This window comes from Halalkalibacter sp. APA_J-10(15), from assembly GCF_023017105.1.
Taxonomy (GTDB): Bacteria; Bacillota; Bacilli; order Bacillales; family Bacillaceae_D; genus Halalkalibacter.
Map to the genome: position 1 here is coordinate 1 of NZ_JALKEV010000024.1, position 40,929 is coordinate 40,929.

Below are 40,929 nucleotides of genomic sequence, written 5' to 3' on the forward strand. Positions count from 1 at the left end.
AAGCTCAATCACTGTTTGTTTAAATTCTTGGTTATAACGTTTTTGACTCATAATTCGGACACGACCTTTCGTTCATTCAATTTTAATGACTTAACCAAGTTGTGTCCATGTATCTATACTACATTCAACCGTTCAGATAATCAAATGGTATTATAGAAAGTTGTTTAAAAATATTTACTTACTCAGCAACTAATGAAAGATAATTAATAATAAAGTTGTTTAACTTATAGAGAAAAATGCACAAAGTTACACCTGTTTATAGCAAAATAAAAGTGCAGAGTCTTACATACTCTGCACTCTTAATTTAAAAGTTTATTTTTCGGACAAAAAATTTTCAATAATATCTATTTCTTCTTTTCTAAGCCCATATATCCTATATACTAAATCATCCACCTTCGTCTCTTTTTTCTCAATATCACCTTTCATTAATTTAGCTTCTAAGATATTATCAACGAGTGACACCATTTCGCAGTATAAAGTATCTTTTTTATCTAAGAAAATGATTGGATATCTTTTCATAATAGGAGACTGAAATCGGAATCTTTTTGAATTTAAATGGACAGGGTTTAATTGCTTGTGAATAAACAAAGTTAATTTACTATTTAATATCCCCAACAAAAATTTATAATCATCTAACGAGAAGTTAGCTTTAAGCCGAATCGCGTAAATTGTCCCGTTATAAAAGAATCCACTTGTATCTAATGAAAATCTGCATTCAGAAGATAGATCAGGGGTCAAAATTTTTATATTCTTAAATGTATTATGTGAACGTTCTACCCAAAGCTCGTACCATTCTTTACCGTTTCTTTTCTTTATATATTTCCTTTGTTCTAGCTCAGGTTTATGTGCTGACAAATATTTATTTACATTAGGGAAATCTTCTAAATTAATCCTATGAGTCATTCCTGATTTTTCAATATAAGGATATAAAACAAAAGTATCTGAACCTTCTTTATCACCTGTCCATTGATACGTCCATCTTCTTAAATTCTTACCTCTTAACATTGGGAATACTAAATTTTTCTCTAATTTATTTTTATTGATAAATTCATTGGTTATTTGTTTACAAAACACAGAATCTGCCGTACTTTGAAAACCAACTAGTATACTTTCAATATACTCACTTAAATATTTTACCTTAGGGTGTTCATTTATTTTTTTTATTACTCCTTCCATTAATGGAAAATTGTATCGCCAATAACTCCCCAAATTAACTGTACCCAGCTTATTTACAGACAAGGACTCATCTTGTTGCACCACTTTTTCCCAGATGGCAAATTCATTCACTTCTCTTTTAGGTGTTTCAAAAAAATATACAGCAGAAAGAACAGCTGCTTTAAAAGGAAAAATAGCACTTAAATCCAATACTTTAGATAAATAAACGTTATCTTCCACATACTCCCTTATCGCCTGCCCATAAGATGCACTCATAAATTTGTCAGAAGTTACAATTGCTATTTTCCCTCCCTTTTTATTTACAAGTTGAATTGATTTTTCTATAAATAGTGTATATAAATCATATTTGCCTTTTGCAGAATAATATTTCTTTTTATATAACTTTCTTTGGTTTACATTTAAAGAATGATACCTTAGGTAAGGTGGATTAGTTACAACTAAATCATACTGGTTCTCCCTTAGGATTTCACTTTTTTCATTACTCAAACTATCCAATTGATAAATGGGTATAGTTTTTTTCGGGTTATTCTGGCATGAATATTTAAAGATTAGCATCAATAATCGAAGCTTGGCGATCAGACAAGTATTTTTTTGTATATCTACTCCAATTATTTCTCCGCCATATAATTTTTCTATAATATTCCTTTTTAACACAGCATTATCATTAAATTTTAAAAGCAACCTATTTAAATATGCGACTAGAAAGTTTCCAGAACCACATGCCGGGTCTATTATCTTTCTTTCTATGTTTTCTTCCACTTTATATTCATTATAAATTAGGTTAACAAGATCCATTCGGGTATAATGCTCCCCTAATTTTTTTCTCTTTTCTCCTTCTGACAATATCAAATATATAGACCCTAAAATATCTTCGTCAGTTTCAGGAGGAGGATTTTTTATAAGCCAATCTAACATCTTTAACGCAGATAATGAATTCACATTAAGTGTATTAAAAATCTCTTCATTAAATTTACTCATAGCTTCTAATTTAATTTGTTCAATATTGTATGGCTTGTTTAATAATGAAGCTAATTCAACATATTTATTACAATACAAAAGTCCATACAGTAATGAGAAAGTATCTAATTCTTTTGATACAAATTTCTTTAGAAATTGTGAGGCATCTAATATATATGAATTAGTCATTTTACTATTCATATTCATTGGTCATCTCACTCAGCATGGTTATTGTATCCTTTAAATCACTTACCAAACTTTGAAAATTTGTATTAGCACACAAAAATAACGGCCTCTTTAGGGGCGTCTCATCGTGTCCCCACTTTACATCATCTTGCCTAGTTACAGAATCATTTTTATTAAAATAGGCTATCATTATAAATGCTTTGAAAATACGTGCATATCTTTGAGTAATCTTTTTTTCAATGTCTTTTTTTACATTACCAAACTCATCCGCATTCCTTTTTGCTTCGATCGCAACAATATACTCAGAATTTTTCCTATTATCTTTAATTCTAATTAATATATCTATGTCTCTAGAGCTACTAATGGGATCGCCGTCCCTTTTCAAATCAAATTGAGCATCAGTTTTAATATTTATTATTTTATAATTGCTATGTTCTATATTAAATTCTTCCTTCACTTTTTTCACAACTTCTTCTACAAACTCTTGATGCCAAAACATTCTTATATAGTGTAATAAATGATATGTAGGAGCATATATCTTCTCAAAAGAATTATTCTCTATAATTCTTTTAGGGTCTTCTCTATTTTTCTCATCAAAAATAAGACCTAATGATGGATCAATCCAGATACCTTTCTCTGGGAAATTGTTACTAATAAGCCTATGATAAGTAGACAAAAATTTGTTTATCTCTCTATCCGAAGAAATATTTTCAATATATTCTTTCTCGTTCAAGTAACCTTTATTTAATAATCTTTCTAAAACAAACGACATTTTACCTTCTAATGCATTTGCTTTTGTGATCTTCAAGAAAGATTTCATTAGTTCATTTGATGTAATATGTTCTTCAGCTATACGATAGCCTGAGGGTACACTTCTACTCATTAACCAATTCCAATTTATATTATTTTCCCACTTTACATTTTGGATCCACTCATATTTATGCAAATTATCTATAATATACTTTAACATATCATATTTAAATGCTTTTATAGTGACCCTAAACTCACTATTTATTTTCATATAACCAATAATAGCAAAACCCAGCGACAAAGTTCTCAACTTGAATATTGCAATATTACTACAACGAATATTATGGAATAGAGGTATCGGCGAATAATGTTTCACTTCATAATCTACGTTTGCTAGAAACTCAGATTCTTTATCATAGTTTATTACTTCGCCATCTTGAATGCGTACTAAATAATTTATAAAATCCTCATCGCTTATATCTTCCCCTACAATATTAAAACTAAATAAAATCTCTTGCGATTCATAGATTAAAAAATTCAAGGAGTCCTCATCATAGTCTGATTCATCATCAGACTTTTTATATTTTGCTAGGACAATTTGAGCTATCATTAACTTTAGTTTATCTACTTTATCAATACTTGGTTTATTGTTTGAATCAAAGACAATAACCTGGCTTATTAGAAATTTATACTTAAGTTTTAAAGAGTCCAATATCTCTACTACGTCTGATTCTTCTAGTTCAACACCTTCTGGAACAGAAAATTCAATAAATAACCAACTTTTCACTTCATCAGCAAGCACTTTAAACAACCTCTCCGTTTAATTAAAGTTAGATACAAATCTTTCAAACTTTGTTGATAACTTTTTCTTTAGAGCATTTGTGTTAGCATTACTGTAAGCAAGTAAATTTAACAATTCATTTTGATCTAAAGGCACATTTATTATATCTGGATGATTTCTAAAGTAATTTAAAACCGTTTCAGTTTCAGCTTCTTTTTGGTAAACGAAAACAGTAGCAAATTCACTCTCTTTTCCAACTTCACTTAGTTCATCTTTAAAATTTAAACACCGTTGAAATTTATTCCCTAGACTCTTAGGATTAGATGCAGTAGCAATATAAATCAATTTTTCATTAATATTTTCTCGAATATACAACACTGACGCTAATTCTTCTAGACCAAACTCTGTTTTAAACCTTACAATTTGGTAATTTAAATCTGAAAATATCTTCTCAAGTGAAGATTTTATTAGACCTGGCCTTTGATTATGATGTGCCTTCTGCCATTGTGCACTAACTTCATCTAAAATTCTTTCCTCGTCTGTTTTAACATTAGGTGGAGTTTTGATATCTACAATATTGTCTATAAGATTTGAACTGACTTGTTTCTCTTTTTGAAAATCGGATAAGTTTTTCCCTTTTAATCTTAAGTCGTCCATTATCTTTAACATATTTGAAATCGCATCTCGATAACTTATTGCCTGAGTTGTATCACCTAAGTAAGCATAAAATTGCTTTTTCATTTCTTTAGCATATTCAAGTCCTACGTCATATCCATAACCTTTTTGATATCTAACTGCCAACTCGTGAAATAATTCTTCGAATTCATGTACATCTGAAGGATTAAATTCACTTAATTCAAGCACATGATGTTCTAAACGAGTCCATAAGGCAAATTCACCTTTAGAAACCGCTTCTTTTAAATTCCCCTCATATTGTTCAGTAACAGATGTGATTAATGCAACTGATGGTGGTTCAAAACTTATAACCTTATCAATAAACTCTTTATAACTAATATAAAAATTTCTCCTTGCTGCAGTTGTTAATGCTGAAAAAGCATGTTCAAATTCATCTAATAGAATAAGAAGAAAACCTTCTTTCTTTTTTCCTTTTACAAAAAAATGTATTATATTTATATAATCAGTATTATTTAATTCCCTGATTCCTAATTTACTTATTTCTGTTCTGCCATGTGATGCCCCTAAAACTCTCATAGCTGCACTACTCTTATTTTCACCTTTGTATATTGTAAAAAAAAGAGTTGCTAAATTACTACTAACTCCAAGTTTTTCGCTGATTATACTTATATCTGTATCTCTATCTTGACTTTCAGTTATCGTCATATTATTAACTAGTTGTTTAAAGCAACTTGTAAAGTCACTAAAATGAAGTTGAAATAATTTGGAGACAACCATTCTTACAAAGCTATACTTTACGACATTGGTCTCTTGAACTTGAAATTTCATTGTATAATAGTTACCCTGGTCTTTTAACCTAGATTCTATCCAGTTTAAAAAATGAGTTTTCCCTCCTCCAACTCTACCAGTTAAAACTATATGTGCGAAATCCCAACCACTATCACAATCCAAAAGCTTTTGTGTAATTCTATCTTTTACTACTTGTTGGTTAATAATAAATGTTGGGGATTGAGGTGGCTGTGAATTTTTCATGCCAGTTAACTCTTTTCTAACGGTAGGAACTGATAAATCCTCTTCATTCCTAAATAATTTTTCAATATTCATTTATTTAGCCCCCATTTTTTAAAAAGACTTTTTAATTTTGATATAATAAAAGGTATCATCCTTAATTAAAAAATAATCTTTCTTAGCAAAATCAATATTAACAGTCGAAAAAGATGTGTAAGTTGCAAATATAGGATCACTATATAGCAAATCTAAATTCCTTTTGAAGTCTTCTCTTTCATAACCATATTTCTGTAACGCTTCAAAAAGACTAGTAATAGATGCATTTTTCCCATACCCACCTACAAGAATTAGATATTCCTTTTTCAATAATGAAAGGAAGTCTATATATTGTTCATACTCTAAAAAAGGGTTAAATACGCCTTCTCTTTGACTTGCTTTAATAAGGCGCTTTATTGCATATAATTTTTCAGTGACAGTCCGTATATTTTCCTCACTATAACCATGTTTTAAAACTTCTTTATATAATGATGGATTAGTCATTGTAATTTTGGGATCGATCTTACATATCAACTTACAACTTTCAAACAAGTCATTAATCTTATATACATTATGCACTAATAATTTATCTAGTTTTCTATTCAAATCAACATACAATTGTGCCTCCCATGTAAGAGTGACTACACTTCTCCCCTCAATTAAACCTAATTTCGCAAGATCTTTTATAAGAATATTAGTTCTTGACATACGTTTACCATATAATTGGCTAGCGATATCCCTTAATTTTTCTAAAGATAATGATGGACTTAAATCAATAAATCTTATTAATTCTTCCAGCTCTTCTAAAGAAGGAGGAAATTCATATATAGGATATAATTTCATTTCTACCCTCCTCTCATTTATTAATCGATAAGTAAAATTAATCGATAAATAAAGTTTATCGATTAAAGAATACGTTTGTCAATTTTATTTCTTAAAAAACTCATAAATAATACAGTAACTATGAAATCAAAGTAAAAGAGCGTTAATTCTCATTATCCCCACATAACAATATTTTTACAACTGATCAAGTTGATAAATTTTCTCTATTCACGTACGAAAACACATTATTAAAAGATAATTCGTGCAATTCTACTTCCCCACTTACTAGGACTTTCTGTTAAGTGTCTTACTTTTATGTGTTGAATCGACCCCATAAAAGACTTACTCCAATTTCCACTAGAAAAAACTAACTTTGAAAGTAGTTCCATAATCCTGCTCTCATCATTCTGATAACTTCCTTCTGTAGGAATTATTAGTGTTGAAACAGTTCTATTATCCGGAACTGATACTTCAAGTATGTATGAAGTTTTAACAGAACTAGAAACTTTTGCAATCGCACACACTCTTCTTCTACCATCGGGGATATTTGAGAACTTTCTACCTAATGGGAGATAAACAATATTTAAGGAAACAGATAATTCTGGGTTGCTCTCTATTATGTAATTTATCATCTTAATAAAACCCTCAAGCCCATAACCTGAAAGTTCCCTCGCAATCTCCAATGTCTGAAACTCCAATGGCTTAATTGCACCTCCATAAATAGCTTCATCGACACCAACTACCTTCTCCTTCTTAGTTCCCCCACCGCTCCCCTTATTAGATACATATATATCCCCCTTATTTATTTCTTGTTCACACTTTCTAACTGCTTTTATTGCAGCTGGCTCTTTAAATCCTAATTGAATTGGCTCAGCTTCAATCACTGATTGATTTGTATCTTCCCTGGAGCGCTTTTCTTCATTTTCATTAAGGGTATGCTGCCCTTCTTTACTGTTTGACTCACCTAAACGATGCTTTCTAGGCGCATTTGTATATTTACGTTTCTTAATAGACGGGTGACTGTATTCAATTTGAGAAACTGGAATGGTTATATTATCAATACCTATTAACTCTAAAATCATTACTTCATGATTTTTTATTAAACCCCGAAATGCAATTTTATTGTTTTTTAGTGCAGGTACTGCAACTTCTAGAGCTAGATGTCCACTTCTTTCTGCAGCGTTAGCATAAATGTTGCTTTGAACTGAAGCAAAAGATTGCTTAATAGCCTTATTCAAATATAACCAAGCAAAGTAATGAACAAATTTACTGTTTATGACTGCAGCAGGAAGGTGATTGTTAAAATCGATGACGGCACTATTTTCTCCAAAGTAGGCTGCTTCAGAAATCAAAAAGTCTAATCCGTTCGGTCTTAACAATAAATTCGATAATGTTTTGTTCTTTGCAAATAGGGAGCGAATCAATTCAACTTGTGGAATATGATAAGTAATTTTATTTGATTGAAATGACCAGACTTTCTGATTCATTAATGTGGGTTCTCTATATAAAAAATAGTTAAACTTTCTACATACATCAATGGCATTTTGTACCTTACCATTTTGAAACTCTTTTACTCTTGCTTCGCCGTACGTCCCTTCCTTTTGCGTTGTAAATTGCAATCCGTTCTGATAATATTGGCCTACTCTAAGAATAGGAAGCAAACCAATAGGTAGAGTAATTATTTGAAGTTTATCCTTTACTTTAAATGCAACTTCAATATGCCACTGCTGGTTTGGCTTCATTTTGACATTTCCAATCCAATGCAGAGAGACAACTTCATCTTTAAAAGGCCAAGGTTTAATCTTAAGCATACTATCACTTCCTCTTATACAAGGATTCTTGCTGCAATAATGCTTGTTTTTGTATTGTTAGTTTAAACTCCTCATTCATCTGCTTTAAACCCGCTAGACGGGCTATTTTCCACTCAACAATGCACTCATTTCTTATTAACAGCTCCTGACAAGCCCATTTCACCCTTCTTAATTGAAACGATTCTCTTGATTCCAAATGGATATCCAGATAAGCTTTCGTTTTAGGAAACTTATTTAAATGCTTCTCGATAATTCCAAGCTGACCAATGCTCTTTCCCACTTGACTTCTATTTATAAAAACAGGCTTTTCTCTATTCTTTAACAGAGCAATCGCTACCTTTACCTCGCTTAAAATATCTTCATCTCTATCATTCCAGTTTACTTTTACAGCTGGGGAAGTTCTTTTTAGTTTAGGAGAATGTTCCTGTAACCACTTCTTGTCATTACGATAGAGCCATGAATATGCATTATTGTTTGAATTTCTAAGTTGAGTTACGGATTTGTTTGGATGTGTTTCTATAAGCGTTAACCAAACCTTCCGATAGTCAGTTGCTTGTTGTGTCTCTTTATTACAGTCAGTACACTGAACAATTTGCTTTTGATTTCTATACTTTTTTACGGTTCCAATATCACAATTTAACTTTCTTGATATGTCGTAATTACTTAGACCTTGCGACACTAATTCTTGCAATTTATCAAACCATAGTTGTCCAAACTGTTTCACTCGCCCAATCTTAAACGTATCTTCACTATCAACATCAGGACCACGTCGAGAATAGATAAAGCCACATGAACACTCAAAAGTTCCTACTGGTCTTCTAGTATCTGTACATATTGTTATCGCGACCGATGAGATGACACGTTTTTGATAATGTTCAGCTGCTGAGTTTAAACAGTAATAAGGACTTTCTCCAAACGGAAGAAATTTCTCATTAGAAAATTGATAAAAGCTATTTATTGTTTCTCCAACGAAATTGATAAATAATAGATGTCTTATTGGATGAAATGCTTTTCGATGTTTTCTAGTAATACTTTTAAGCCAACATGACTCATCTGATGGTTCGACTTTCGATTGGACCAATTCTAAAAACTCATGGCCATAATATAAAATAAATTGTTTCGCTAATTTTTCTTGGTCAACAGTTCCTTTAAAATTCGCAAACGATTGTTTCTGAAGTAAATACCGATACCCAGCCTGAATGCCTTTCAACGTAAATTGAAAATCTTTATTTATTAGTTCTAAGCTCTGTATAGCCAATAGGTTGAGGAAGTACTCTGTTTTTGGATTTATTGTTTTGTTTACTAATGGAAAATAATTAGTGAGATTGACACCTGAAAATTGATGTTTATTATCCCCTCGAAAAGGAACGTCTGAACTAACTAACATCTCACTGTGTTTACAACAAACAAATACACCCGGTAATTGATGGGCTAGCCTCCAATAGGTTTCTCCCTTATTTTCTAAATCTTCTCGAATGCAACTTTGACATAAGCGAAAATATGCTATATCTTTTATAGAACTTGCCATTACACCAGTAGACATATGAATCGATTTAGAACTCATTCCCTGTGCCATTGCAGAATACACCTGATTTTTCTTACTTTTTGGAAGAAAAGACGTGTAGTATCGATAAAATGTATGATTTTCAATCCAACTTTGTACGTTAGGCACACCAAAATGCTGTATTTTGTCGTGTATTTTGGCTAACCCAGTTGGTAAATCTGGAACAGCCACCATATTTGAAACGCCATAGAGGTCTCTCATTGTTTGTTTAGGGCTTATATTAGAAGAGTGAAGATGATAACGGGCAAACCAACTGTATAACAATTCATCTTCATATAGTGTCGGAAAGTAGGTAATCATTTTGTCCTCCTACAAAGCAAAATCATTAAAGGGATATTTGATATACCCTGTATCACTTAATGATTCATAAGCCGATTGTTTTTTCTTTTCACCTTTTCCTATGATGTCTTTTAAAACACTTATTTGAACCGGTTTATCCTGCTTTTTTGGTGTATTCAGTTCCTCAATAATGGTCAACGCCCGCTGCATCAATTCAGTGTGTGCCACATCACCGGCTTCTTTGATTGCTTTAGTTGCTGCCTTTTCAGCAACATTTGCATTTACGTCAAGACTTATTAAAGTTGTTAATAACTTTTGTAACTTTGAAACCTCTACATTTTGACGCTTCTGTTCTTGCTCTGCTTTTTTCTTCTGAATAGTAGCTCTAAGGTCAATTTTGGACTGATGGTGCTGTAAATGCGTCTCAATATCCATTGGCATTATATCTTCGTATCGTTCCAAATCTGATAACTGTCCATTTTTTAATGCCTTTAACATAGGTTGAACGAGCTTCAAATCATCTATTGCAACTTTTTTGATAAGAGCTGGCGTTATTTTCTCTACACCTGTTTCAATTGCCCTGCCCTGAGATAATGCAAATAGCTTAACTGCGATATCAACAATGCCTTGACTTTCTTCATATAAAACTTGGTTTAACTCGTCTGTTAATGGGGTTTCATTCTGAATCCATTGATATCTCCACATGCTCTCAATTAATAAGTCCCAATCATCATCTTTTTTCATTTGCTGCCATACCATATCACCTTGTCCGCTTCCTCTTCGGGCCTGACGAAAATCTTTTTGTAGGATACTTTTTGCTCTCATCGTTCCAATCATCATCACTGGGACACCAATTTCATTCACAAGCGTGACCAAGAAATTCATCATTTTTTCTGAGTTATTATCACGCGTCGTAAGTAAATGTTGAATTTCATCAATAATTAATGCACCAACACAATGAATACGTGCTATCTGGCCCATTCTTGTCACCATAGAGCTAATTGAATTTCTTCTAGAACCAAAACGTTCGTAATAATTGGTACCTAATAGTTCATCCAGCTTCAAAAAGAAATCCATGCATAATGATTTTAAAGAGCCGTCATGAGGGCAATTTAACTTTAGCCACACGACTTGAGTAATATTTAGTGGATGCTTATGGATGATAAGTTTAGGGTATTGTTCTAACACCCTACCAATGGCTGTCGTTTTACCAATACCAGAGAAACCCATTAACGTAAAACTTGATGCAGTGGACCACATATGATTAGTATTAGGTCGCCCTTGTAATGTATGATGGGCTGATGATAATTGATTTTTGAATTCAGGTGAGTTTGGATTTCTACTAACATATCCTTGTCTTAACAGCCTAGAGAACCTTTGTTCTAAATCAATATGTTGCATGACCGGCTGAAAGAAACGAGCTATTCTTGAAATAGAATGATAGCGATAATGTGATGGTAAAAGCCGTTCTCCTTCTTGATAGTCAAACTCCGTACTCATAGCTTCGTAAGCTTCTTCTGGAGAAAGGATAGGGGGAAGTGCTTCTATTAAAGGATTTCCTTGATAATCAATCACTACTTGATGCTTATATTCAGCTACCTCAGCACTAGACAACTTGTCTTCAATACTACTCATCTTTGTTCTCTTTTCTCCTTCCTAAGAAATCCCTTATGTTTGGCCTAGCATATGTTTCTCCATTTTCTGGTGATTGTTCTAAATACACTACTTCACCTGCTTTGGTTGAAGGCCTCTCTTTTTCTGATTTTAAAGCTTCCGCTTTTCGAGTTTCGTCTTTTTCATGCTTTCTATACTCTTTGATTGCTCCTACTTTCTCAGCCTTACTTAAACTAGTATCCTCTTCAACTTTTCTCTTTTTTACAGCCTCTTTTACAATGGCTTCTACTTCCGAAATGTAATCTATATCTTTTTGCAATTGTTGGTGATTAACATTAACTTTCGAATGCTTCTCTTGCTCTTGTAGATAAATTATCTCGTCCAAACCTGAACTTTTAAATCGCTGTGAAATAGGGAGTAACGTACAAACCTCATATAAAGTTGGATCAGAATCTACAATATAAACGTTATCCATACATCTAGGGTCAAAAGCTACTTTTATCTTCCACGTCCCTTTTTGACGTGCTGTTTCAAACCATGACTCCTGAATTGCTCTATCACAACTGTAGAAGATACCTTTATAGTTAATTCCTTTATGAGTAACAGTAGCCATCTCCCTTTTCATAAGAGCTATTTTTACTGTGTCTTCAGGGGAATATTTTAATTTACCTGTCCTATTTTTCATGCCCCAATTCCAAATCTCTAAAGGAACAGGAGTTACATCATCTCGAACCATTTCTTCTTCTCTAACATAACCACTTAAATAATGCTTTTGGTTATAATGTAGGATTTGCTTAATTATGATTTTTGTAAAATCATCAAGTGTTAAAACTGCATCTAACCTGTAATCCCTGGCTCCTCTTTGCTGAAAATCCTTATCGACATAGCCTGGTAAGAAAGGTTTAACCTTTTTTTGTATTAGATCAAAGTGTTTCTCCACAATCCCTTTCCAATCAGCTCGATATGGGGCTGTATTCTCTACATGAAGACCGAATGCATCAATTAATCGTTCCACATTATACCCTTCAAATTCTCCGCGGTCTGCTAAAAGCGTCTCGGGTAAATGTTCACTTGGCCATTCTTCTCTATTGATGGTAATACCGTACTCAGCACAAAACTTTTCCTTATTTGAAACTGTATTAGCTATTGCCATCATCCCCCCTAACCACGAGGGACCTTCCAAACCAATGTACATTCCAACAACCATACGACTAAAAACGTCCATTACTAAATATATAATTGGTCTACCGATAACCCAATTCGGATTAAATTTTGATATTAGGTATACATCTCCAATCGTGGCATCAATTTGATAACGTGAACCAGGTCCATTTACCTCTGAATTTGATGTATTTAATATCGCTCTATAATCTTTGTTAAACTTTTTTTGTCCTTTTCTAGCAATCGTTGATTCAACAATGTTATATTCCTTGTTATACCAATAACGGAATTGAACTAATGTAGGGATCTTTTCCTTATCTTCTATAATGACTTTCTGAATGCCATCATCAAAATAAATGTCTTTTGCATAAAATTCTTTAATCATCATTTTATAAGCATCTGTGAGTTGATTTTGCTTTGAAGTTAAGTAATACTTCTCAAGGGCAACTCTAAAGATTTTTTTTGTTGAATCGTCCACATTTATACCAGTAGAGAAATGCTTTCTTGGTCGGCCTCGCTTCTTGTCCCCAGCTTCCCTTGTCACTCCTTTTGCACCAGAATTCTTATAGTCTGGTAAAAGTGCATTAATCGTTTTGCCTCTTTGCCAGTACTTCCTTAAATACTTTCGAACAGCTGGATAAGTAACGCCGTGGACTTTAATAGCTTTATTAATATGATTCGACCGTGGTTTTTTCTCAAAAATAGCGGGTTCATCTTTAATCATTTCTTCAATAACTTCCCATGATTGATTTCGCAATAATAAATACTTTTCGGAAACTTCATCTATATCAGGAAAAGCAAACGGCTCTTTTCGAATTTTTATAAGCAATTCTTGAATAACCTCATCTTTGATTTCTGAAATCGTCCTTTTAAAAGGTAATGCTTTGGTATCCTCTATATCTATTAAATAGGCAATGATATTTCCCTCATCGACCCATAGAATGCGAAATTGCTTATCAGTTTGAGAATCTCTTAATAGCTCATTAACAAAAAAATTCACGTTCCCCACCTCTCTGATGTTGAACTCTTTAACATTGAAGTAAAGTCGATATTCAATGTTTCTAAATCAATTTTCTTAGTCAAATCAACCTTTAATCTTTTATGGGCAATCAAGTGTTTTAAAATGGACAACGCTGTTCCACCAGTTAATTGATACGTCGCATCAAACTCATTTAATCTGTAAATAATTGTCCCCGATTCTTTTTTCAGACTATTCATCAGTAACTCTATTAAAGTAGGGTTTATAGCTTCCGATAGTTTCTTCGATGAGCGTAGCCACACTATATTCTCTATGGTTTCTTTATGTAGTTCTTTTTCGGTGACGATGCCCCAGTCTATATTCTTGTCTTCCCAATACACTCGTTCAATTTCAAATTTTTCTATAACTCTGGATGAATTAAGATCTTTTGAGGGTTTGATTGTTCTTGCTAAGTTAATGACTTCATTATCAATTCTTGCAGTAATATAAAAGTCTGTTGTCATTACAAGAGGGGTCTTTGATGTAGAATCTTCGGGGTGTTTTATCCCTACTCTTTCTGCAATGGCTGTTGTAATTTCACGATTAAGAGGGAATTGTTCTCGAATGTCAATTACTTGATCAGACCATTCGGACAAATAAAAATAATTTCTTTCTAAATCTGAAAGAAGATGATGTATTCTTTCATTCTTTAAACCTAGTATGCGATGCGTCCTCCCCTCTGATGGAACATCATATGTCGTTAGCCACGGCTTATAATTAGAAAGTTCTCCTTGACCTCTTCCTTCTTTGATAAAGCGAGCAATTTTAGCTTCTGTCCAACCATATTTTCTTTTAGCCATACATAACCTCTTTTCTATACAAAAAAACTGCCAGCAGGGGCTTTGTTTGAGTAAGTCTTCCCATGCTGACAGTTTTTAAACAACTTTATTATTTTTTAAACGACTTTATTATGATTTAAACAACTTTATTATCATTCAACAAATTTGATTACAATCCACACAAACCCTACTCCACAGTCACACTCTTCGCTAAGTTCCTCGGCTTATCAACATCACAACCGCGATGTAGAGCGGCATAGTAAGAAATGAGCTGTAACGGAATGACGGTTGCCAGTGCCGAGAGCATTGGGTGTACGCTTGGTAGGACAAAAGCGTCTCCTTCTTGCTCTAAGCCTTCCATGCTAATAATGCAAGGTTTCGCTCCGCGTGCAGCGACCTCTTTCACGTTACCACGGATGCTTAAATTGACGTGCGCTTGAGTAGCTACCGCGACAACTGGTGTACCATCTTCAATAAGGGCAATCGTTCCGTGCTTTAACTCTCCACCGGCGAAGCCTTCTGCCTGAATATAAGAGATTTCTTTCAGCTTCAATGCTCCTTCTAAGCACACAAAGTAATCAGCTGCGCGTCCGATGAAGAAGCAGTTTGGCGTTGTGTGCAAGTAATCACTTGCGATTTGCTCAAGCTGATCTTTTTGACCGCATAATGTTTCCATTGCATTGGCGACAATTGCTAGCTCCTGCAATGGATCAAATGGGAGCTCAACGCCTCTTGCTCGTGCCGTATCGACTGCAAGTAGTGTCAGAACAGCCATTTGTGCTGTATATGCCTTCGTTGATGCAACGGCAATTTCTGGGCCGGCATACGTATGAAGGGTGAAGTCAGCTTCACGCGAGAGCGTTGAGCCTGGTACATTCGTAATCGTTAGGGCTTGATAGCCTTTTTCTTTGATTTCAACAAGCACACCGCGTAGGTCTGCTGTTTCTCCACTTTGTGAAATGAAAATAAAGAGTGGGTTCTCGGAAAGGAGTGGCATGTTATAAAGAAATTCACTCGCAATATGCACTTCTACTGGACGTTGGGCAATTCGTTCGATTAACTGCTTTCCTACTAATCCAGCATGGTAACTCGTTCCAGCTGCAATAATATAAATACGATCGGCTTCGCTCATCGCTTGACGAATGTCGTCATCAAGTCGAACGGTTCCATCTTCGTTTTGGTATTTTTGGATAATATTGCGAATAACAAATGGCTGCTCGTCAATTTCCTTTAACATGAAGTGAGGGTACGTCCCTTTTTCAATGTCACTCGCATCTAATTCCGCTGTATACGGAGAACGAGCCACTACTGTGCCATCTAATCGCTTAATTGTCACTTCATCACGTCGAACGAGGACTATTTCCTCATCCATAATCTCAACGAATTGATCGGTTACTTGCAGCATTGCCATCGCATCTGATGCAATCACGTTCGCATGATCACTGACACCAATAAGGAGCGGACTCTTATTCTTTCCGACATAAACAACGTCTGCATCCTCTTTGTCTAGCAAAGCAATCGCATAGGATCCTTTTAATAGTGATAATGTCGTACGGAACGCTTCCTCGACTTGTTGATTTTGTGCAACAAAGTGTTCCACGAGATGAACGATCACCTCTGTATCCGTATCACTTTGCAGTTCAACCTCTAAATAGTCTCGCTTAAGCTGTTCATAATTCTCGATCACTCCATTGTGTACAAGGGTAAAACGTGACGTCTCACTCTGATGTGGGTGAGCATTCAACTTGCTCGGTACACCGTGAGTTGCCCAACGTGTATGACCAATTCCTACCGTTCCTTGCGCTGATTGGTCAACCGCATCGCGTAGCATTGCAATGCGACCCTTTTCCTTATAGACTTGCACACCTTCGTCGTTACGCAAAGCAATCCCCGCTGAATCATAACCGCGATACTCCAGTTTCTCTAAGCCACGTAATAAGATTTCCTTAGCTTCTTCATTTCCGATATAACCAACAATTCCACACATGTTGTAGCTACCTCCTATTGTGAAGGCAAGCTGCTCTTGAGGGCACACTTGCCCCCACTCTCTTTTTGTTTTTTTAGAAGGCATGTTGCTTCTGATTTTGTCCATAGAGTTACCTCTATGTTTTTTACAGAAGCTTGGCGGCTGTCATGCTACAACCGGAGGGCATCCGCCGAACAATCGATAAACCCTCTCCTCGTCAACTACACATTCCCTCGTGTAGTCCTGGCGCTTTTCGTTCCGAACCTTACGATCCACCTTTCTATTCTTGACTCACGGAACATCATACCTTATTGCCTTTTACACGTCAATAACCAATCAACCAACTTGTCAGATGATCTACAACGACCTTCTTATGTCTTCCTCCATCGATTATTTATCTTCTAAACCGCTATTCTCTATAAAAATATGCATAAGCTCACCAATTGGTGCAGCTTATGCATCATAACAAACTATTCGTCTAGTCCAAGCTCTTCTTTTACAACCTCAGCAATTTGATTCACATAGCTTGCGCAAAGCTCTTCTGTCTTTGCTTCTACCATGACCCGAACAAGCGGCTCTGTTCCAGATGGACGAACGAGCACACGACCTTCGCCACCCATTTCTTCTTCTACTTGTTCAATTACTTTACGTACTTCTTCATTGTCCATTAAACCATTCTTATCAGATACTCGAATATTAACGAGCTCTTGTGGGAAGGTTTCCATTTCCCCCGCTAATTCTGACAGCTTTCTTCCAGTTGCTTTCATAATATTCACTAACTGCACAGCCGTCAACAGCCCGTCACCTGTCGTAATATGATCTAAGAAGATAATATGTCCTGATTGCTCACCACCGAGGTTATAGCCACCTTTACGCATTTCCTCCATTACGTAACGATCCCCAACAGCCGTTTGCTTCGCTTCAATTCCGATTTCCTCTAATCCTTTATAGAAGCCAAGATTACTCATCACTGTTGAGACAACCGTACCGTGGTTTAACCAGCCTTGAGCCTTCATATATTTTGCGCATATGTACATAATTTTATCGCCATCAACGATCTGACCTTTTTCATCTACAGCAATAAGGCGATCAGCATCTCCATCAAAGGCAAGACCAATGTGAGCTTCCTTCTCTAAGACAAATTGTGCTAATGCTTCTGGATGAGTTGAACCACAGCCTTCATTAATGTTAATGCCATTTGGGCTTGCTCCCATTGTCGAAAGATCCGCTTCTAAGTCAGCGAATAAATGCGAGGCTAGTGATGAAGCCGCGCCATTCGCACAATCAAGCGCAACATGAATTCCGGTGAAATCCTCTTGAACCGTTTGCTTTAAGAACTGTAAATATTTCTGGCTTCCTTCAAAATAATCCGTCGTTTGACCGAGACTTCCACCAACAGGGCGAGGCAAGCCATCCTCTTGATCAAGTAAATGTTCAATTTCTTCCTCTTGTTGATCCAAAAGCTTGAAGCCATCTGGTCCAAAGAACTTAATCCCATTATCAGGAACAGGGTTATGTGAAGCAGAGATCATCACTCCTGCACTCGCACTTAGTGCCTTCGTTAAATATGCAACACCAGGAGTCGAAATGACTCCTAAACGCATCACTTCAGCACCAATGGAAAGGAGGCCCGCGACTAGTGCACTTTCCAACATTTCCCCAGAAATACGTGTGTCGCGCCCAATGATCACACGAGGCTTATCCTCTGCTTTTGTTAACACATATCCACCCATACGCCCTAATTTAAAAGCAAGCTCCGGTGTCAACTCACTATTCGCTACACCTCTTACACCATCTGTACCAAAATATTTACCCATTAATTATTCTCTCCTTCAAAAAATCATCACTCAGATTTGAGTTGTATTTGAACTGGAATTGTTTCGTCCATTATCTGAAAACGAATATGCGGTGGTCCATTAATTTGAATGTCAACATCATGCTCACCTCGAGATAATTGACTGACATCAACAAACGCTTGTATATCGTCAGCCGTCATTCTTTCCAATAGATCAGCTGCTCCTTGCGCGATGACCGTCGTCGAAGGTTCGATATCATCCATAAAAGTCACTTCATCCTCATCACTGCCACCGATTAAATCAATCGAAATATTCTCAAACTCCTCGGTTTCCTCTTCAGCAATACTCACTTCGACCGTGGCAATCTCTGGCGAAACACTCTCTACCCCATTTGGTAATGGGATCGTCATCTCAATCGTTTGACTCTCGTCTAAGTCACTTAAATCTAGCTCACCAACACTAATGACGTTAATGTTATCAATGACTTCTAGCGGTCCGTAGATCGTCACCTCTTCAGGTTCAATTTCTAGCTCATCAATACTCATACCTTCAGGCAAATCACCGACTCGAGTGACCCGTGTCGGCACGGTTCGGTTTGGGCTCGTAACTGGCACTGTAATATCGACAACAGCTGGCTCTACTTCTAGATCGAGCTCGTTGCCATTCTCATCATACAATTGGACAGGAGCTGCATCTTCAATCGTTTGATCAGCCTCACTCACATCAATATACGCTCGTGCATGCTTCACTTGGGAAACTTGATCCCTTGCTGCTGTCACTTCGATATTCACAGGAGAAACAATGGGCGTCCCTAAAGAATATCCTTCTACTACGTCATCCTCATTCATAAATTCCACTTGAACAGGCAAGGATACGGTTTGCTTCTCCTGTAATTCCACCCGAACATATTGAGGATCAACCGTAACCGATAAATCACTTGGGAACCCTCTGTGCTCTATACTTACAGTATGAGCCCCTTCACCACGATCTGATACATCAGCAATGACTTCATACGAGCCTCTTGCTAACTGAAATAACGTTATCGATGTTTGCGGACCCTTTAGCGTCACTTGTACATGCTCATGGTAATCGATCAATTCATATACCTCATCATTGTATAAGACAGATAACTCAACCTCTTCCAATGTATACGTTGCTTGATTCGTTGGAAGTAACCCTGCCTGATTTGTCATATCATCTATGTTCACCATTGTAAACAGCATTAACGCAATAAAAAAAGCAATCATTTTGACAAACCAATGATTATTAAATAGCTTATCCATCTTTCTTCCCTCCCCACTGCCAGCGTGAAGCGGTTGTAGGTTTCCCTTCTTCTAATAGTTCCTGTTCTAATAACTCACGCAGTTGCGGTTCATCAATATCGCGATGCAGCTCACCATTTTTCGTCAATGATATTGAACCTGTCTCCTCGGACACAATAATCGTAATACAATCAGTTACTTCACTGACACCTAGTGCCGCACGATGACGTGTACCAAGCTCCTTTGAAATAAATGGATTCTCCGACAATGGTAAGTAACAAGCTGCCGCTAAGATGGAATCTCCTTTTAACACAACAGCTCCGTCATGTAATGGTGTATTCGGAATGAATGTATTAATTAACAATTCGGAAGATAAATGCGCGTTCATTTTTATACCGGTTTCAACGTAGTCATTCATTCCTGTTTCGCGCTCGATGGATATAAGTGCTCCGATACGACGTTTCGCCATATACACTGTAGCCTTCACAATCGCATCAATCGATTGCTTCGTCGCGTCATGCTCCGGAATAATACGACTTGAGAAGAAACGGCCACGCCCCAGTTGCTCAAGCGCACGCCTTAATTCAGGCTGGAAAATAATAATAATCGCTAACAGTCCATAAATAACCGTTTGATTCATAATAAACTCTAGCGTACGCAGACCAAAGAAACGACTCAGGAACCAAACGAGCAAAATGACCGTGATCCCCTTCAATAATTGAACAGCCTTTGTCCCACGTATAAGCATAATTAATTTATAAATTACAAATGTCACAAGTAATATATCTACAATTTGACCAACATAGTTGAGCAAACGAATATCCCCTAATGCAGAAAACACGGCTCGGCCTCCAAACATACGTGAAATCAACTGCTGTCCATTATATCACAAAACGTTCCGACTTCGCCTACTAATTACATTTGCTGTTCTAAATAACATAGATAAGTCTCCACAAGCTACAAAGGGCACTGAAACAGTTTGCTTTTTAACGATACCCTTTAAGCAATGAGCGAAACCACTGCCTATTTTAAGAAGCCTGATACGAGTTGTTTTCTCGTATCAGGCGAGCAACGAGTGAGTCCATTGTTAGTCTAATTTTAACTTTTTCGGTGGCCTCGTTAATGTAGGATTGCCTTACTTCTCACCATTTGTAATAGCTATAACATCTTTAAAGAACTTCTTCGTATGATACCAAATCCATTCAAGTGCTTGGTCGACCTCATGGATATCACCGGACACATGACCGGCAGAAGCGTAGTACGTTTCACTATTAATGAGTAGAACATTGCCTTGAATTTCGCCATCTATTTGCAGCTTTCCATTTTGAATCGTCAAATCTCCTTCTATGACTTCCCCCTCAGGTACAATAACCACACCATTTTCCTGATTAATGGAGAGCTGTGAAGAGCCTCGAACGACTAATTCATTCTCATCGTTCCACATCGTTGATAAGCTCATCGCCATAAGTAAAAAAAACACAGCAGCCGCAACGATGACAGGATGCCTCCGTGTCCACTGCTTCCACTTTGACGTTTGCTTTCGTTCTGGTAACTGGTTCATAACCGCGCTTGTAAAGTTAGACGGCGCTGCAATATGCGAAGAACTTTGGACAAAGGCGATCGTCTTCTTCAACTCTTGAACCCGTCTTCTACACTCTTCACACTCAGCCAAATGCTCATTAAGCTGCTTTCGTTCTTCACTCGTTATTTCTTCATCAAGGTACGCTTGTATCAACTTGTCATATTGCTTTTCGCATGTCATCCAAAGGCCCCCCTTTCTACATGTGGCGCATTCTCTTACGTAACGCCTCTCTCCCTCTATGAACTCTTGTTTTCACAGTGGCAGGCGGCATATCTAATATTTCGCTTATCTCATTTATAGAGAGGTCTTCAATGTACTTCAATATGATAGCGGTTCGGTATTTGATCGGTAATTGATTAATTTCATTTTGAACCCAATCCTGCAGTTCCCTTGTTACGACTTGATCCTCAGGCAGCTCCTCATCCGCAGCTAGCTGTGATTCAAACGTCACACCATCTGTCCCCTTCACTTCATCCTGCAAGTGAAAGTCTGGCTTCTTTTTCCGCAAGCGATCGATCGATACATTCGTCGCAATTCGAAAAAGCCATGTCGAGAACTTTCTATTTATATCATAGCGATCGATATTTGTATAGGCACGCAAAAATGCTTCTTGAGCGACATCTTGTGCTTCATGAACATTGCCGAGCATGCGATAACAGATTTGATAGACTTTATCTTTATATAGCTCAACAATTTCAGCAAATGCCTCTTGATCGCCTTTTCTCACTTCCCCAATTAATCGTTTAATTGTACTCTCCATCTCTCATATCCCTACCTAAACGGTTCTGACATCATATACGCATCAACCTTCATCAAGGTTTCAATCTTTTTAATAATATCATAAAATAACAGTATTTAGGTTAGGATTTCCTTCTTTTTTCCTGTCATGTTCACTCTATAGCTCTAAAAGGGGTTCTTCTTTCTAATAGAGTAAATTTTTGGAGGGAGGAGAGTATATTTCACCTAAATTCATATTATAAGCAACCTCAATTAACACACCAAATAATTAATTTTTCAGGGAGTATCTCCGAAAATTCGCAGACAAAGTAATAATAATTACCTTCGTTTGATTATAGCTCCATCTAATTAACCCTTTTCAAATGAACTAGGACTACCTTATCGTCTAAATCTCTAAGCATCTGCAGTTAAAATATGGTTCTCTTTTCCCATGATGTTTTCATTAAGTAAAAGACGTTTGATTTAGTAATTGATAGCACAATAGGAAAATGTTAGTATTTATTGTGATAAGTAAGAATTTGTTACTTAATTTTCAATACTTATAATAAGGAGTGATGTTATGGGTTTTTTTAGTTTAAAAGCAGTTTGTGCTATTTGTGATCAAGAGGCTGGTTTAAACAGATACAGAATAGCAGATAAAAATTGGATATGCCCGAGTTGCTTTAAAAAAGCAGGCTTGAAAAAAATCGGACAAATGAACAAACCAATTAATAAAATGACCAAAGATGACGTAAACGCTGCTATTGAAGCAAAAATAAAAAATGAAATTGAACTCAGTAATTTTTCCCCTACCAAAAGCATCGGGAGTTTTATGGAATTTGATGACAATAACAAAAAATGGTTAGCGCTTTCTTCTTTTCTGGGAAAAAGAAATAAGTCTACCGTTTATAATTACAGTGATATCATAGACTTTGAATTATTAGAAGATGGAGAATCAGTGGCTCAAGGTGGACTAGGTAAGGCGCTTATAGGTGGAGCTTTATTCGGCGGGACTGGTGCAATAGTCGGTGGAATAACTGGCAAAAGAAAGAATACAAATGTGTGTAACAGCTTAAAACTAAAAATTACTGTTAATGACTTTCATAGTCCAACTGTTTATGTCAATTTTATTGAGTCCTCGACCAAAAGAAACGGATTTATTTTCAAAAATATATATGACAGTGCCCAGGAATGCTTATCAACCTTACAACTTATCTGCGATGCGCAAAAAAACGACAACCATCAAAATGAACACAAAACCTCTGATGCAGATGAACTTATAAAATTTAAACAGTTATTAGATGCAGGGGCAATTAGCCAAGAAGAGTACGACATTAAAAAAAGTGAAATATTAGGAACATAGCCTATTAATGCATGATGTAAATGTTGTTGTAATATAAATCCACCTGCTTCGCTTTTTAACTTATTAATGAAAGCAGGAATCTCACCTCTCTTTCATTAACAAAAGACTATCTGGTTTATTACTAGTGCTCAACAAAAAGGTGTTTAAAAGGATCCGCACTCCTTTTAAACACCTTTTGTTTATTTAAGTGGAGCCTAGCGGGATCGAACCGCTGACCTCCTGCGTGCAAAGCAGGCGCTCTCCCAGCTGAGCTAAGGCCCCGTTATGTAGAAGCGGAAGACGAGATTCGAACTCGCGACCCCCACCTTGGCAAGGTGGTGTTCTACCACTGAACTACTTCCGCATGTCTGAAAATGAGCCATGAAGGACTCGAACCTTCGACCCTCTGATTAAAAGTCAGATGCTCTACCAACTGAGCTAATGGCTCGAAAGGCAATCGTCTTGCCTAAAAAATAATCATGGCTGGGCTAGCAGGATTCGAACCTACGCATGACGGAATCAAAATCCGTTGCCTTACCGCTTGGCGATAGCCCATTAAATAAACATGGTGGAGGGGGACGGATTCGAACCGCCGAACCCGGAGGGAGCGGATTTACAGTCCGCCGCGTTTAGCCACTTCGCTACCCCTCCACTATAATTGTACAATCTGATGGTGGAGGATGACGGGATCGAACCGCCGACCCCCTGCTTGTAAGGCAGGTGCTCTCCCAGCTGAGCTAATCCTCCAATATGTATGGTGACCCGTACGGGATTCGAACCCGTGTTACCGCCGTGAAAGGGCGGTGTCTTAACCGCTTGACCAACGGGCCAGCTTGTACTTTCATACTGACAAAAAATATTATAGCTAAATCGGTCATTGAAGGCAAGAGATTTTTATAAAAAATATGTAAAACCAATATGAATCTTTAAAATTCTTAACCAGCTAAACAAACATAATTTATATCCCCTTCCATTTGTATATTTATACCTATTATCAAACTCATCCTAATAATACCAATTTACCAATTATTATAAATAAAGAACTTTTTTTCCTTAAAAACTTCCTTTCAGTAGAAAATTAGTATAATCTATCATTTACAAAAGAGAAAGGAGAGATTTTTGATGAAAAAATGTTTGTTTGGCTTACTTTTCATTTTTCTAAGTTGCACAATCATTGCTTGTAGTAATGAAGATGCAAGCACCACTGAAAATGCAATTGAGGAAGATGATCATGATCATTCCTCAGAAGAGCGTACACTGGAGGATACTGAACACGAAGAAAATGCTACAGATGTAGAAGCTGCAGCCGAGAGTAATGACATTCCCGAAGAAAATACAGTTGAAAGTGATGAAGGTATATTTACATTACTTAAAATTAATGAAGACATTGAAACACTAGAAGTGGGACCATTGACATTGTACATTTCACACGTTGGGATCACAACTGGTCAACTTAAGGGAGATTTCTCTCAACATATGGGGACTGACTACATTGAAATTATTGACTTTGACTTTAGCATTGTAAACAATTCTGAAGAAACGGTTATCTTCAACACAGATAACGCTACTTTAACAACAAGTACAGATGAACAACTTGAAGTTGATTTAAGAATAAACGAATATTTAGATTCAGGTTCTACGGATGAAGAGTATGCTGGAGGTGAAAGAAAGCATGGATACATCATGTTTTCCCTTGAGAGCTCTTTAGCAGCGGATGTCGAATGGGTACAAATCCATATTGATGCTCCGATGGATGAAGAGAAGAATGAAATAGGCGAAGATATAGAGCTTAGAGTCGAATTTTAATACATAAAGGATTTCTATTATTCATTACGTTTCGAATTTAATTCATGCTTCCGTTATATAGGTGTTTTCCTTAAGTAGATTCTTACCAGAAACAAAAATCTTCTTTAATAAATAAGAATAGCTCCCAATAAAAAAACTGATTCATAAAAAGTTGTTTTTTTAATGGGAGCATTCCTCTATCTAAAACACCTCAATCAAACAACCGCCCCCACGTTTGTTGGCCTACAATCCCATCCACTTGAATACGTTGTGATTGTTGGTACATCGTTACAGCAGAACGTGTCCTATTACCATAGATTCCATCAATAGAACCAGGATCAAATCCAAGAACTTTAATACGACCTTGCACATATCGAACATCGTCTCCTCTCAATAGAGGAGATCCTACACGTAATAATCTTCGGTAATGAATCGCTTGGTGATACTTAACATATGGTGCATTGGCCGAGCACCAATCAAGGCTGCCTATATGAAATAATTGTCCTTGCTTGGCGTAAACCTTTACAATCATTCCCCGGGTTAATTGTCCAGTTACCGTCGATGTAAACGATGGCTCTTTACGTCTATTTAATGTTGATGATAGAACTTCAACGAATCCATTAATTTTCTTACTTCCTTTAACGTCAGCTTCAGATAAGTTAAAATTGATCACTTGACCGACACGTAATTGAGTAGGGTCCACATTAGGATTCGCACGTCTGAGATCGTCTACTGTCACACCAGCAGCACTTTCTTTATGTGCAATACTCCAATAAGTATCACCCTCTTGAATCATATAGGTTGATGGTACCTCATTTTTGGGGAAAGTGGATATGTTTGTTGTAATATTAATAACGTTTTGATAATCAAATCGACAGCACTGTTTCCATGAATACCCTGGGAATTCGTGGTGAGATTTATCTACCTGTCCAATCCTATCATCCACAAGTGCTTGCTGTAATTCTGCAATAGACATGATCGTATAATCATCTAACTCTTCTGTTCGGTAGTCACCAGCCACACAAATGCCCAATGCAAATTGATTACTATTACCGACGTGATACGTACGGCGATCAATGTCGTGACAATACACAATACGAGCACGCCTCCCGTTAGACGTGTTAACGACATTTTGTGGTTCAATCACAAATGTATAGCCAACGCCTGGCCATCCTAATGACTCTACGTGATATCTCGCAAAACCAGCAGCTGTAGAGCCTGCTAAATCCTTTTTCGTTAACGAATGATGCCATGCGCGATCGGTAATGACACGTGTCCGTTTAGAATATAGGCCCTTTCTCGGTAGTGTCTTTCGTTGATCTGAGAGTTGAGGAAGGTTTTCAAATTGATAGGCCATTATGCAACCTCACCTTTTTTTACTTTTTCAATGGCCATCTTTTGCTCATGTCCTTTTTTTGTAATGTAGTTATTCTTCCATGCAGCATAAACAGCTAATACAGCAATCGCTAAACTCGCTACTGCCTCAGTAACATCCTCTGGAACATGAATCCCAAAGTAGGCTAACAATGCCGCGATTAGGCCGAAAAAACGCGTAACACTTCCTGAATCAAACATCATCACTGATCCCCCCCTTTTAATTGATCAATTCTCCTATGTGCTTGCTTTGTCGACTCCTCTACCCTCGTTATCCGTTCACCCATTTGCGCCATTTGCTTCTCATTTGCCCTAAGATCTATCTTGATATCATCCACTCCTCTACGAATATAGCCTAGCTCTGCTTTAACCTCCGCATTTTCCTGACTGTCCATTTTCACCTCTTTTATATGAGTAAGTTGATAAGCTAGATAACTGATGACTAATCCAGCAATCGCAACCAATACTCCGAGTTCGATTGACACTTTCCCACCTCATTTTTAAAAGAGGCTGGGACAAAAGTGGTTTAACTAAAAGAAAAGCCGAACAATGATAGATGGTGGACGTAAACCGCTCCTGAAATATACTTCGCTTTCCGCGGGAAGCCGGTGAGCCTCCTCGTGCTTCGCACTGCGGGGTCTCACCCTTGGCTTTTCATCCCGCAGGAGTCTACGTATATTTCATCCGCTACGTTCATCTTTTGTTCGGGTTTCCAGATAGACACTTTAGTTATGTCCCAGCCTCCTCTTTTAACCAAAATAAAAAAACGCGCAGCGTCTTTTATTAAAAGCGTCGTGTGCAGTCGTCACAATGGGTTGAAGTTATTCTGAAAGTGAGGTTCGTTCAGAATAACGTGTAACGAACGGAGCCGACGCACATCACTGAGTCTGCTTTCGTCTTCTTAATCCTCCACAGTACGTCTAAGATTTTATACTTACTTCTCTTTTAAAAAAGTCTACATCTTTTGGTTCAACCTCGGTCTCCTCTTCTTCCGATCAACCTTTATTCAGCACTCTCCTTTTTTTCAACATTTTCAAATGATTCGACTAATAAAAAATGAGCCTCCGCATCTTTATCGGAAAGCTCTTCGTTATAATCATTTACAATCTCTTCAACTGTCTTCAAAGCCGTTTCTAAGTTCTTATCACCTACTGTGAAATACTCTTGATACAATTCCTCTTGTTGCTGTTTGAACTCTCTCTTGTCTTTGTCCTCTTTAATCTTGAAACCACCTCCTTGGGCTTGTACTAATTCACCTTGATCGTCAAGTTCAGCGAAGGTCTTTAATAATTCAAGCTCTTCTTCAGCAAGCTTCTTATTCTGTTCTTCTAAAACCTTTACTACTCGCATACGATGTACGGATTCCTTCCCCTTTAGTGACATATTCTTCAAAAAATCTGCTGTCATTTTCAAATCTTTGTATTGTAATTTCATCATGCTATCTTCTCCTCTAATTGTTTAATTTTTGTTTTTAGATATTGATTTTCTAGTTTCAGTTTACCAATTTCACCTTTAAGTTCGTTAATGTTAGGAATTAATAAAGTCCAGGCCCGATCACTATAGTTTTCGATTTCACCCTTATCGTAAACTGCAAACTCACTTAAACCTATTTCACTAAATTCATCTGCAATTAATCCATAATAACGTTTAAGACCTTCGGTAGACCCACCGTTATTTCTTATTTCACCCTTGTCATACCAACTCTTAATATTTAAGTCTAAAATTTTCCTGTATTCCAAATCAGCGGCTACTTCAATTTCTTGTTTATATTTTCTAGCTGAAGTAGATCGAGCCAACCTTCCTGTACCAGAAAATATATGCAAATTGACTGAATTTGAAGTGGTGTTTTCATAAGCGCTTGGTATGCGTAAGGCACCACTAACATCAACTCGACCATTAGATGCAACTTCAAAATTAACGTTACCACCTGCATAAATCCTAAAATTACCAATATCTGTCTGTCTAATATAGTTATTTTGATCAAACTTCCACTGCACACTATTAGCATAAGGTTCAATACGTATGCTGTGATCTTGTGATCCAATTCGTAGTTCGTCATATATTCTCGTAAAGTTGTGAGCAATTCTCATCTTTGTTGAATAGGTACTACTGGAGGTGCGATGTCTAAAATACGTACTAGCATTTGTTCTTCTTCCAAAGCCGCCATACCATATATCAATGTCATTGCTCGTATCTGACTGATCTAAAATAATAGCTGGTTGGTCATGACTTGTAAACCTACCTTCCGAAACCTGTCGCCTGTTAGCAAAGAGTCTTAAAGTCGCTCCAGCATTTAAATTATTGTATGGCCCTGAAATAGTCGTCACGCTATCAACAAAATCTGTACGAAGAATGGCACGATATAAACCACCTTTTTCAAAACCAATATTTAAGATGTCATTATCTACTATAATACCTAACCCTTTTTTATTAGGATTGCTAGTATCTGATATAGGAATAATACGACCTAAAGAATCATTAATACGATTATAAAACTCTAGACTAAATTGGCCAAATCTCATGGCCAACTGATTATTATAATAACTTTCAATTAACCCTTGAGCCAGTTCTAACCTACGACCAGATGACTGTTGTGTAATCTTACCGCCTGTAACCTCACCTAAATTAGCAGAGACGGCCGCTAAATTTGCCACATTCAAATGATCAGCTGTAATCGTTCCAGCTGTAATACGATTACCGTTTAACGTGTTTGCTTGGATACGGTTCCCGTGCATCGTGCCTGTTGTCACTTTCGCAGCTGATAAATTCTCAATATGTGAATTCTTAATTACCCCATTATTAATAAGCGTAAGGCCATCTAAATGAATAAGACTTCCTTTTATTCGTACACCTTCACTAGATAAATTAAGTGCACTAACCACACCGTTCACATCAACCTTTGCTGATATTTCATTAGAATGGATCGTTAATGTCGATTCTGCTTGCGTCAAACGATTCGAAAGGGAGTTAACCTCTGTTTTAGTAGCGCGTAGTTCGATTTGATCAGATAGCTGTGTGATAGAAGATTCTGCTTGCTCCACTCTAGTTTCGACTCTTTTTGTCGTACTATCTACATTTTCAAAGCTTTGAAACTCTTGTATATCGCTAACATGAGATGGCTCGACCCATAACAACTTTTCACCACTTGAGCCAATTTGACCGTAAAAGTTAATTCCATGAGTCCATGCATGAAATTGATTAGTAGGCTCGTGTCTTAAGGCGATATATTCATCACCGTTATAAATACACGTAACCAGTGACCATTTATTTATCGTTTGGACTTCCATTAACTCAATAAAACCTGTACCTCTTGTTCCATCACTACTATTATTAAAAACAATGTCAATTTTCCCAGCACTCATATATCCACTTACACGCTTACCACTTAAAGTACCTAAGACGTAATTATGTTCTCCACTTAAATTAGAGCGACACAGGAGAATGAGATAATCAGTTGATGCTTCTTGAGTCCCGTGTACTTTGTATTCCTCAGCCATACGATCATTTATCTCATCAACTGCATGATCGAAAGCAGTAGTCGTTACTCGATGTTGGATCATATCGGCGTTCTGCACAATTCCACTTTCTGCTGAATCTAAACGACTAATGATATTATTTTGGTCTGTCGTATACTCAATTAAAGTCACTCGCTGCTCAATCAACCCCGCTTGGACTGTAATCGCACTTTCTGCATCAGACATCCTTCCCTCTATCGTCTCTACCTCTGATTTTGTCGCACGAAGTTGGATTTCCTCGGCATTTAGGTTAATCCAAGTTTCATGGGCTGTTAAGGTCGTACCTATACTTTGTAAATCACCATCAATTTCCTCCATCTTGTTGTCATACTCAAGCTGTTTTACTCGAAGCCGTATGTCTGCTTGACTTTGTGATATGTGTGAGTCGTTACTATCGAGCCTTGTAATAATTCCTTGTTGATCTGTTTCGTACTCCGTTACACTTACGGCATTTTCAAACTGATCATCTATCTCTTTTTTAGTATAAACTGTGCCAACATTTACTTTGTCAGCCAATTGCCCGTTTACATATGTTAGATCAGCTTTTCCATCCAACAAATCCTCTACTTCAGCCATATTTGCCTTGTTTGACAACCAATTAAGCATATCGGCCTCGTCCGCCTTGGACTGTAGATCATCGATCATTTGTTGTCTCTGATCATCATATGTTTCTTGATCTACTTTTAGCTGCAGCTTTCCATCGACATATTCAAGGCCTGCCTTTTTAGCGATTTCTTGCATAAGCTCTTGGCGCTTTTCTTCGAGCTCAACATCGGTGTATTGCTTCGCCTCCTGATGAATCGTCTCTTTTGCCACTTCACTAATCTGGTCAAAGTCAACTCCATTTTCTCCGATAATCCGACTAATCTCATTAAGCTCCCTTAAACGAGCTGCCATATCTTCACCAAATAATAGGTCATCCGTTATGACTCTCACCGTAGACGCTGTTACTTCATTCGTAAAATCAGAAGCTGTGCCGTGTGTATTCACTGCTCGTATACGGTAGTACCACTGTTGATCCGTCTCTACATTATGGGCAAATGCACCGACTTTTCCACGCCACAATAAATGCTGACGATCAGGTACAAAATCTTTAACCTGACTACCATACACCTCGTAGTAGTGCACGTACACCTCATCGGAATAATCCCAATAGAGTTGAATGACCTGAAAGCCACCTTCTGCTCTCGCATTAGCCGGTGTTTGTGGTTTAATATTAGGGTAACGCTCATTCGTAATAGGCTGTGCTTCTGAATCCCACCTTCCACGATTTCGATCTATATCCGCTTCGATTCTGTCAATTCGATCATCTTCCTCATGAACAGACAGAAATTGCCCCATCTCCACCATCGCCGTTCCCTCAATATCGGTAAGGTCATATTCAACAGCAATAATGCGTGTTTGAATTTCAATAGGCTTGCTGAACTGTCGATCAATGGCTCTAGCTGAATCACCGAGACTTACTCTTTCATGCTCATATCCAGCCATATGCTCAAGTAAATGAACAGACAATCGATAATGGACTTCCGGTACACTGACTTTCGGAAGGTGCTCCCACGTTTTTTGCAAAAGTAACTCTGGGTCTTCGATGTCTTGATCCTGCCAAATTCCTTCTCGATGCAATAGCTCTCCGTCGTATTGTCGACCGTACTTTTGTAATGCTTGAGGATCACCCACCCAAGCTTGTCCTAATGGCTTATTAGTTGGATCTCCGCTTGCCATATTCCATTCAACATTTGTAAAATCAAGATACTGAGTATCACCTCCTTCATCACCTTCTGCAGACAAAGAGGCACCTTGCCCATACAATGCAGTAACCGGATACGATAAAATGGTCCGTTGTATTTCAGTCATATCATGGTCAATCTCAAAACGCTTGCCGTTATCCGCTCCAAGCCTCTGCAAAAGCATGACGTTACGAGCAACAATATGATTTTGCTCGTCAAATACAACAACGTCCTTTACATCACCTCCCCATATTTCAAGGATATTCCAAACGGCAACCGCTGATGAAATGTAATGAAACTGAGTCGATCCTTGACCAAACTCCCCTTCAACAACACCAGTCCATCGCGTTCCGACAAGAGCTGCATCTAGCGCGACCTGCGCCGACTGATTAATAATGCTTCGCTCAACGACAATGTGCTCTTGTAACTCTTCCGCAAAAGCTGGCATACAAATAGCTGTCGTTTGTGGGCCATCTGCATCATCCAATTCATCTAACTCTTTAATAATAAATAAACGAAGGTCGCCCTCCTTATCGCGAAAGGCAACCTGATTTTCTTCTACAATATACGACGCTTCTTCTGTATCTGCTTCAACAGTAAATGAGAAGGGCTGATTTGAAATACGATTCAGCTCTTCTCGAAATGGCGCTTCTATTAGTCCCGTTTCTTCAGTGATCATCGTCAACAAACGATCATCCTGATCTAGAATGTATATTTCAGCCAATTAGAGCTCCTCCTTTCTATACTTAGATTCACTTTTAATAAAATCGCTCCGTATACGTGACGGTTGTTGGTTGGCTCGTTCTTAACGTATTTTCTCCTGGCTTAAGCAAAAACCAGTTTGACTGTAACGATAGGGCAACTGCTAAATTCTCACCATTTAACCGAATTCCTCGTTTTGTGTAGTCTATTTCTAATACGTCATTTTCTATAAATCCGTAATTTAAACGAAGCATGCCACCCTGATCATTTTCAAAAGTAAAACTAGACTCAGCATTCGTAAAGACTGTCCGACTTTTCCACGGCACTTCGATCTGACCTGTAATAGGGAAGCTTGTAAATGTTGAATGAATGTCGATTTGCTTATCCTCACCAAATCGACAAGCGATTGGCAAATAGAAACGAATATGTCCCTTGGCAAACGTATAATTCTCCTCCAGCTCCATATCGTGATACAAAGCAAGATAATAGCGCTGTGGTGAATCTTTAAATAGTAGCTTTTTTGGTTGGTCATGAACTAACCAAGTAGACAAATCCTCTTTTCTTTCCTCAATTCTCTTACTCCCTGTTATTGTAATCGGAACCGTTAATTCGGCACTAGTAAAGCTCTTTTTCCTCACCCGATCACCACCGGTTAACTTAGGGGTTGTTAAGAATTCAACAGGAGGTGTTGGAGGTCGAAATAACTCGCTTGTCACGCGAATGTATTCTTTTTCAATTCCATTAAAAATCACACAAAAGCCCCCCTTTGACTTGGTACTCGCTGCTGTCTCGATTTATTTCTTTCTTGTAATTCCGTTACTATTTTCCACTGCATCATACCTACTTTTCTATTGTCTAAATAAACATCACTTTGCTTTTCCGCAATTCTTTCTAGTAACCTTTCTACATGATCCATATTTAAAGTACTTCCATTGCTTTGATTGATAATGCTTGTATTATTAGATAGGCCTTGTCTCATGTTAGGAATTGCATGTTCTACTTGAAAAATTTCTGGCTTCATCCATTCGGCAGCCTCATCTGATTTTTTGAGCACATTTCTTTTTTCTTTATCAATTCCAATTTCAAAGCCTTTCATTAGATTGACACCAATTTGATCTCTCATCCACCTCGATGGAGAACGAATATTAAAGAAGCTCTTAAAACCATCCTTGATGCTGTTACCTATATTTTTCACGGAATCCCAAACAGCACTCCCCATGGATGAAATACCATTTATTAACCCACTTATAATTTCCTTGCCTGTGTCAGATAGGTTAATAGCTTCAAAAAATTTAATGAAATTCTGAATTATATTTTCTGCCGTCTCTTTTATTGCTTCCCAAGCGCCTTCCCAATCGCCCTTAATTAACGCCATTACTGTCTTTATAATACCCATGACAAGGTCAATCCCATTTTGCACGTTTCTTCGAATCGTAGCCCAAGCTACAGTAAGCACCATGCTAATGACATTCCAAATATCTTCCCAATATTTATTTATAAAATCTAATACAACTTTAATGGTTGTCCATAGCGAATGGATATACACACCTATCAGACTACTTATAACACCCCAGATAAACTCAATAATTGTCATAATCGTCTCACCATGCTTATCCCAAGTGTCTTCGATGATACCTATAATGCCAGTCACAATCATAACAATCGTCTCACCTATCGTTTTGATGACCGTTTCAATAAACCCCCATACTAAACCGACATAATACATGATCTCCTCACCATGTGTTTCCCAAAACTCTCTAATCGTTTCTAAGATGGTTCCAACAAAATCGGACAACCACTCCATTACAACCGTTACGATATTTTGAATAAATTCTAATGCAACAGCAATATATTCCTGTATTTCTAACCAAATACGATCAACTTGCTCTTTAAACCATTCATTGTTGTTATAGAGGTAAATAAATGCCAGTACTAATGCGGTTATAGCTGCTATCACCCAAAACCAAGGGCTAGCAATCATTGTTTTCCCCAAACCATCCATTTTATATTTGACAATTTCTACTATATCTTTTAATGAATCAAATGCTTCAATGGAATTATCGAATGTTGTAATTAAGGTATTAAATTTTTCTATAGTTTGAACAGTAGCGTCAAATCCAAATACAATTCCTTTGATCGCTTCTTCCAGCCAGTTTAAAGCCGTAGCGGCATTTTCACTATTTACTGTAATTGATTCAATTGATTCTATAACATCAATTGAAATAGAGTCATATTCTAAATTCTCCACGACACTTTCAGCATCTAGAGTAATATGAATACCTATTTTTCCATTTGCCAATTACCTCACCTACCTTTCAAAAAATCATACAAAAATAACCACTCGGTCATGAGTGGTTTTAATTTGCTTTTTATTTTTATATACGGTTAATGGGTATGCCATTTTCAGATATATAAAGAGATACGGATATCATTCTTTTAATTGGTACACTTTTTTAGCTTTATTAATTTGTTCTCGTTGTTTTGCGCTTCCTTTTCCCGTTGGCAATTCCATCGTTCGTATATTTACTACTTCTTTAAAACGTGTGTCTCCTTTTAAGCCATCAAGTAACGCTAAAAACTTACGCCAATCCAATTTCCCTTGTTCCTCGATTAAATCAATCCCATAGTCCTGCATAAACGAAGCATAAATAAATTCAGCATCTTGTTTAATGGAATAAGGCTGCTTTCCTTCGTTTCCTGCTATTGGCATAGGGTTCCCTTGAATATCTACAGCTGGCTGTGTCGATTTTTCGCTTGCAATTAATCCATAATGAATTTTTTGTAAAATACTCCACTTCGTTTGAATGTCGTATTTAAGCTCACACCCTATTAGCATTCTTAAAGCCGCTTCAACCTGTAGTACATCATGAATGTCATCATCATTTAGCAAATCATAATAACGTAATATATTATCAAAAGACATGTCCACTTGATAAATAGTACCGTCTATCTCAATCTTAGTTTCCAATGGATAAAAAAGGGTAAACACAATCTATCACCTATGATTTTTTCATATATTTTTTGAGCTTTGCCTTTTGGGATTGATCGACTCCAAAATGAGATAATTCTTCTGTTAACGAATTGGCCAAATCCATAAAATACTTAGATAATAAATGGATAGATGCTGTTTGTTCATATAGCTTGTCAAAAGCTCCATCACCTAGGATAATGTCATAGCTTTTCTTGAGAACTTCTTTCGTTTGTTCAAAATCTGCTTCATAATTACTGTCCTTTGCCTTCATAGCTTCTATTTCATCTAATAAATTTTTGTGAGCATCTCGTAATCTTAACGAAGATTCATCAGATGCATCCACCGTAAATTCTAACTTTCCAATGACAACAGGGATCTCTGTTTTCTGTGTCTCAATTTTAATAGCCATCCTATCACTCCTCACTTGATATAGGAAGGGGGATTCCCCTCCCTTTACTTATTCCTCTTCTTCCTCTAATCCCCCATCATGCTCTGGAGGTTCATCAGGGCGTAGCTGTAATGGTTGGCTTACGGTCAAATCCAATCGTGCAGCTAAAGGTAGCAAACTCGGTCGCTTCTCCACCACTTGTAATCGGTACGGTCACCGTAGCTGGACCTTCAATTTCCGTCCCATCTGAATCGACTTTCTTAAACATAATTTTCCGGCCTTCTCCTACTTCACGCTTAATACTATTAATAAACGCCATTGCCGGATCACCCTTGTCATACATCCCTTCAAATGAGTACTGTTCAAGGCGAGCTGTTACATCCGTTGTTGGATTTCCATCCCCATCATAATAGCCTGTAGCCTCACTCGTTTCATCTGTATCGTCCGTAACAGATGAAATCCACTTTGCCAGCTGCATGTATTCTGGCTCTTCACCATTTGATGGCATAGAAGCCACAAAATATCCTGTTAATGCGTTCTTTTGTCTAGTCATTATTTACCACTCCTCTAATGTATAAATCGGCACTGAATTGTGCCCCAAAAATATAATATTCATCTGCTTGTACAATCTTCTTAGGATCTTCTGTTATTGTTATCTTCTTAAAATCATACGAATCGCTATTTGAAGCACCTTCTGTTTTCAGCAAATCATTTACTATTTGTAGTAACGTTCGATATGCTTCAAACTGTACATCATGTCTTACTAACACTTGAAATAGGAAGGCTTGCTCTTTTGCCCCATCATAATAATGACGATACTCATTCGTAGTCATTCCCATGACTGCAATGCTATTTTCTTCGAGAAGAATAGGTGATACGACAGGTACATCATAGCTCTGTTCATTTAATACATCTAAGACCAGTTGCTCTACATTCATCTTAAGCACCTTCTTCCCTACGTTGGGTAACATGGCTTTCTTTAACCGCCTCTTCTACTGCTCGATTAAACGCTATTTGAAATTGATCGATATGTCTCTCTATCTTTTTGACATTCTGATCTAACAAAAAGTCTACAAATGTAATCGGCAGCTTTCTTTCGTTTAGTAGATAGATTGTTTTAAGCTTTAGTTCAGTTTGATTTAAAACCTTTTCTAAAGCAGCCATGTCCTTTTCAGCTTTTTCACGTATCGCTTTCTCTCTAGCTTCCACAGAAACTTGGGCAGCTTGTATAGCCTCTGATCTTTCTTTATAAAGCTTTTGCTTATATTCCTCTTCCCATTTTGCTTTAGCCGTTTGTAGAGCCATCGTTACGCGTTTATCTCCTTCAGACTGGAGTGCCTTGCGATATTCTTCAATCGTCTTTGGAAGTGTACATTGCCACTTCTCTCTCTTTCTACTTACATTAGCATCGCTATCAGTTGCGAAGCGCTGAAGATGCATGATCATAGGATGCTGATTCTTAAACGAAACATTCATGCTCAGTTCCTCCTTTTTGCCCCTAGAAGTAACACCGCCTACTAGTTGCAAGTTCATTTTGTTTTTTTATGAAAACTTAACTTACTATCATCTTAATCGTTTTTTCACGTTATGCTCTGCCTTCATTCTGCCAAATGTCTGCCATCATAGCTGTAAGATAAATGCTAGCTTATGAATAGCTTTGCTTTTTATGCGATAATACTGCCTCTCACTTAAGCTCAGCTCATTATATACTTGATAATCAAAGGTATCTCCTTCTGTTAAATACCTTTGAATAATAATGGCTCTTTCTTGCTCTGATAGTTTATTAATTGCTTTTCTCAACTGCTCAATATATTCACCATATTGCTTTTTCTTTTCAATATTTTCTATTGCTGCATGCTCTGTGCTCGAATAGAATTCATTTGTCTTAGTTGGTGGAATTAAAGAGAAGGATTGTGTTACTTTTGGCATCACGTCTTCATCCAACAATAAGACGTATAATTGATACCTTTCTAGCGCCGATTCCACGGCCTCCTTTACATTGTTTCGATTTTCTTGTGTTAATGGCTTTGTCATATTGCTACAACTCCTTTATTTTTTATTTCAAATATTTTAAATAAGAGAGGTTGTCCCTTTTTGAATAACCAAAGCAATGAATGGAGTCGCTACATCTTTTAATAGTTTTTGTGATAAGTGCTTTTCTCTCCACAAGGTGTAGCGATCGGAGCCATTGCCATTTTTTTTTGCTTTTTTGAACAGACTATATAAGAAAAATTTCCCAGCAGCGTTTTCTTTTTATCATCTAAAAAAAGACACTAACGGATATGGTTACACCATCATCCATTAGTGTCCTCCAGCTGACTGGTAGAACGGTTATTCCGTAATCCTTAAAAATCCTCTCCTTCATCAAATTTAACTCGTTTCACTTTATTCTGATGCGTAACAATACTCGTTACACCAAAGGCAGGTAGCTCCGTAGTTTTCACACGTCCATCTGAAACCATTACAACAAAAGGCATATCACAATTTCCCATTTCAATTTCTATCTTTCCAGATGTGGGATTTGTATTTATATTTTTAAGTCGCATCCTCTTCTCCTTTCTTGAAACTATTATACTACTCATATTGCGTTGTTAATGACATAATACAACTCATATCGCACAGATGTCAATGCGTTATGTGAATTAAATCAATAATTCTTTTCATTATGCGAAGTTAACGATATAATATAAAGAGAGAGGCGGTGATCAAATGGATAAAAAAGAATTCGGAAAAAGATTACGTCATTTAAGAAAAACCCAAACTTCATACACCGTTAAGGAATTCGGCTCAACATTCAACCTAGCCGAATCTACTATTTCAGGATATGAAAACGGCGCAAGAATGCCGGATGCCAGTATGATTAATAAATTTGCTGATTTCTTTGAAGTTGATACCGACTACCTTCTCTGCCGCTCAAATCAGCCTCGAAGTAAAATCAATATTGCCTATGATGGTGGTGTGGTCGATGTTGAAGATGAGGAAGAGAGAGACTATTTAATGCGACAACGTGAGGAATTTCGCAAGCTTAAAAAAAGAATGCAACAAAGAATGCATGAGTCATAAAAATAAATATGATTTTTGACTGTTTTTGTCGAATGTATAGAACAAATGGTTGCTTTACGTTTAAAATAGTAAATGTGACTAACTTGAAGTCCTTCATTAGGGCTTTTCTTCACAAGAAAAAACGAACATACATTCCTATACAAGGGTGAATACATATGAAATATGCTACTTTGAAGGAAATCCAAGTGACGAATATGATGAAAGAGAAAAACATTAATACGATAGAGGAATTATCGTTAGAAAACGTAAGTGAAGTATTTAAAGTTGACATACTCTACCATGAAAGAAAGAGCAATTGTTTGTATGATGAAGATTACGCAGTCATTTACCTTGATAGCAGACTGCCTTATTATGAACAGCGATTGATGTTTTTTCATGAACTGGCTCATGTTATTTCCCATGAGGGTTCACAAAACAAGCTAGAGAAAGAATTTATTGACTTACAGGAAGCGCAAGCAAACCGGCTCGCTCTTTATTTATCAATGCCTAGATATTTATTTGAACCTTTGGCAATGAAATATCAATCCGTCGAAAAATTACACGATCTATTTGAATTACCTCAAAATGCGATTATCGAGCGAATGGCTTCTATAAAGAGAGAACAGGAAAGAACCGAGTTCCATTTGAAACTGCAAACGATTGAAAATCAAAGAACACGAAGGTCCCTCCAACCTGGGCAAATATACAGTTCAACGAAGAGCATTCTCCATCAATTGAAAGACCAAGTCGGAGAGGAGAAGTTAAGCTATGACGTTAAGCGTTTATTATAATGAAATAGACGGACATTTATATCCACAGTGGCTTTTACTTAATGCGACTATGAAAAAAGAATTTGTGAGTTATTCCATTAACCCACCTTTTGAACGACTTCACTCAGAGGACTTCCATGATTTCATGTCTATTTTATCTGTTTCACAAGGCGCACTATTGCGTGATCCCGTTGATCGCACCCGTTTTTCCATACACATTCCTACCGTCGTTAACGATGCGATCAACAGTGGAAGTAACATCAACTCTATATACAATGCCAGTCATTTCTTAATACAAATTGAAGAGCTTGAAGAGTTTCTTCAGATGAATGTACGTGAGCAGCTGTAATGAAGTGGTGAGGATGCAAAAGGAAAGGATGTAGATAATGATAAATTTCAAATGGTATACTAGACTAATGTTCAAACTTTTCCCCGCATTTTTATCACCTCTTATATTCATGATTGTTGCGTCTATTGTTGACTATGTTGTAACATTTTTTAGAGGGGAGCCATTAAGTTTCGATTTTTTCTTCTCTGAATTCGTTATTATTATTTATATGTTTACTCTCCCTATTTATTTGCTACTTGGCATTCCATTTTCAATGCTTATGGACAAACTTAACCCAAATTGGAAAATTATTTACTATGCTATAGCAGGGGTAATTGCAGGAGTTATAATAAATATACTTTCAAATCAGAGCATACCTAATTTACAGTTTGATATTCAAACGGTATACCCTTTTATGATTGCGGGTATAGCTTTTTACATAGCCGATATCATTATAAAAAATATCGTCCAGCGCCTCATTGACGGCAAGTTTTCGTTGAATTAGAACATTAAATTGAAGCCCCCACAAGCATGAGGGCTCTTTTTTTATCCAAACATCTGCGACTACGTTTGCGGTCCTACAAGCCCATTCAACTTGATACCTTGAGCACGTTGAAAGTCTCGTATAGCTTTTTCGGGACCCGGTAACCCATCAACCGCAATTTGGAAGCCATAATTGACTGCTTAAAGACGATTTACCAAATTGAAATGTCGGCACGAGCGGAATTCCAAACAAATTAAAAACGCCTTTCAGTCACTGAAAGGCGTGTCATATATAGGATTCATCTGGAGCTTCCAAGCGGACTTGAACCGCTGACCCCTACCTTACCATGGTAGTGCTCTACCGGCTGAGCTATGGAAGCACAAAAAATGGCTCCACAGGTAGGATTCGAACCTACGACCGATCGGTTAACAGCCGATAGCTCTACCACTGAGCTACTGTGGAACGATAAAAAAGCCCGGCAACGTCCTACTCTCACAGGGGGAAGCCCCCAACTACCATCGGCGCAGAAGAGCTTAACGACCGTGTTCGGCATGGGAACGGGTGTGACCTCTTCGCTATCGCCACCGGACTTTGAACATC

At 37.0% G+C, this 40,929-nt stretch carries 36 protein-coding genes, 9 tRNA genes and 1 rRNA gene; 6 read left to right on the top strand and 40 right to left on the bottom strand.

The genetic code is table 11. The features are described 5' to 3' along the window. Window positions 1–312: 312 nt before the first annotated feature. The 15 genes from MW695_RS20695 to sigW form a co-directional block, all read right to left on the bottom strand. Window positions 313–2,340, bottom strand: coding sequence for an Eco57I restriction-modification methylase domain-containing protein (locus tag MW695_RS20695; RefSeq protein ID WP_247107390.1), 2,028 nt, complete (start codon window positions 2,338–2,340; stop codon window positions 313–315). Next, window positions 2,327–3,871: a hypothetical protein gene (locus MW695_RS20700; RefSeq protein ID WP_247107391.1), complete on the bottom strand. Its 1,545-nt coding sequence runs from the start codon at window positions 3,869–3,871 to the stop codon at window positions 2,327–2,329. Before MW695_RS20700 ends, MW695_RS20695 begins: the two co-directional genes overlap by 14 nt. Before the next feature lie 18 nt (window positions 3,872–3,889). After that, window positions 3,890–5,590, bottom strand: coding sequence for a hypothetical protein (locus tag MW695_RS20705; protein WP_247107392.1), 1,701 nt, complete (start codon window positions 5,588–5,590; stop codon window positions 3,890–3,892). A gap of 18 nt (window positions 5,591–5,608) precedes the next feature. Then, on the bottom strand, window positions 5,609–6,373 hold the full coding sequence (locus MW695_RS20710) for a hypothetical protein (protein WP_247107393.1): 765 nt from the start codon (window positions 6,371–6,373) through the stop codon (window positions 5,609–5,611). A 227-nt stretch (window positions 6,374–6,600) separates the two neighbouring features. Further along, window positions 6,601–8,163, bottom strand: a complete 1,563-nt coding sequence (locus MW695_RS20715; protein WP_247107394.1) for a Tn7-like element transposition protein TnsE — start codon at window positions 8,161–8,163, stop codon at window positions 6,601–6,603. Window positions 8,164–8,167: 4 nt separating this feature from the next. Then, entirely contained in the window at window positions 8,168–10,027 is a 1,860-nt protein-coding gene (locus tag MW695_RS20720; RefSeq protein ID WP_247107395.1) for a TnsD family transposase, read from the bottom strand. A 9-nt stretch (window positions 10,028–10,036) separates the two neighbouring features. Then, window positions 10,037–11,641 carry an ATP-binding protein gene (locus MW695_RS20725; RefSeq protein WP_247107396.1) on the bottom strand — a complete coding sequence of 535 codons (1,605 nt, stop codon included), beginning with the start codon at window positions 11,639–11,641 and terminating at the stop codon, window positions 10,037–10,039. Next, window positions 11,634–13,781 (bottom strand): transposase family protein, encoded by a 2,148-nt coding sequence (locus MW695_RS20730; protein ID WP_247107397.1) that lies wholly within the window; start codon window positions 13,779–13,781, stop codon window positions 11,634–11,636. Before MW695_RS20730 ends, MW695_RS20725 begins: the two co-directional genes overlap by 8 nt. Continuing rightward, the gene (locus tag MW695_RS20735; RefSeq protein WP_247107398.1) at window positions 13,778–14,599 is read right to left on the bottom strand and encodes a TnsA endonuclease N-terminal domain-containing protein; all 822 of its coding nucleotides are present in this window, start codon (window positions 14,597–14,599) and stop codon (window positions 13,778–13,780) included. Before MW695_RS20735 ends, MW695_RS20730 begins: the two co-directional genes overlap by 4 nt. A gap of 166 nt (window positions 14,600–14,765) precedes the next feature. Then, window positions 14,766–16,565, bottom strand: a complete 1,800-nt coding sequence (glmS, locus tag MW695_RS20740; RefSeq protein ID WP_247107424.1) for a glutamine--fructose-6-phosphate transaminase (isomerizing) — start codon at window positions 16,563–16,565, stop codon at window positions 14,766–14,768. A gap of 449 nt (window positions 16,566–17,014) precedes the next feature. Then, entirely contained in the window at window positions 17,015–18,361 is a 1,347-nt protein-coding gene (gene glmM, locus MW695_RS20745) for a phosphoglucosamine mutase (protein WP_247107399.1), read from the bottom strand. A gap of 26 nt (window positions 18,362–18,387) precedes the next feature. Beyond that, on the bottom strand, window positions 18,388–19,623 hold the full coding sequence (locus MW695_RS20750; protein ID WP_247107400.1) for a CdaR family protein: 1,236 nt from the start codon (window positions 19,621–19,623) through the stop codon (window positions 18,388–18,390). Next, a complete protein-coding gene (cdaA, locus tag MW695_RS20755) occupies window positions 19,616–20,443 on the bottom strand; it encodes a diadenylate cyclase CdaA (protein WP_247107401.1) in 828 nt (275 codons plus the stop codon). The genes MW695_RS20750 and cdaA overlap by 8 nt, the downstream gene beginning before the upstream one ends. Window positions 20,444–20,737: 294 nt before the next feature. Further along, a complete protein-coding gene (locus tag MW695_RS20760; protein ID WP_247107402.1) occupies window positions 20,738–21,364 on the bottom strand; it encodes an anti-sigma factor family protein in 627 nt (208 codons plus the stop codon). Window positions 21,365–21,380: 16 nt separating this feature from the next. Then, window positions 21,381–21,944, bottom strand: coding sequence for an RNA polymerase sigma factor SigW (sigW, locus tag MW695_RS20765; RefSeq protein ID WP_247107403.1), 564 nt, complete (start codon window positions 21,942–21,944; stop codon window positions 21,381–21,383). 537 nt (window positions 21,945–22,481) lie between these two features. Between sigW and MW695_RS20770 the strand changes: the two genes are divergently transcribed. Further along, complete coding sequence (locus MW695_RS20770; RefSeq protein WP_247107404.1) at window positions 22,482–23,264, top strand: SHOCT domain-containing protein; 783 nt, start codon at window positions 22,482–22,484, stop codon at window positions 23,262–23,264. Between the two features lie 188 nt (window positions 23,265–23,452). Here the strand turns inward: MW695_RS20770 and MW695_RS20775 are convergent. The 7 genes from MW695_RS20775 to MW695_RS20805 all read right to left on the bottom strand — a co-directional run bounded on the left by MW695_RS20775 (window position 23,453) and on the right by MW695_RS20805 (window position 24,073). Further along, a tRNA-Ala gene (locus MW695_RS20775) sits at window positions 23,453–23,525 on the bottom strand. 10 nt (window positions 23,526–23,535) lie between these two features. Next, window positions 23,536–23,607, bottom strand: a tRNA-Gly gene (locus MW695_RS20780). 11 nt (window positions 23,608–23,618) lie between these two features. Next, window positions 23,619–23,691 (bottom strand) — tRNA-Lys (locus tag MW695_RS20785). Between the two features lie 32 nt (window positions 23,692–23,723). Continuing rightward, window positions 23,724–23,798: transfer RNA gene (locus MW695_RS20790), tRNA-Gln, on the bottom strand. A gap of 11 nt (window positions 23,799–23,809) precedes the next feature. Beyond that, a tRNA-Tyr gene (locus MW695_RS20795) sits at window positions 23,810–23,894 on the bottom strand. Window positions 23,895–23,914: 20 nt separating this feature from the next. Then, window positions 23,915–23,990 (bottom strand) — tRNA-Val (locus MW695_RS20800). Window positions 23,991–23,998: 8 nt separating this feature from the next. Next, window positions 23,999–24,073: transfer RNA gene (locus MW695_RS20805), tRNA-Glu, on the bottom strand. A 292-nt stretch (window positions 24,074–24,365) separates the two neighbouring features. Here MW695_RS20805 and MW695_RS20810 point away from each other — a divergent pair. Continuing rightward, the gene (locus MW695_RS20810; RefSeq protein ID WP_247107405.1) at window positions 24,366–25,049 is read left to right on the top strand and encodes a hypothetical protein; all 684 of its coding nucleotides are present in this window, start codon (window positions 24,366–24,368) and stop codon (window positions 25,047–25,049) included. 190 nt (window positions 25,050–25,239) lie between these two features. On the opposite strand, the gene MW695_RS20815 is transcribed toward MW695_RS20810, so the two are convergent. The 14 genes from MW695_RS20815 to MW695_RS20880 all read right to left on the bottom strand — a co-directional run bounded on the left by MW695_RS20815 (window position 25,240) and on the right by MW695_RS20880 (window position 38,251). Next, the gene (locus tag MW695_RS20815; RefSeq protein WP_247107406.1) at window positions 25,240–26,385 is read right to left on the bottom strand and encodes a peptidoglycan-binding protein; all 1,146 of its coding nucleotides are present in this window, start codon (window positions 26,383–26,385) and stop codon (window positions 25,240–25,242) included. Next, on the bottom strand, window positions 26,385–26,606 hold the full coding sequence (locus MW695_RS20820) for a phage holin (RefSeq protein ID WP_247107407.1): 222 nt from the start codon (window positions 26,604–26,606) through the stop codon (window positions 26,385–26,387). Before MW695_RS20820 ends, MW695_RS20815 begins: the two co-directional genes overlap by 1 nt. Next, window positions 26,606–26,887, bottom strand: a complete 282-nt coding sequence (locus tag MW695_RS20825; protein ID WP_247107408.1) for a hypothetical protein — start codon at window positions 26,885–26,887, stop codon at window positions 26,606–26,608. Before MW695_RS20825 ends, MW695_RS20820 begins: the two co-directional genes overlap by 1 nt. 517 nt (window positions 26,888–27,404) lie before the next feature. Beyond that, window positions 27,405–27,839, bottom strand: coding sequence for a hypothetical protein (locus MW695_RS20830; RefSeq protein WP_247107409.1), 435 nt, complete (start codon window positions 27,837–27,839; stop codon window positions 27,405–27,407). Further along, complete coding sequence (locus MW695_RS20835; RefSeq protein ID WP_247107410.1) at window positions 27,836–32,368, bottom strand: phage tail protein; 4,533 nt, start codon at window positions 32,366–32,368, stop codon at window positions 27,836–27,838. Before MW695_RS20835 ends, MW695_RS20830 begins: the two co-directional genes overlap by 4 nt. Window positions 32,369–32,402: 34 nt before the next feature. Then, on the bottom strand, window positions 32,403–33,098 hold the full coding sequence (locus MW695_RS20840) for a distal tail protein Dit (protein ID WP_247107411.1): 696 nt from the start codon (window positions 33,096–33,098) through the stop codon (window positions 32,403–32,405). Further along, window positions 33,095–34,645: a phage tail protein gene (locus tag MW695_RS20845; protein ID WP_247107412.1), complete on the bottom strand. Its 1,551-nt coding sequence runs from the start codon at window positions 34,643–34,645 to the stop codon at window positions 33,095–33,097. Before MW695_RS20845 ends, MW695_RS20840 begins: the two co-directional genes overlap by 4 nt. A gap of 129 nt (window positions 34,646–34,774) precedes the next feature. Next, window positions 34,775–35,314 (bottom strand): Gp15 family bacteriophage protein, encoded by a 540-nt coding sequence (locus MW695_RS20850; RefSeq protein ID WP_247107413.1) that lies wholly within the window; start codon window positions 35,312–35,314, stop codon window positions 34,775–34,777. Between the two features lie 31 nt (window positions 35,315–35,345). Further along, window positions 35,346–35,726 carry a hypothetical protein gene (locus MW695_RS20855; protein WP_247107414.1) on the bottom strand — a complete coding sequence of 127 codons (381 nt, stop codon included), beginning with the start codon at window positions 35,724–35,726 and terminating at the stop codon, window positions 35,346–35,348. A gap of 94 nt (window positions 35,727–35,820) precedes the next feature. Next, complete coding sequence (locus MW695_RS20860) at window positions 35,821–36,258, bottom strand: phage tail tube protein (RefSeq protein WP_247107415.1); 438 nt, start codon at window positions 36,256–36,258, stop codon at window positions 35,821–35,823. Continuing rightward, window positions 36,251–36,643: a hypothetical protein gene (locus MW695_RS20865; RefSeq protein WP_247107416.1), complete on the bottom strand. Its 393-nt coding sequence runs from the start codon at window positions 36,641–36,643 to the stop codon at window positions 36,251–36,253. Before MW695_RS20865 ends, MW695_RS20860 begins: the two co-directional genes overlap by 8 nt. Before the next feature lies 1 nt (window position 36,644). After that, a complete protein-coding gene (locus MW695_RS20870; RefSeq protein WP_247107417.1) occupies window positions 36,645–37,181 on the bottom strand; it encodes a DUF4355 domain-containing protein in 537 nt (178 codons plus the stop codon). A 144-nt stretch (window positions 37,182–37,325) separates the two neighbouring features. After that, window positions 37,326–37,739: an ArpU family phage packaging/lysis transcriptional regulator gene (locus MW695_RS20875; RefSeq protein ID WP_247107418.1), complete on the bottom strand. Its 414-nt coding sequence runs from the start codon at window positions 37,737–37,739 to the stop codon at window positions 37,326–37,328. Between the two features lie 311 nt (window positions 37,740–38,050). Beyond that, window positions 38,051–38,251, bottom strand: a complete 201-nt coding sequence (locus tag MW695_RS20880; protein WP_247107419.1) for an XtrA/YqaO family protein — start codon at window positions 38,249–38,251, stop codon at window positions 38,051–38,053. A gap of 163 nt (window positions 38,252–38,414) precedes the next feature. Between MW695_RS20880 and MW695_RS20885 the strand changes: the two genes are divergently transcribed. The 4 genes from MW695_RS20885 (at window position 38,415) to MW695_RS20900 (ending at window position 40,350) form a co-directional block, all read left to right on the top strand. Then, a complete protein-coding gene (locus MW695_RS20885) occupies window positions 38,415–38,768 on the top strand; it encodes a helix-turn-helix domain-containing protein (protein WP_247107420.1) in 354 nt (117 codons plus the stop codon). Window positions 38,769–38,923: 155 nt separating this feature from the next. Next, the gene (locus MW695_RS20890) at window positions 38,924–39,538 is read left to right on the top strand and encodes an ImmA/IrrE family metallo-endopeptidase (RefSeq protein ID WP_247107421.1); all 615 of its coding nucleotides are present in this window, start codon (window positions 38,924–38,926) and stop codon (window positions 39,536–39,538) included. Beyond that, entirely contained in the window at window positions 39,516–39,866 is a 351-nt protein-coding gene (locus tag MW695_RS20895; protein ID WP_247107422.1) for a hypothetical protein, read from the top strand. Before MW695_RS20890 ends, MW695_RS20895 begins: the two co-directional genes overlap by 23 nt. Before the next feature lie 109 nt (window positions 39,867–39,975). Next, window positions 39,976–40,350 carry a hypothetical protein gene (locus tag MW695_RS20900; RefSeq protein ID WP_247107423.1) on the top strand — a complete coding sequence of 125 codons (375 nt, stop codon included), beginning with the start codon at window positions 39,976–39,978 and terminating at the stop codon, window positions 40,348–40,350. A 59-nt stretch (window positions 40,351–40,409) separates the two neighbouring features. Here MW695_RS20900 and MW695_RS23110 read toward each other — a convergent pair whose 3' ends face one another. The 4 genes from MW695_RS23110 to rrf form a co-directional block, all read right to left on the bottom strand. Continuing rightward, window positions 40,410–40,508: a peptidoglycan-binding domain-containing protein gene (locus MW695_RS23110; RefSeq protein WP_368859686.1), complete on the bottom strand. Its 99-nt coding sequence runs from the start codon at window positions 40,506–40,508 to the stop codon at window positions 40,410–40,412. 124 nt (window positions 40,509–40,632) lie between these two features. After that, a tRNA-Thr gene (locus MW695_RS20905) sits at window positions 40,633–40,708 on the bottom strand. 8 nt (window positions 40,709–40,716) lie between these two features. After that, a tRNA-Asn gene (locus MW695_RS20910) sits at window positions 40,717–40,791 on the bottom strand. 11 nt (window positions 40,792–40,802) lie between these two features. Further along, window positions 40,803–40,918: ribosomal RNA gene (gene rrf, locus MW695_RS20915) — 5S ribosomal RNA — on the bottom strand. Window positions 40,919–40,929 lie beyond the last annotated feature (11 nt).

Bases quoted from the DNA above. Each gene is read 5' to 3' on its own strand.
- MW695_RS20695 (WP_247107390.1), bottom strand. From the start codon at position 2,340: ATGAATATGAATAGTAAAATGACTAATTCATATATATTAGATGCCTCA.
- MW695_RS20705 (WP_247107392.1), bottom strand. From the start codon at position 5,590: ATGAATATTGAAAAATTATTTAGGAATGAAGAGGATTTATCAGTTCCT.
- MW695_RS20710 (WP_247107393.1), bottom strand. From the start codon at position 6,373: ATGAAATTATATCCTATATATGAATTTCCTCCTTCTTTAGAAGAGCTG.
- MW695_RS20715 (WP_247107394.1), bottom strand. From the start codon at position 8,163: ATGCTTAAGATTAAACCTTGGCCTTTTAAAGATGAAGTTGTCTCTCTG.
- MW695_RS20720 (WP_247107395.1), bottom strand. From the start codon at position 10,027: ATGATTACCTACTTTCCGACACTATATGAAGATGAATTGTTATACAGT.
- MW695_RS20725 (WP_247107396.1), bottom strand. From the start codon at position 11,641: ATGAGTAGTATTGAAGACAAGTTGTCTAGTGCTGAGGTAGCTGAATAT.
- MW695_RS20735 (WP_247107398.1), bottom strand. From the start codon at position 14,599: ATGGCTAAAAGAAAATATGGTTGGACAGAAGCTAAAATTGCTCGCTTT.
- glmS (WP_247107424.1), bottom strand. From the start codon at position 16,565: ATGTGTGGAATTGTTGGTTATATCGGAAATGAAGAAGCTAAGGAAATC.
- glmM (WP_247107399.1), bottom strand. From the start codon at position 18,361: ATGGGTAAATATTTTGGTACAGATGGTGTAAGAGGTGTAGCGAATAGT.
- MW695_RS20750 (WP_247107400.1), bottom strand. From the start codon at position 19,623: ATGGATAAGCTATTTAATAATCATTGGTTTGTCAAAATGATTGCTTTT.
- MW695_RS20760 (WP_247107402.1), bottom strand. From the start codon at position 21,364: ATGACATGCGAAAAGCAATATGACAAGTTGATACAAGCGTACCTTGAT.
- sigW (WP_247107403.1), bottom strand. From the start codon at position 21,944: ATGGAGAGTACAATTAAACGATTAATTGGGGAAGTGAGAAAAGGCGAT.
- MW695_RS20770 (WP_247107404.1), top strand. From the start codon at position 22,482: ATGGGTTTTTTTAGTTTAAAAGCAGTTTGTGCTATTTGTGATCAAGAG.
- MW695_RS20810 (WP_247107405.1), top strand. From the start codon at position 24,366: ATGAAAAAATGTTTGTTTGGCTTACTTTTCATTTTTCTAAGTTGCACA.
- MW695_RS20815 (WP_247107406.1), bottom strand. From the start codon at position 26,385: ATGGCCTATCAATTTGAAAACCTTCCTCAACTCTCAGATCAACGAAAG.
- MW695_RS20820 (WP_247107407.1), bottom strand. From the start codon at position 26,606: ATGATGTTTGATTCAGGAAGTGTTACGCGTTTTTTCGGCCTAATCGCG.
- MW695_RS20830 (WP_247107409.1), bottom strand. From the start codon at position 27,839: ATGATGAAATTACAATACAAAGATTTGAAAATGACAGCAGATTTTTTG.
- MW695_RS20855 (WP_247107414.1), bottom strand. From the start codon at position 35,726: ATGGCTATTAAAATTGAGACACAGAAAACAGAGATCCCTGTTGTCATT.
- MW695_RS20860 (WP_247107415.1), bottom strand. From the start codon at position 36,258: ATGACTAGACAAAAGAACGCATTAACAGGATATTTTGTGGCTTCTATG.
- MW695_RS20865 (WP_247107416.1), bottom strand. From the start codon at position 36,643: ATGAATGTAGAGCAACTGGTCTTAGATGTATTAAATGAACAGAGCTAT.
- MW695_RS20870 (WP_247107417.1), bottom strand. From the start codon at position 37,181: ATGAATGTTTCGTTTAAGAATCAGCATCCTATGATCATGCATCTTCAG.
- MW695_RS20875 (WP_247107418.1), bottom strand. From the start codon at position 37,739: ATGACAAAGCCATTAACACAAGAAAATCGAAACAATGTAAAGGAGGCC.
- MW695_RS20880 (WP_247107419.1), bottom strand. From the start codon at position 38,251: ATGCGACTTAAAAATATAAATACAAATCCCACATCTGGAAAGATAGAA.
- MW695_RS20885 (WP_247107420.1), top strand. From the start codon at position 38,415: ATGGATAAAAAAGAATTCGGAAAAAGATTACGTCATTTAAGAAAAACC.
- MW695_RS20890 (WP_247107421.1), top strand. From the start codon at position 38,924: ATGAAATATGCTACTTTGAAGGAAATCCAAGTGACGAATATGATGAAA.
- MW695_RS20895 (WP_247107422.1), top strand. From the start codon at position 39,516: ATGACGTTAAGCGTTTATTATAATGAAATAGACGGACATTTATATCCA.
- MW695_RS20900 (WP_247107423.1), top strand. From the start codon at position 39,976: ATGATTGTTGCGTCTATTGTTGACTATGTTGTAACATTTTTTAGAGGG.